Below are 54667 nucleotides of genomic sequence, written 5' to 3'. Positions count from 1 at the left end.
CGGTACGAGCCCGGCCGCCACATCGTCCGCCGCCCCCAACCACCCTCCCCACCCACTCTCGAGGAGCCGTCGTGCGCACCCGTCTCGTCCTGTTCTCCGCCCGTCTGCTCGACCCGGTCACCGGCGAGTTCCTGCCGGAGACCGCCCTGGCCGTGTCCGGAGGGCAGATCTCCGCCCTGGGCGACGACCGCCGGATACGCGCGCTCGCGGACTCCTCGACGACGGTGATCGACCTCAGGGGGGCCGTGGTGAGCCCCGGCCTGGTCGACGGGCACCTCCACCCCGTCTCGGGCGCCGAACTGACCCACGGACTCGACCTGTCGGGCTGCGCCGACCTGGATGCGGTGCGCGAGGCCCTGGCCCGCGAGGTACGGACCCTCGCACCCGGCGCATGGCTGCACGGCTGGGGCCTGGACCCGAACGTCTTCGCCGGCCGGCCCGTCGAGGCCGCCGCCCTCTCCCCCGTGCTCGACGGCGTACCGGCCCTCCTCCAGCTCTTCGACGCCCACTCCATGCTGGCCAGCCCGCGCGCGCTCGAACTCGCCGGCGTCGACGGGCCGCGGACCTTCGCCCAGGCGGCCGAGATCGTCTGCGACGACGCGGGCCGGCCCACCGGGCTGCTCCTGGAGGACGCCGCCTGCGAACTCGTCGAGCGTGCCGCCCCGCAGCCCACGCACGCGGAGCGCCGCGCCCGGCTAGCCGCCGCCCTGCGCAACATGGCCGCCGCGGGACTCACCGGCGGTCACGCCATGGACGCCAACGGCGACAGCCTCGCCCTCTACGCCGAGCTCGACGCTGCCGGGGAACTGCCGATCCGGCTGCGTGTCACGCCCTGGTGCCAGCCCGGCACCGATGCCGACGCGCTGCGCGCGCTCATCGGACAGCAGGGCGTCGGCGGCACGCTGTGGCGGACCGAGGGCGTCAAGCTGTTCATGGACGGCACGATCGACAACGGCACCGCCTGGCTGGAGCGCCCCGACTGTCACGGCGAGTCCACGCATGCCTTCTGGCCCGACCCCGAGGACTACACCCGCATCGTCGGCGAACTCCACCGGGCCCAGGTGCCCACCGCCACCCACGCCATCGGTGACGCAGCCGTACGGCATGTCCTCGACTCCCTCGAGAAGGCCCTGGCCACCGGGGACCGCGGGGTGCGGCACCGGGTCGAGCACATCGAGACCGTGCCCGACGACACCCTGCGCCGCTTCGCCGAGCTCGGCGTCGTCGCGTCCATGCAGCCCACCCACTGCTGCGACTTCACCCGGGCCGACCACACCGACAACTGGTCGCGCCGCCTCGGCGAGGAGCGCGCCTCGCGCGCCTGGCGCTGCCGCGATCTGTGGGACTCCGGTGCCACCGTCGTCCTCGGCTCGGACTGGCCCATCGCCCCCTACCCGCCGCTGGGGGTCATGGCCGGCGCCCGCCACCGGCGGCCGAGCCGCGACCTCAACCGGCCGCCGCACGGCCCTGAGCAGGCGCTCACCGCCCTCGAGGCCCTTCAGGGCATGACCGTCAACGCCGCCCACGCGGCGGGCGACGAGCACGAGGCCGGCCGACTCGCCGTCGGCCACCGCGCCGACCTCACGGTCCTCGCCGACAACCCGCTCACCACCGCCGCCACCGACCTGCCGGACCTGCCCGTGCTGCTCACGGTCCTCGACGGCCGCCCCACCTTCCGCGGCACGAGCTTGTGACGCACGGGCGAGGCTGGCACCTCACCTCCTGAGTGCCGCATGGCGCTGCGAGCGCAGCGTCTCCAGGAGGCGTAGCCAGATCTCGCTGGCTGTGGGGTAGCTCGGCACGACGTGCCACAGAGTGGACACCGGGATGGACCCTACGATCGCCGTGGTCGCCGAGTGCACGAGTTCGGCGATGCCGGCGCCGGCGAACGTCGCCCCCACCACCAGGTCGTTGGCGCGGTCGACGACGAGCTTGGCCCGGCCGCGGTAGTCCGCGCGCATCACATACGTCCCGGCGAGCGCGCCGAGGTCGTACTCGACGACCTCGGCATCGATGCCCGCGTCCCGCGCCTGCTGCTCGGTCATGCCGGCACTGCCGATCTCGGGGCTGGTGAAGACGACCTGGGGCAGCCCGACGTGCCCGGCCGCGGCGGACGGCAGGTCGGTGGAGCCGCCGGCTCGTGCCGCGATGACCTCTCCGGCAATACGGGCCTGGTACTTGCCCATGTGGGTGAGGAGTGCGCGGCCGCACACGTCGCCGATGGCGTAGAGCCAGGTGCCGGCCGCGCCCTGCACACCCTGGTGGTCGTCTACGTCGAGATACCCGCCTGGGGGGAGACCGACGGTCTCCAAGCCGATGTCCCCGGTGTTGGGGGTGCGACCGGTGGCCACGACGACCTCGTCGGCCACGATGACCGTACCGTCGTCGAGCGTCACGCTCACCTCACCACCGTGTACGCGCCCTTGGCCGGTGTCATGGGCGTCGGACCGCTCCACCTGGGTCATGCTGCGTCCGAGACACAGCCGCACACCGCTGTCCCGCAACTCCTCGCCGACGAGCGTCCCCGCGAACGGCTCGTACCGGGCCAGCAGCCGCTCGCCGCGATGGACGACCGTCAGCTCGGCGACTCCCAGCCCGCGCAGCCAGGTGGCCGCCTCACAGGCGACCACGCCGCCACCCAGAACGACCACCCGCCGCGGCACTTCGCGCATCGTGGTCACATCCCGTGAGGTCCACGGCAGCGCGGCGCGCAATCCCGGAACATCCGGTACGGCCGGACAGGAACCGGTGTCGATGACGACGGCATGTCTGGCCGTCAGCGTCCTGGCCGAACCGTTCGGCCCGTCCACCATGACGGTGCGTTCACCGTCCAGCCGCCCGTAGCCCCGTACCACGTCGATCCCGGTGCCCAGAGCCCATGCCACCTGGGAACTGTCGTCCAGTCCGTTGATCACACGGTCGCGCCGGGCGAGTACCCCGGCGGCGTCCAGCTGTGCCGATACTCCGGGCAGATGGGCGGCCGCGTCCACCACCTCCACGGGCCGGAGCAGTGCCTTGCTGGGCATGCACGCCCAGTACGAGCACTCGCCGCCGAGCAGATGGCTCTCCACGAGCACCGAGGACAGGCCGGAGAACTGGCTCGCGTACTGAGCGGCGTTCTCACCGGCGGCCGCGCCGCCGAGGACGATCACGTCCCACTCCGAGCAATCAGGGTCCACCGCTGCGGTCATGAGATCCTCCCCGATCGCCCTTCCGCCAGGACGGCGGTGCGGGCGGTGGTGAAAGCAGGCGCCGTGGAGTCGGCGACGTGTGATGGCGGAAGCACGAGCGGATCCTGTGATCGCTGCGGCTCAAAGCCAGGCTATGGGCAAACAGGCTACGGGCAAAAGGCGTTCCCGTTCGACGGCGGGGCGAGGTGACCCGCGTCGGCGATGTCACCGCCGACGCCGTCGAGGATTCCACAACGGCACTGGTTGTGCCGGGTGCATATCGGTAGCCTCCCGAGGCACTGGCGCACCTGCGCACCAGGGCACAGGCGGCAACGGGGGGAAGGTCATGGCGGCTCTTCTGACGCTGTTCGGCGGACTCGGGGCGCTGGTGGCCCTTCTGGTCATTGTTCTTCTGAAGCGAGGCGGCACGCGGACGGAGAACGCCGACGGCCTCCTCATCGAGCACGAGGCGCGGCATCTGGCGCATCATCACCGCACCTCCTACAACGCTCTGGCGGTTCACAACTCTCCACCGACGATGAGCGACAGCCAGCGCCGATCGTAAGCCCGTGGACGGGTTCGGGTTCGGGTTCAGGTCCGGGTGAACGGTGGCCGCTGTTGCGGCGGCTGTGGCAAAACGGCCGGGGTCCGGCCACATTGCGGGATGCGCAGTGACAAGCGTTGGCCTGCACCGCCGAGAACGGCGACGCAGGCCAACGTGCCCGCGCCCGGTGAAGCCTCAGGCGGCCTTGAGCTGCGCGGCGACCTTCACTACGCGCTCGGCCTGGTGGCGGGCGGCGGCGCGGGTGGTGTCGTCCACCGGGTTCGTGCCCTGCCCGTCCACGTGCGAGGTGCCGTAGGGGTTGCCGTCCGAGAACTTGACGGGGTCGGTGAAGCCGGGGGCGACCACGATGCCGCCGAAGTGGTGGACGCTGGTGTAGAGCGCCTGCAGCGTCGTCTCCTGGCCGGCATGGGCGGTCGCGGAGGAAGTGAAGCCGCTGTAGACCTTGTCGGCCAGCTTGCCCTGCGCCCACAGCCCGCCGAGGGTGTCGATGAACTGCTTGAGCTGCGCGGAGAGGTTGCCGAATCGGGTCGCGGAGCCGAACAGCACGGCGTCGGCCCACTCGATGTCCTCAGGGGATGCCTCGGGTATGTCCACGGTGGCGGCATGGTTGGCCGCCCAGGCCGGGTTGGAGTCAATGGCCGCCTGTGGGGCCAGCTCGGCAGCCTTCACCAGGCGGACCTCGGCGCCGGCCTTGACACCGGCGTCGCGGAGTTCCTTGGCGATCTCGGCGATGGTGCCGGTGGAGGAGTAGTAGACGATGGCAAGCTTGACAGGAGTGGCCACGGTGGCGATCTCCATTCCAATTGTCGGATTGCTTATGGGTTCATACGCCTCCGATCTAACCGACCGGTCGACTATTTCAACGTAGACGACCGGTCGAGAAACGTCAAAGGCGCCAGGTGTCACCTGCGGCTCACGGGACCCCGAAGCCAGCCGTCACGACCGCTGCGACCAGCCAGGACAGCCGAGCGGCTGCCGAGTCAAGAACACGCGGCAGGAACCACCTCCTGCCGCCGGGGCCGCGGTTTCGGCAGCAGGAGGTGGGGACGGTGGGACCAGGGCGATCAACCGGCGTTGCCGGTCTTGCCCGGGTCGTTGGGGTGTGACTCCAGGGCGGTGACCACCGCGGTCATCCACGGCCGCAGGGGCAGGCTGCCGAGCACCTTCTCGCGCAGCTCGTCCTCGTCGGCGGCGCGCCACACACCGATGCTGCGCAGCTCACCGACGGGGCGCCACAGCCGCACAAGGTGACCGGTTGCGGCCAGTTCCCTGGCCCGCACGGCTTCCGCGGCGCGGCGACGGTCGACCTCGGCCGGGTCGGTGCCCTCGGGGACGGTGGTGGTGAGCTCGACCAGGAACTCCTTCATGACACTTCTCCTTCTCTGCGGGCGCTTGGGAGCGCGGGAGCGCCGGGGCGCCCGGGAATGTGGGGCGTGGGGATGCGACCGGGCGGTCGCGGTCCGGTTGGCGGTGCTTGTACGTGGCGACCACAGTCACCGCGGCGGGCGAAGGTACGCCGGACGATGTCGTGGCCGGAGTACCGTGCTCCCACCTCTCGGCACGACCGTGCCGACGCCGAGGAGCGCGGTTGCCCGGCCCGCATCGGTCGCCGGTGAAACTCCAGGCAGCCCTCCGTCGACGGATTATCGGCGGCATCGGCGGACAACACCGCTGTGCCGACGGAGCGCAGCACCCGGCCATCCGCGTCACGACGTCCAGGAAACGTTGTCGCCGCTCACATATTCCGTGGGCACCTCGCTGCCTGCGCACCGGGGGTACGACAGCCGCACGGCGGGGGTTGTGCCGCGCTGATTCACCACACCCGGACCAGGGGTCCTGACCAGGTGCCGGCACCACCGGCGCCATGCCACCGCGACCGCCTGCCGGACCGTCTGCGGGACGGTCCTGCCGGATCCCTGCCTCCACACCCCTTTGACACTACTCGACCGGTCGTCTACCATGAATAGGCGACCGGTCGGCTAGTGAGATCGGTCAACACACCCTTCCCCGTCGAAAAGGTCATCATGAGCACCCAGGATCAGAAGGTCGCGGTCATCACCGGCGCGTCGCAGGGCATCGGAGCCGCGCTCGTCACCGCCTACCGCAAGCTGGGCTACGCCGTCATTGCCACCTCGCGCGGCATCGCCGAGTCGGAGGACCCGGACGTCGTCACCGTGCAGGGCGACATCGCCGACCGCGACACTGCAGAGCGCGTCATCGCCGCAGGCGTCGAGGGGTTCGGCCGGATCGACACGCTGGTCAACAACGCCGGGATCTTCATCGCCAAGCCCTTCACCGAGTACACGGAGGAGGACTACGACGCGGTGCTCGGCGTGAACGTGGACGGCTTCTTCCGGATCACACAACTCGCGGTCGAGCGCATGCTCGAGCAGGGCGGCGGTCACATCGTGCAGATCACGAGCAGCCTGGGCGACCAGCCCGACTCCCACGTGACCTCCGTACTCGCATCGCTGACCAAGGGCGGCCTGCAGTCCGCCACCAAGGCCCTGGCCATCGAGTACGCCACCCGCGGCATCCGCTCCAACGCCGTGGCGCTGGGCACGATCAAGACCCCCATGCACCCCGAGGAGTACCACGAGACCCTCGCCGCCCTGCACCCGATCGGCCGGATGGGCGAGGTGAGCGACATCGTCGACGCGGTGGTCTACCTCGAGACGGCCCCGTTCGTCACCGGCGTCGTCCTCCCCGTCGACGGCGGCCAGGCCGCCGGCCGCTGAGCCGCGGTGGCACCTGTCGCCCGCCCGGCGATCCGTACGGCAGCACCCGTCACAGTGCCCCCACGCCCGTGATGCCGGTGCTGCGGACGGGCCGGGTCCGGCTCATACGGCCAGGCCCGCCCCGCGCGGTCCGCGGCCGGGTCTCCACCCACGCCCCGGCCGTGCGTGGCGGTGAAAAACCGGATGGATGCGGGTCTGTCGCACCGTCCGTCGCGCGGAGCGCGCCCCTGTGGCAAGCGATCGCCGGGGCTTGGGTCGTCCTGACCCCGGAGTCCGCGCTGCATCGGTCCGTTCAGCGCCGGCGGCCCGATCAGCGTCCGCCCGGCCTCGGGCCATGGCCCGACGAGGCGGCCTCCCCACCTCACAGGAAGAAGACACGTCATGGCTTCGCCGCTGACCGCTCTCGGGGTGGGCACCCCGATCCTGGCCGCCCCGATGGCCGGCGGCCCCAGCACCCCCGCGCTGGTCACCGCGGCGGCCAGGGCGGACGGCCTGGGGTTCCTCGCCGGCGGATACAAGTCGGCCGATGCGCTGGCCGGGCAGATCGCCGAGGTCCGCTCCGACGGCGTCGCCTTCGGGGTCAACCTCTTCGCGCCCAACCCGCAGCCGGTCGATCCGGAAGCCTTCCGCCGCTACGCCCGCGCCATCGCCCCCGAGGCCGGGGCCTATGACGTCGACGTCCAGGCGGCTGGAATCGTCGAAGACGACGACCATTGGTCGGACAAGATCGACCTGCTGCTGTCCGACCCGGTACCGGTCGTCGGCTTCACCTTCGCCGTCCCGGAGCGAGCGGTCATCGCCGCGCTGCGAGCCGCGGGAACCCTGGTCGTCCAGACCGTCACCTCGCCCGCGGAGGCCCGCCTGGCCGCGGACGCCGGCGCCGACGTGCTGGCCGTGCAGGCCTCGGCCGCGGGCGGGCACTCCGGCACGCTCAGCCCGCAGCACTTCCCGGCCTCCATCCCCCTGCCCCACCTGCTGGGCCAGGTGCGCCAGGCGGTGTCGCTGCCGCTCGTCGCCGCGGGCGGGCTGGCCACCCCCGGGGACGTGGCCGGGGCGCTGCGTGCCGGGGCCGCGGCGGTCATGGTCGGCACCGTGCTGCTGCGTGCGGACGAGGCCGGCACCTCACTCCCCCACAAGGCCGCACTGGCCGACCCGGCACGAAGCCGGACCGTGGTGACCAGGGCGTTCACGGGCCGGCCCGCAAGGGCGCTGCCCAACCACTTCACCGACCGCTACACCGGCCTCGCCCCTGCCGACTATCCCGCACTGCACCACCTGACCAGCTCGATGCGCAGGGCTGCCGCTGCGGCCGGCGATCCGGATCGGATCAATCTGTGGGCCGGTACCGGGCACCGCCATGCCACCGCCGAACCTGCTGCCCGGATCCTGCAGCGGCTGGCTTCCGGGCTCTGACCACGACACCCGCGTCGGTCTTGTCGCTCAGCACGTACTCGATGCCGAAGAGCGGGTGGTCCGAGACATACGCGCCCGACGCGGAGCACGCCATGGGACGTCTGCGTGATCGCGAAAGTCGCCCACCAGCTCGACTCCGCAACGCGGGGCCGACCGCCCGAAGCGCTGATCGTCGATCCACCACAATTCGCCCGTGGCTGGAGCGACGGGCTCGCACAACGTGCATCACCGGCTGTACGTGCATCGCCGGCCGGGAGACTGCGATTGCCTCCCGGCGTCGGCCGACTCCCGCTCCCCCGGCCGAGGTTGCCTGTCACGCGCCTGGTGCGGCGGGTCGGCAGCGGGGGCGCCGGGCCGCAGCGAAAGGTCCCCGGAGGAAAACCCGAGTGAGCGCTCCCGGGTTGCCGCTCAGCGCAGGATCAGACCGAAGACGACGGTGAAGAAACCTTCGAAGGCCCTGGCCGAGCGGTCGGCCCGGGCGGAAATCAGTGCCCCTTCCCAGGCGCTGAGCACAAAGCGCGCCAAGGTGGATGCTTCCAGGGTCTTCGACACATCGCCCGCCTGCTGGGCCTCGGCGATGGCGAAGTCAAGGGCATCGGCCCAGACTTCCAGGCTCATTCGCACCGACTCGCGCACTGCCTCGCTGTGGTCGGCGACCTCGACGGCGAAATCGCCCACCAAGCAGCCGCGGTTGAACTCGGTGGCGATGTTCTCGTCACGCAGGAACTCGAAGTGCCGGCGCAGCCGGGTCAGCGGCGCGACCGAGCTGTCGCGCAGGCCCTCCAGCCGAAGGCTGGCGCCGTAACGCTCCAAGGCCACGACAGCCAGGGCTTCCTTGCTCGCGAAGTGGTTGTAGAAAGACCCTTTGGGAGCTCCGGCAGCATCGGTGATGTCCTTCACGCCGGCTGCCGCATAGCCGTGGGTGTGGAACTGCTCGACGGCTGCCGCGACGAGGTTCTCACGCAGGCTGGCTCTGGCCACTGTCAGCGCCTCCAAACAGCAATATGGGCGTTCGTCTCACCACGATAGCACCAGCCCTCCCACGTATGCGGCGCGGGCCCCCACCATCCCCATGTGGCTCCCGCGCGACCCTTGCCTCATTCAAGACGACCGGTCATTATCGTGAGAACGTTTCTCGACCAAGGGATCGACATGTCCAGTTATGCCGCAGTTGAGGTCACCGAACAGCGGGTCTTCCGCATCGTCCAGCGGGAGCGGGTCCAGCCGGGCCCGGGCCGCGTCCGGGTGAAGGTCGAGGCGTGCGGCGTCTGCCACACCGACGCGCTGGCGGTCGAAGGCATGCGCGCGGACCCGAGCACTCCGATCGTGCCGGGGCACGAGATAGTCGGCGTCATCGAGGAGATCGGCCCGGGTGCCGAGCCCTGGCGTGTGGGCGACCGCGTGGGCATCGGCTTCCTGGGCGGCCAGTGCGGCAAGTGCGACTCCTGCCGGCGCGGCGACTACGTCAACTGTGACCAGCAGCCGACCACCGGCACGTCGGTCGACGGTGGGTACGCGGAGGTGACGTACGCGGCGGCCAACGGTCTGGTACGGATCCCCGACGGAATGGCCGCGACGGACGCACCTCTGCTCTGCGCGGGGCTGACGTCGTTCGTGGGCCTGCGCAGAGCCGCCGCCGCCCCGGGCGCGCTGGTCGCGGTGCAGGGCATCGGCGGTCTCGGCCACCTGGCACTGCAGTACGCGAGCAAGCTCGGATACCGGGTCGCGGCAGTCGCCCGCGGCACGGCGAAGGAGAAGCTGTCACGCGAACTGGGGGCGGACTTCTACATCGACAGCGAGGCGGAAGACCCCGGCCAGGCGCTGCGTGCGCTCGGCGGAGCGGCCGCAGTCCTTGCGACCGCGTCGCACGGCGGGTCCATGGCGCCCTTGGTCTCCGGTCTTGCGCCCAATGGCCATCTGGTGGTCCTCGGGGCAGCCGCTGACCCGATCCCGGTGCTCACAACGGACCTGATCTTCGGGACTCGCACGATCAGCGGGAGTCTGACGGGCAGCTCCATCGACAACGAGGACAACCTGCGCTTCAGTCACGCGGCAGGCGTGCGTCCGATGACGGAGGTGCTGCCGCTTGCCGAGGCCGAGGCCGGCTACCTGCGCATGATGTCCGGCGAGGCCCGCTTCAGGGTCGTACTCGACCCCACCCTCTGAGACTCAGGCGAGTGGCATGCCGGTGCGCACGGCTGAGCGCCCCTCCCGTACGGAGGAGGGGCGCTCGGCTGCGGGGCCGCTGCCGTCCGGCGCACAGCTGCCGCCCGGCGCTCGGAGGAGACGGGCGCTCCGCCTGCAGCATCCCTGCGGCAGGGCCGGCATCACGTGCCGGCCACTGTTTCCCGTGGCGAGCGAGCGCCCAGCAGCGCCAGGGCGTTCGCCCAGAGGGCGCCGAGCTGGGACGTGTTGTTGTAGAGCTTCGCAAACAGCACCTGGCCCTCGAGCTGCGCGACAACCGACCGGGCGGCTTCACGGGGGTCGGCGACGTCGACCTCACCCTGCTGAAGGGCCTCGGTGATGACCGACTCGACCATGTCCACCTGGGCGTCGAAGATCTCCTGCAGACGCTTGCGGATCGCTTCGGTCTGATTGCTCAGCTCCAGGGTGAGGTTCCCGAACAAGCACCCCGAGACGGTGCCGCAGCTCTTCTGACCGGCGCGCTGAGCCGCCTCGGTCTCCTCGAACAGTTGCCGCAGCCGCTGCAGGGGCTCCGCATCACCGTGGAGGATGCGGGTCCAGTCGCGCCGCTGGCCGGCCCAGTGCTCGTCGAGGACCGTCAGCGCCAGGGCCTCCTTGGACTCGAAGAAGTAGTAGAAGCTGCCCTTGGGCACCCCGGCCGCTTTGCAGATCTCGGCCACGCCCAGCGCCGAGTACCCGCGCAGCTCGATGAGTGACTGCGCGGCGCTGATGATCTTCTCTCTGGCGTCACTTGTCCGTCCCATGTTGCCAAGTATACGACCGCTCGACTAGCTTGTAATAGACCGGTCGGCTAGTCGTTCGATCCGGCCCGGTCACCTGCGGCAGCCACTGAGAGAGGCACCGCCGCCACCCGGCACACACAGACGAGAGGCAACGCGATGAGCCATCCGATGCACGAGGTACTGAAGCACTGGAAGGCCGCGTTCGACGGCCACCAGCCGGATGCCATGGCCGACCTGTTCACTCCCGACGCCCTGTTCCAGGGCTTCGGACCCGAGGTTCTCTCCGGCCGCGACTCCGTACGCGGCTACTACGCTGCGGTCCCGAGCGACCGCAGCGCCGATGTGACGATCCTCCACACGTACACGATCGGCGAGCAGGTGGCCGGAGGCTTCGCGGACGTCACTTTCCGCGACCTAGCGGGCTGGGAGGCCGCGGTACACATGTCGCTGGTCCTCCAGCGGGACGGCGACGCGTGGCGGATCCGCCAATACCACGTCTCCCGGATCAGCACCGAGCACTGAACCGCACACGCCAGACCCCTGCCGGCCCGCCGCGCCCGTGATCCTCGTGACCGCCCGGATCACGCCGCGGCGGAGGGTTCGCAGTCACGATCCCAGCAGTCGGTGAACGCCCTCGACATCATCGCGTTGCCGGACGCCCTCAAGATCGAGAAGGCGTCTCTCCGACATGGGACTCCGAGCACATCGCACAGCATGACGTGTTCGCGCAGGGTAGGTCGCGGCTCGGGCTACTGAAGGTCCTCCGTCCCGCTCTCCTCCTCGTCCGGGATGGTGTGCATGGCCGCCTCCTCCGCGGATGCCGCCCCACCATCGATGCCGACGTCGTGAGCGACCACGTCAATGACGCGGCCCATGGCGTCGACCTCCGGGAGAAGCCTGCCGGTGCGGGCATCCCCGGCCTCTTCGTCCACAGGTTCGCCGTTGGCGGGCAGATCACCGATACCGTCCCCGTCGGGCGGCTCCACGTCCGGCATCTCCTGGGCGAGTCGCTGCTCCAAGGGTGCGCCCCGCATCTGTTCCTCTCCCGTGGTGCCGTATCGGTCCACGGCCAGCGGCCATTCCGGCGGCGAGTAGCCCTCGTCGAGGGTGTCGTCCAGATCCCTCTCGTCGAGCACGTTCTCCAGGTCGAGATCGTCGACGGGTGGGTTCTTCACATCGGAATGCTCCGGCTGGTAGACGTCGTCGCCTCTTGCCTGGTCCGACATCGTTTCCTCCCTTCCGACGTTGTTCCCGGCCTCAAGGGCCTACGGGAATCAGTTCTGTCCCCACCTGCCCCTGTGACGTCCTCGTCGTTTCTCTCGTTTGCCCTAAGAATGCCGTACCGGAAATCTCTTCGCCCCCGACGTCCGGGCCTGCCTCGGCGTCCTCGGTACGACCAGTCCGACCGCCCTCACCGTCCTCACCGCTCTCACGGGCCTGATCGCGTGGGCCTCGCCCACGCGGGGATCGCCCCCGTCACTCATCGTGATCGCTGAAACTCATCGGACAGCGGTAAACGCCCCGTCGCTCGCGTGACCAGCCCTGCATCGTCCAGTGCGGTGATGCCCCTCGGTACGCGAGCGAGGAATTGCTCCACCCATAGGCGTCATAGGCGCCTCATCACGCGCGCATGCTGCCGATCCCAAAGGGTGTCGACGTGACTGGAACGAATCCGGTCGCCGCTCGGTCGGTCCAACAGCGGTGGGCCGCACGGGAATTGGGGGTCGCAGCCGCCAACACATGCAGCTCGCACCCCACGTGTGAGTGGATCACTTCGAGGCGCGAGTACAGCCCTCCGCACGGCAGGCGAAGGGGTTGGCACCCCACATCCTCGGACAACGAGACCGATACCCATGACCCCAGGTCAGCGGACCCTTCCCCGGGGCTTCAGCGGCACCGGCGGGAGTTCGGGGGCGGACAGCCGGTCGCCGTCGTACCCCTTCACCTCGCCGAAGCGGGAGCCCTCCATCCAGTCCCTGCGGGCCTGCTCGATGTCCGCCTGCGAACGGCCGATGAAGTTCCACCACATGATGAGCTCCTCCTCGAACGGCTCGCCGCCGAGGAGCATCAGCCCCGCGGCCGACTCGGCGCGCAGCGGGAGTTCCGTGCGGCCGCAGCCCAGGTAGAGCATCGATCCGGGCAGGACGGGCACGCCGTCGACATGGACCTCGCCGGACATGGACAGGACGGCGTACTCGAAGTCGGGCTCCAGGGGCACGCTGGTTTCGGTGCCGCGTGTCAGGGCCAGATCTGCGCCGACGAGGGGGGTGTACGTCGTGCCGGGCGAGGCGGCACCGTCGAGTTCGCCCAGGATGACCGTGGCCGTCAGGCCCGGGGCGGTGACGCGGGGCAGCTCGGCGTGGTGCTGGAAGTGCGGCTCCACATAGCGGTGGGTCTCGGGCAGCGCGACCCACAGCTGGGCACCGTGCAGGAAGCGGGCGTGCGGCTTGGGGCTCTCCTCGGAGTGGCTGATCGCGCGCCCCGAGGTCATGAGCCCGAGCTCGAGCGGCCGGATCGTCTGGAGGCTGCCGACGCTGTCGCGGTGCAGGACCTCGCCCTCGTGCAGCCAGCTGACCGTCTGCAGCCCCATGTGCGGGTGCGGCGGGACCTGCATTCCGGGCTCGTCGGCGATGTCGTCGGGACCGTAGTGGTCGACGAAGCACCAGGCACCGACCATGCGGCGGCCGAGGTTGGGCAGCAGCCGGCGCACTTCGGTGGATTCACCGAGCTGGACGCGGCGCGGGGCGAGGAGCTCACGTACCGGCTCGGCGACGACGAAGCCGCGGCCACCGCAGACGGACGGTGAAGCCTGACGATCAAGATTGCTCATGGTGCTCAACCTAGCCCTGTGCGGGGCGGGCCACAAAGACCCTCCAGCTCGCCCATTACCCGGCTGGATTGGCACGCGGGGGTCTGCCCGAGCAGGTCAGGGGCCTGCTTCTGAGATCGTTCCGTGGCATCGGCGATGTCAGGTCGTGTGCTTGTGCATCACGCCCAGGTGGTGCCGATCGAGGTGCGGCACGTGGTCGTCAGTGCCGGCGGGCTGAAGACGGCGAGACGTCTGCGGGCCCCCTTCATGATGTGGGCCGGGTGGGGGTGCCCGGGCCGAGGAGGTCTTCGGCCTCGGCCAGGGACATTCCGCAGTGCTGCGGCCCGATCCGGCCGGTGCGGGCGAAGTCGACGAGTACGTCCATCAGGATCACGCAGTGACCTTGGCACTCTCCCGACCCAGCATGCACTCCGATTTCCGCTAGACCCGAGGGCCGGCGTGCAGGACGGCGAACAGACCCCGGGTGCGGGTGCCGTCCGGCACGAGCCAGGAGCCGGCGACGTGGCCGGTCGCTCCCTGGGGAAGGAGGGACGGGCCGTCCGGGGCGGGCTGCAGGACCCGATGCAGGCGGAGGATCATGCCCTGCGGAACAACCAGCTCGGTGCCCTCATGGTCGTCGGTGGCACGGGTGGTGAAGTCCGTGCGGATGGGATCGTCGCCGGTGCAGGAGCGGGTGACCTCCCGGTCGGGGGTGTCGCTGGTGCTCTGGTCCTGAGCCTGGACCCGGCCCTCGATCAGGGCGAGCAACTGGGAGACCAGCACCGGGTCGTGGCAACCGTCGTAGGCCCAGCGCCGCCCCAGCACCCCGTGCTCCATGGTGCCGACGAGGGCGTGGTCCGCTCCGTCGAGCGGGGCACCGCGATAGGTGAGCGGCGTCAGGTACGTGACCGGGCGGGGGCCGGAGGTGTCGGCGACCACGATGAACTCGATCCCGACCTCACCCTGCGGATCGTCCAGCCGGAAGCCGCCGGCCTTGACCAGGTCCGGCTCTCCCGCGCCGCCGCGGTACCACGGGCGGGAGGGAAGCCAGGAGGTGAGCAGTTCGAGCTTCGTGGGCTTGAGGGTGGTGCGGTGGATGACGGCCATGCCGAACGTTCTCCTCCGTCGGGCGATGCGGGTCTTCATACCCTCCCATCTGCGCGGCGCCGTCCCCGCGGCGGTGCCGCACTCACGCCGTCCCATGCCCGTACCGGCAGCCGCGCGAGGCACCGGCCGCCCTACAGCCAAAGGTCATTCCCGTCGCGTCCGCTGGGGTCCGTCGTCAGGAAGTCTTCATGCAGGCCCGACAGGGCTCGCCCGGTCGGGGAGCCGTCCTCGCCGGACTCCATGACCGTCCAGCCGACGTCCATGCCCGAAACGTTCACATCGCCGCCGGCGTCGAGCTCGTCGAGTGTCGCGAACACGGCCTCGTACGCAACGGCTCGGGCCAGGCGAACGAGATCGTCCCGGTCCGCCCCGTCGGCGAGAAGCCGTTGGGCAGAGGGGAGTTGATCGAACGAGTGCGGGTCCGACCAGCCGTCGACGGCACCGCGCCACAGGCTTCGCAGCAGCAGGAACCGCGCCAATTGCGGGAGGTCTTCGCAGACCTCCGACTTGATCAAGTCGGCGGAATCGGTCACGCCAAGGGCATCGAACCGGGCGCGCAGCGATTCCGCATCTGCCCTGCGCGGCTCGTCCAGGCTGTTCAGCCAGGCCTGCCATGTTGATTGAGGATCAGTCACCGCGGCAGCATGCCCTACGGCCGACCGCTGCCGGACGGCCGGTGCGTCCGGTGGTTCTCGCACCAGGGCGGCGCCGAGCAGCCCGTCCGGCTCCATGAGGACGGCCATCCGGCCGCGACGACCGTCGGCCCCGCACGGAACCCGGCCGATGTGCAGCACGCAGGGCCGGGCCCATTGTGGAATATTCAATTACTTCCGTCGGTTGACGGGCGCGTGGCCCGGAAGCGGGCCCGCACGGGAAGGAGCGCACGTGAGCGACACGTACTACGAGTTCGGGACGGCCGCGGACCGCTGGGACCGGGCCCAGATGTTCTTCGACGCCAAGGAGTACCTGACGGCGGCGCGGATCCTCCGCGGGCTGGTGGCCGAGGTGCCCGAGCAGGTCGCGCCGCGGCTGCTGCTGGCGCGGGCGTACTACCACTCCGCGCAGCTCCGCAAGGCCGAGACCGAGCTGCGCGCGATCCTGGAGCGCGACCCGGTGGAGCAGTACGCCCGGCTGATGCTGGGCCGCGCGCTGGAGCGGCAGGGCAGGGCCGCAGAGGCCGCTCCGCACCTGAGGATGGCGGCCGCGATGTCCGGGGAGTTCCCCGACACCGTGTGAACCGGCCGGGCAGCGCCTGCCGGAGCCCGCGGCCACCGCGCCCGTACGGCTCCGGCTGCGGCCGCCGTGGTCAGCGGGTGGGTGACTGCCGTGACGCCGGGTCCGGACCCGGCGCATCGGCCGGGCCCGCAGGCGCGCCTTCCCCTGCGCCCTCATCCCCGAGGAACTGCACCACCGCCATCGCGAAGAGCCACACGAGCGCGATGCCGACCACGACCCAGGCCGTGGGGAAGCTCCAGAGGACGTACGTGACGACGGCCGCGGCGACCAGTACCCAGGTGATCCACGTCCGGTGGCGGCGGACGAACGGACCGACCGGGCCTGTGCGCAGGCCCGCGCGGTCCGCCGTGGAGCGGACCGCCGTGATCCCGGAGTTCCACAGACCACGCACGAGCGTGGCCGTCCGTCCCGGGCCCGAGAGCCACGCGGCCAGCGCGACCACCACGCCGAGCACGGCGGCCATGCGCACCGTGGTCCGCAGATAGCGCGTCAGGGCGTCGTAGATGGACTCGGCGGCGGGCTGGGAGACGCTGTCGGGCAGCGCGTTGAGATACACCACCCGGAAGACGGTCAGGGCGAGGCCCAGCACCAGCGCCGCGAACGCGAAGGCGAGCGCGGCGATCACGGTGGTGCGCCGGCGGTGGGCCGAGAGCAGGACGCCGGCGATGATCAGCAGCACCGCGAGGACGGGCAGCCAGAAACCGGCGATCTGGAGGAGCCGGAAGCCGGTCTTGACCTTGCCGATGTTGTCGGCGCGCAGGACCGTGAAGTCGGTGTGGATTTCGGGGATCTTCGCGGCCACGGTCATTCCCTCGTCGACCAGGCGCTGTTTGACCTGGTCGATGACGGGAGCGAGATCGACGGTCACCGAGTCGTTGTTGATCTTCACGGCGCCACCGCCGGTGCCGGTCAGGGCCTTGTCGACGGCCGTGTGGATCCTGCGGTTGGCGTCGGTCCAGATCTTCGCGAAGGTCTCGGAGGCGAGGACCTCCTCCGCCTTGTCGCGGACGAAGCTGCTGACCGCGCTCTCCAGCGAGTTGCCCAGCCGGCCGAGCGCCTTCTCCAGCAGCGGCCGGTTCTCCGGGGCCACGCCTTCGAGGAGGGTCGGAAGGTCGATGTGCTGCATCACCGCGGCGGTGACGCGGTTCGCCGCGGCCGCCTGGACGTCGGGGTCCGAGGCGAGCGGTGCGACGGTGTCGACGTACCGGTCCGTGTTCCCGACCTCGGAGGACGTCCACGCGGCGACGATGGCGAACGGGACGAGGACGCAGCCGATGACGATGAGCAGGGCCGAGAAGAACGACTTCGTCCGGTGCCGGCTCGTTCGTGGCGCCCGGCCGGCCTCCAGCGCCGCGACACGCGTACGCAGCTGCTCGAGCTCGGCGCGCCCGTCGTCGCCGCCGGGCGACGCGGAAGGCTCCGCGTCGGGGCCCGATGCTCCGTTCTCCGACATGGTGGATCCTCCCCGTACGTATGGGTGGGTCCAGCTGACCTCGGGAGGCGGGCCCGCGCGAGCGGGCCGGGCCGGTTGAGTGAACGCCGCACCGCGCGGCGGGGCGGGGGGCCGCGTCCGGCCACGCCCGGCTCGCCGCTCCCCGCCGCACCCGACACCGGTCGAGCCGCCCGGTCCGCCGCGCCTGCGCCCCGTGCGAGGAGTGCTCCAGCGCCTACGTTGCCTCGACGAGCTCGGCGAGATTCGCCAGGGCCATTCGCGTCCCGGTCTCGTTGTCGGCGGCGGGCACGCTGTCGGGGATGCCTTCGTGCACGATGAGGACGTCCGTACCGCCGCTCGTTTCGGTGAGGGTTGTCGTCATTGTCATCGTGCCGCGCAGTCCGGGGTCCGCCGTCTCGAACTCGAACACTTCGACCACTTGCTCGTCGGGCACGAGTCTTGCGAAGTGGCCGTGGTACGTGTCGGTGTGCCCCGCCGACTTGCCCCTCGCGTCCGGCGCGTCGTACGTGAGCGAGACGCGGAACGCGCCGCCTTCGCGTGCGTCGAACTCGTGTACGTGGCTGCTCATTCCGCTCGGCACCCGCCACGTCGCGATCGCGTCCGCCTCGGTGAGTGCCCGGTAGACGGCCGAGCGCGGGGCCCTGATGTGACGAGAGATCCGCATCGCATACACGTGCCCAGATTACGGCTCTTGCGCCTCGGCACACCCCGGCTCACCGCGGGCGCCCCGGATCCGGCGGACGCCGCCCCCCTAACCGCGGTACGTCTCCAGCAGCCGCAGCCACACCTCGCTGATCGTCGGGTACGCCGGGACCGCGTGCCAGAGGCGGTCGATGGGGACCTCACCGGCGACCGCGATCGTCGCCGAGTGGAGGAGTTCGCCGACGCCGGGGCCGACGAAGGTGACGCCGAGGAGGATCTCGCGGTCCAGGTCGACGACCATGCGCGCGCGGCCGGTGTAGTTGTCGCCGTAGAGCCCGGCTCCGGCGACGGAGGCGAGGTCGTAGTCGACCGCGCGCACGCGCCGGCCGGCCGCCTCGGCCTGGGCCAGGGACAGGCCGACCGACGCCGCCTCGGGGTCGGTGAAGACGACCTGCGGAACGGCGTCGTGGTCGGCGGTCGCGGAGTGCGCGCCCCAGCGGTCCGTCTCCAGGAGCGGCGTGTGCCCGGCACGGGCGGCGATCGCGGCGCCCGCGATGCGCCCCTGGTACTTGCCCTGGTGGGTCATGAGGGCGCGGCGGTTGACGTCGCCGACCGCGTACAGCCACTGCGAGCCCTCGACCCGGCAGCTGTCGTCGACGGAGAGCCAGGAGCCGGGCTCCAGGCCCACCGTCTCCAGCCCGATGTCGTCGGTGCGCGGGGCGCGGCCGGTGGCGAAGAGGACCTCGTCGGCGTCGATCAGCTCGCCGTCCTCGAGGACGACCGTGACCGGTGCGCCGCCTCCGTCGCGTCGTACCGCGGCCACGGACACGTTCGTACGGACCGTGGCGCCCGCCTCGGTGAGCGCATCGGCGACGTGCTCGCCGACGAAGGGTTCCATACGCGGCAGCAGGCCATCGCCGCGCACCAGCACGGTGACCTGCGAGCCGAGCGCCTGCCAGGCAGTGGCCATCTCCGAGCCCACCACTCCCCCGCCGACCACCACGAGCCGGCCGGGCACGGACTGCGCGCTGGTCGCCTCGCGACTGGTCCAGGCCTTGGCCCCGGTGAGTCCCGGCAGCTGCGGCAGGACGGCCCGGCTGCCGGTGCACACGGCGACCGCGTGCCGGGCGACCAGCACATGGTGCTCGCTCTCGGGGCCTTCGACGACGACCTTCCGGGGGCCGTGGAGCCGACCCTGGCCGCGGTAGAGCCGGGCGCCGATCGAGTCGAGCCAGCCGACCTGGCCGTCGTCCTTCCAGTGGGACGCGTAGTCGTCGCGGTGGGCCAGCACCTCGGGGGCGTCCAGCGGGCCCTGCACGGCGCGCCGGACGCCGGGGACCCTGCGGGCCTCGGCCCGGGTGATGACGGGCCGCAGCAGTGCCTTGCTCGGCATGCACGCCCAGTACAAGCACTCGCCGCCGACGAGCTCGCCCTCCACCACTGCCGTACTCAGTCCGGCGGCCCTGGTTCTGTCCGCCACGTTCTCCCCGGTCGGCCCGGCGCCGAGCACCACCACGTCGTACTCCACGGCTTCCGTCATGGGCACAGTCTGGTGCCACGTGTGCACCGTGGCCACATGGGCAGGCGGAATAGGGCCGCCCCGTCCACGGTTGTGCGGGTCGGTGCCGGACGGACACCAGGAAGAGGTAGGAAGCAATGAGCACTGTCGAGCTCACCAAGGAAAACTTCGATCAGGTTGTAACCGACAACGAATTCGTCCTGATCGACTTCTGGGCTTCCTGGTGCGGGCCTTGCCGCCAGTTCGCCCCGGTCTTCGAGAAGGCTTCGGAGCGCCACCCCGACCTCGTCTTCGCCAAGGTGGACACGGAGGCGCAGCAGGAGCTGGCCGCGGCGTTCGAGATCCGCTCGATTCCGACGCTGATGATCGTGCGCGACAACGTCGCCGTCTTCGCCCAGCCCGGGGCGCTGCCCGAGCCGGTGCTGGAGGACGTGATCGGTCAGGCCCGCGGGCTGGACATGGACGAGGTCCGCAAGTCGATCGCGCAGGCGCAGCAGGCGCAGTGAGCGTGGCCGGCGGACGGGCCGGGAGCCCGGGTCGCACGCGTGAGGCGGCGGCCCGGGCTCCCGTCCGTCAACGCCGGTGACCGGCGCGGACCACCCGGCTCCCGTCGGAACGACTCCGGTCAGAACGGGTGACCCGCGGCCTCGCGGCGCACCGTCGTCCAGCGCAGGTCGGTGAAGGCATCCAGATTGGCCTCGCCGCCGAAGCGCGCGCCGGTGCCCGACGCGGCGACGCCGCCGAACGGCGCCACCGCCTCGTCATTGACCGTCTGGTCGTTGATGTGGGCGATTCCGGTGGGGATGCGGTCGGCGAGTTCGAGGCCCAGCGCGGTGTCGCGGGTGACGATGCCCAGCGACAGTCCGTACGGGCCGGCGGCCGCGAGGGCTGCCGCCTCGTCGAGCGTGGTGAACGCGCGGACGGGAGCGACCGGCCCGAAGACCTCCTCCGCGTAGGCGGGGGTGCGGTCGTCGACGCCCGCGAGGACGGTGGGGCGGTAGAACAGGTCGCGGTGCGTGCCGCCCGCGGCGAGCAGGGCGCCGCCTGCCGTGCTGGACTCGACGAGGCGGTGGATCCGGGACAGCTGGCCGCGGTCGATCACCGGGCCGAGGTGGACCTGCTCGCGGTGCGGGTCGCCGACGGCCAGCGAGTCCGCCTTCGCCGCGAGCCGTTCGACGTACTCGTCGTACAGCGATGCGTGCACCAGATGGCGGCCGGTGGTCATGCAGATCTGGCCCTGGTGGAAGAAGGAGCCCCAGGACGCCTGGGAGACGGCGGCCTCGATGTCGGCGTCCTCCAGGACCACGAGGGCAGAGTTTCCGCCGAGTTCGAGATGGACGCGCTTGAGATGGCGGCCCGCGGCCTCGCCTACGGTACGGCCGGCGGCCGTCGAGCCGGTGAACGAGATGACCGGGACACCCGGGTCCGCCACGAGGGCCTGCCCCGTGTCGGCTCCGCCCGGCAGGACGTGCAGGAGCTGCTCGGGGAGCCCGGCCTCCGCGAAGACGGCGGCGAGGGACAGCCCGCCGCAGACAGCGGTGCGCGGATCGGGCTTGAGCAGCACAGCGTTGCCGAGCGCGAGGGCCGGGGCGACCGAGCGAATGGCAAGGATCAGCGGGGCGTTGAACGGCGCGATGACGCCGACGACACCGGCCGGGACGCGGCGGGTGTACGACAGCCGGGGCTGCTCGCTGGGCAGCACCTGGCCGGTGGGGCGGGAGGCGAGTGCGGCGGCCTCGTAGCACTCCTGGGCGGCGACGTGCAGCTCGAAGTCCGCCTTGCCCGGGATCGAACCGGACTCGCGGACGAGCCATCCGCGCAGCTCGGCGGCGTGCTCCCCGAAGAGGTCTCCGGCCCTGCGGAGCACGGCGGCACGCACGAAGTGCGGGGTGCGCGCCCATGCGGACTGGGCCGCCGCGGCGGACCGCGCGGCGAGGGAGACGTCCTCGGGCGTGGCGAGGTCCACGGCGCCGAGCGACTCCCCGGTGGCGGGCTCGACGACGTCCGACTCACCTCCCGAAAGTCTGACGGGCTGCCACGTCTTGGGATCGAGCAGGGGCATGAAGGCTCTCCAGTCGCTCAGTTTCGCTCAGTTTCGCCCAGTTGAATGTGCAACATCGTAGCCAGCCGAACGGCTCCGCGGGCGTTCCGGCCATGAGTCGACCGCGCGTCAACTTCGGTTCGTCGATGACGAGTTGGCGGGTTCGACCGACGACGGCCGGACGGGCCCGCCGCATCCGCGGGACCCTCTAGCTCGGGGTGTACTCCATGACCAGCGCCGTGAGCCCGTAGTCCAGTTCCGAGCCGTCGACCAGCAGCGCCTCCACCGTGCGGGTCTCCGGGTCGATGTCCGCCACGATGCCGTGGCCCGCGTAACGGGGATAGCCCGACGCACCCTGCGCACCGGTCGACTCCACCACCGCCGAGCGCACCGCACTGTCCTCGACGGCCGCGCCGGAGCGGTCGACGACATGCTCGGGCACCAGCAGGACCACGAAGCGCCGCGGAAGTGTGCTCATGCCACGACGCTAGCCACGCGCCGCCCGCGCCGCACGTCAGGTGGACTCGCGCCGGACGGCCTGCGCGCCCATCAGATCGTGCCGCTCGGGTACGCCGCCCGGATCGCGGACCGCACGGTCGACGAGCTCGGCCAGATACTGCCCGGTGACCAGGTCGATCCGCACCGTGCTCAGCCGGGGCCGCAGCAGCCGCCCTAGCAGCAGGTCGTCCGCACCGATCACCGCGGTCTCGTCCGGGATGGTGATCCCCGCGTCCTGCAGGGCGCGCATCAGGAGCATGGCGTACTCGTCGTTGTACGCGTAGACGGCGTCCAGACCGAGGTCGCCCCAGCGCGCCGCGAGTGCGCCCGCCGCGACCTCGTCGTACGAGAGCGGAACGGGCCGCACCAGCGCGCCGGCGAGTTCCGCGGCCTGCCGGACGCCTGCCAGCCGGGGCTCGGAGAAGAGGTCGAGCCCCTGCTCCTCGGGCATGATCACGCCGATCCGCCGGTAGCCGCGCTCCAGGAGGTGCTCCGCCGCGCGGGCGCCGATCTCGCGCTGGTCCATGACCAGGGAGTGGGCGCCCTCCACGTGCTGCGGGCCGAGCGTTATCACCGCCTTCGCGCCGGAGCGCTTGAGCACCTCGACGCCCTGCGGGGTGAGCGCGATCTCACCGAGCGACACGACGGCGACGGGGCGCAGCTCGGCCCACGCGCGGGCCGCGGCATCGCCGTCGAGGCCGAGGCTGCCGTACTGCACGACGGTGTAGTCCAGGCGCCGCAGCGCCCACTGGAGTTCGTTGATGAAGCGGCTGTAGAGCGGCCCGATCGGGACGTGCGCGGTGGGCAGCAGCACGATGCGGGTGTGTCCGGCACGCAGGCTGCGAGCGGCGGCGTGCGGTACGTATCCCAGTTCTTCGGCGGCCTCCCGCACCCGGCGGCGGGTGGGCTCGCTGATCCGTACCGCCGAGGTGTTGTTGAGCACGTACGAGACGGTGGCCCGGGAGACTCCGGCCAGCCGCGCGACATCTGCACTGGTCGGAACGGAACGTTCTGCTGACTGTCTGGGTGTCTGGCTCATCGCCCTCGGCATCTTTCCAGACCGATCCGGCAGCGATCCCGCTCGGGGTCTGGCGGATGGCCTGAATTGAATGCTACACAGGGGTTACACGCGTCATTGACACGTGTAATCATCCCTCGACCGCTTCCTTCATCCGTCCCCTCAACCGGAGGGCAAGGTGGCCCTTTCCTCGCCCGGCACCGGCACGCCCGAAGCCGTCCCGCCTGCGCCGCCCCGGCAGGCCCGCGGTCTTCTCCCCCTGCTTCTCCCCGTCTCGACGAGCTGGACCGCGATGCTTGCCTTCTCCGTCGTCAACGGCCTCGGCTTCGCCTGCTGCATGGCCGTCGACACCGCACTCGTCACCATGGTCCTGCCCACGGCCGAGGACGCCGCCAGGGACATGGGTGTCCTCAACGTCGCCAACGCGGGCCCGCAGATCGTCGCCCCCTTCCTGGCCTCCGTGCTCGTGTCGGCCGGCGGCGGCTGCACGACACTGTTCCTCGTGGCCGCGGCGTTGTCGGTGCTGGGGCCGCTCGCCGTGCGCCCCATCCGCACCGTGCGCTGACTCCGCAAAGTCCCTCCGCCCACTGTCCGAAAGGCACTCCACCGTGCAACTCCACACCCACACCTGGGGCGCGGGTGACCGCGTCGCGCTCCTGATCCACGGCATCATGGCCGACCACCGCACCTGGCGCAGGGTCGGTCCGGCCCTCGCCGACCAGGGCTACCGGGTGATCGCCGTCGATCTGCGGGGCCATGGCGCGAGCGGGCGCGCCGACGTATACACGCCTCAGGACCACGCCGACGACGTGGCCGAGACTCTGCCGGTGGGCGCCGAACTGGCCATCGGGCACTCGCTCGGCGGGCTCACCCTCTCCCTCGCGGTGGAGCGGCTCGCGCCGCGGCGTGCCGTGTACTCCGACCCGGCCTGGTATCTCGCGACGCGCGAAGAGGGCTTCGATCCGGGGCAGTTCGCCGCGTTCAAGACGACGGCCACGCGGGAGCAGATCGTGGCGCTCAACCCGCGCTGGGAGAGCGTGGACGTGGACATCGAGCTGGAGACGCTCGCCGCGTGGGACGAGTCGTCGGTGCAGGGCCTCGCAGGCTTCGTCGGCGTGGATCTGCTGCCCGCGAGGCCGCTCGTGCCGTCGCTGGTGCAGCTCGCCGATCCCAGCTTCCTGGTCTCGCAGAAACGGGCCGAGGTGCTGCGGGGGCGCGGCTTCGAGGTCCGTACGGTCAAGGGCGCGGGCCACACGATCCACCGCGACGACTTCGACGGCTTCATGGCGTCGCTGGACGGCTGGATCTGACGGTCCGTGTATCAGGGACGTTCGGGGCCCCGGTGGCCCACGGGGGTGCGCACCGGGCCCGGCCGTGCGGGCGCGGGGATCTCAGTGCGCCGCTGCCGTCGGCTCAGGCACGGAGGGCGATCCGGTCGCCGGCGCGGCGGGCCGTGCGCGACGGATCCACAGCATTGCGCCGGCCAGCAGGACCGCGCCGCCGAGCAGCCAGGGCATGGGACCGGCGGGCAGACGTCCGGCGACCAGACCGGCCAGGGCGCCCACGAGTTGGAGGACGAGGGACTGCACGGAGAGGGCGGTGGCGCGGCCCGAGCTGTCGACGCGGCGGTGCAGGAGGTCGTTCTGGTTCGGGCCCGCCGCGCCGAGCCCCAGGTAGATCAGCCCGTAGCCGGTGGCCGCGAGGGCCAGGGCACCGGGGCCCCGCCACAGGAGGGTGACCCCGAGCAGCAGCAGGCCGGCCCCGCCCGTGGCCAGACTGGCCGGCACCGCGCGCTCGCCGCTGCCCGCCCAGCGGGCCATGAACGGCGCGGCGTGACTGCCGAGGGCCGTGCAGACGAATCCGGCGCAGGCGAGTGAGGCGAAGAGCACGGCACCGGACTCGGGTGCTCCCGTCAGTGCGGCGGCGCGCCCCGGGGTGAGGAGTTCCACGGTACACAGGGCCGCACCGGCGGCGCCCGCGGTGAGCAGCACGCGGCGCACGAGCGCGTCGCCCGCGCCCAGGCGCAGCCCGCCGAGGACGGTGACCGGGACACCGCGCAGCACATCGCGCAGCGAGGCGGGGGGCCGGGGCGGCTCGGGCAGCCGCGTGAGTACGCAGGCCACGAAGACCAGTCCGACGGCCGCGCCCAGCAGTGCCGGTACGGCGAGCGGAGGCACGAGTCCGGAGGTGGCGTCGGTCAGCCGTGCGCCCCAGTCGGGGCCGAGGGAGAGCAACCAGGGCAGGCCGCCGCCGATGAGGGTGCCGGCGGCGAGCGCGATGGCGGACGCGGTGCTTCCGCGGGCGAGTCCGGTGCGCAGTTCGGCGTCGGCCCCGGAGTGGGATTGCACGGTGTCGACGTACCAGGCCTCGGCGGGGCCGCTGGACAGGGCGCGGCCGACTCCCCTGAGGAACATGGCCAGCGTGAGCACCCAGACGGCGGTGCCCAGGGCGAACAGGACGAAGGCGGCCACGCAGAGCACGCCCGAGGCGGCCAGTACCACCCGGCGGCCGATGACATCGGAAAGCCCGCCGGTGGGCAGCTCCAGGGCGGCGACGGTGAGCGAGTGCACGGCGAACAGCCACGCGACGGTCTCCAGGCCCATTCCCCGCTCGCCGAGGAGCAGCACCTGCGACGGAACGATCAGGCCGACCGGGAACCAGAAGAGGAAGGTGACGGCGGCGTACCGGCGGCGGGCGGCGGCGGGGTCGAGCGCGCCGGTCATGAGGCGCGCCCGTTCTCAGGGCCCGCGTCCGTGCCGTTCTCCGCGCCCTCGCCCTTCCCGCCGGTGGTGCCCTCGTCCGTCCCCCGGTCACGGCCCGCGAGCGGCACTCCCGCGACGAGGAGGATGACCTGCCGGGCGCGCGGGTCGTCCGCGTCCCGGGCCGCCAGTTCCCCGGCCCGCCGCTCGACCGTCCGCCACAGTTCGGCGAGCGACTCGGGGGTCAGCCGGACGAGGTCGTCGGACATGCCCGACGGTTTCAGCCACTCGGCGCCGATCCGGCCGGCGGCGACCGCTTCGTCGTACTGACGGAAGGTCTGCTCCAGATGTGCGAGTTGCGCCCCGCGGCTGGCTTTGGCGAAGGCCCGGCTCTCGTCCGTCGCCTCCATCGCCTCGTTGCTCCAGGAGGTGGTCCGGTGGACCGCCCGCCAGCGCCGCTCGCGGCCGTCCCGGTGCTCGGCCTCGGTGACGAAGGCGTACTTGGCCAGTACCCGCAGGTGGTAGCTGGTGGAGGCCGAGGACTCGCCGGTGCGTACGGCGAGTTCGCTCGCGGTGGCGGGGCCGTCCTGCCGCAGGAGCCCGAGCAGCCGGATCCGCAGCGGGTGGGTGAGGGCCTTCAGGGCCGCCGCGTCGCGCTCGGGGTCGAGGACGCGTCTGCGTTCGTCGCCGACGCCGCGTCCGTGCTCTTCGCTGACCATGGCGGCAGCGTAGGGCGGATCACCAACTTTCCAAAAGTATTTTTGCAGAATTTCTTTGGGAAAGTTCGCGGGCGGGCTACTCCCCGAGCGCCGCCCGGAACGCCCCCAGCGTGCCCTGCCCCCGCGTGCGGTCCAGGACCGCGAAGACGATCTCGTCGAAGTGCCCGCGGAACCGCCCGCCATCCCTGAGCAGCGCCCGGAACGCGCCCGCGACCTGCGCAGGGTCGTTGCGGAAGACCCCGCAGCCCCAGGCCCCCAGCACCAGCCGCCGGTAGCCGGTCGCGGCGGCGGTCTCCAGGACCCGTTCCGCGCGTGACGCGAGGGCGGCCGGTATGCGGGCGGCCTCCTCCGGCGTACGGCGCAGGATCACGCCCGCGTTCGGCGCGGGCGACGTGAGGAAGCCGACCGTGTACGGCGTGTCGAGGAGGCGGCCCCTGTCGTCGCGGAAGACCGGGACGCCGGGCGAGTGGATCACCCGGTCGGAGTAGAAGGGGCTGCGGTCGCCGCGGTGATGCTCGTAGAACTCCGGGGCGCGCAGCAGCGTGGTGTAGAGCGCCGAGGCCCGGCAGAGCGCCTCCTCCTGCGCCTGCGCGCCGTTCAGGAAGCCTCCGCCGGGATTGCGGGCCGAGGCGAAGTTCAGGACCGCGACGGGCCCCGGGTCCCGGGCCGTCAGGCGGCGGGCAGCGTCCAGGCTGCTCTCCCCGGTGACCTCACTTAGGCTGAAACGGTCCGTGTCGGGGACCACCGGCACGGACCCGGGTCCGTACATCCGTGTCCCCTCGACCGCGGCGGACAGTGCCCCGCCGATTGTCACCATGTGGCCGCCCGGCGCCCGGTAGCGGCCTGCTTCGACGATCTCCTGGGTCTGCTTCGCCATCCCCCGCAAACGTGCACTCATGCCCGGAATCCTCAGTGATCGAACAGGGAGGCAGCAAGCGCATTACGGCCGCCTTACGCCCCGCAGGGGCACTCTTGTGCGAACCGTCGACGGTGGCTTAGGTGGACGGAGCGCCTGCGACAGGAGGAGTCGACCATGACAGCACACGGCTTCGGGGGGAGCGGCCCGCCGCTCGGCGAGGACGACGCCGAGGATCTCCTGCGATGTATCTGCTTCAAGACGGGCCCGCCCCGCGCAGTAGGGGTCGAACTCGAATGGCTCGTCCACGAACTGCACCACCCCCGCCTGCCCGTCGCGCCGACCCGCCTGGACCGTGCCTTCGCCGGGCTGCGGGACCTGAGCCTCGCCTCGGCGCTCACGTTCGAACCGGGCGGGCAGCTCGAGCTCAGCTCGCCGCCCGCCGCGTCGCTGATGGAGTGCATCGACTCCACCGCGGCGGATCTCGCGGCCGTCCGGACCGCACTGCACGCATCCGGCCTCGCTCTCAATGGTTTCGGCCACGATCCCTGGCACCCTCCGCGCCGGCTCCTGCGCGAGGCGCGGTACGACGCCATGGAGACCTCCCTCGACCGCACCGGGCCCGCCGGTCGCTCGATGATGTGCTCGTCCGCCTCCGTCCAGGTGTGTCTGGACGCGGGCTTCGAGGAGCCGGGGCCGATGGGGCTCGGCCGGCGCTGGCAACTGGCGCATCTGCTGGGTGCGGTGCTCGTGGCGGCCTTCGCGAACTCCCCGGCCGGGGCCGGCCGGCCCACCGGCTGGCGCTCCACCCGGCAGGCACTGTGGGCGGATCTGGACCCGGTCCGTTCCCTCGCCCCGGCCACCGGAGTCGAGCCCCGCGCTGCCTGGGCGACCCATGTCCTGGACACCCCGGTGATGTGCATCCGGGCCCAGGAAGGTCCCTGGCCGGTGCCGGAGCGGCTGACGTTCCGCGAGTGGATACGGTCCGGGACCCCCCGGCCGCCCACCCGCGAGGACCTCGAATACCACGTCACCACGCTCTTCCCGCCCGTGCGCCCGCGCGGACATCTCGAACTGCGCATGATCGACGCGCAGTCCGGCGAGGACGGCTGGATCGTGCCGCTCGCCGTCACCATGGCGCTGTTCGACGACCCGGAGGCGGCGGAGACCGCGTACCGCACGGTCAAGCCGCTCGCCGAGCTCGCCGGTGAGTTGCCCGCGCCGCGCAATCCCCTCTGGCTCGGCGCCGCCCGCGACGGGCTCACCGACCCCGAACTGCACTGCGCCGCCGTCACCTGCTTCGCCGTGGCACTGGAGGCGCTGCCCCGACTGGGCGCGTCCGCGTCCGTTCAGGACGCGGTGGCCGCCTACCACGACCGCTACGTCCTGCAGGGCCGATGTCCGGCCGACGACTTCTCGCTCCGCAGCAAGGAGACCAGCTCATGAACGAGTCCCCGGTGGCGACCGGCGAGACGCTCAGGCAGCGGGCCCTCGAGGCGCTGACCACGGCCCGCGCCCGCACCGCCCTGCTCACCACCTGCGTCGACGACCACGAACTGACGGCGCAGCACTCGCCGTTGATGTCCCCGCTCGTGTGGGACCTGGCACACATCGGCAACCAGGAGGAGCAGTGGCTCCTGCGGGCCGTCGCCGGGCGGGAGGCGATACGCCCCGAGATCGACTCGGTGTACGACGCCTTCGAGCATCCCCGCTCCGAGCGGCCCACGCTGCCGCTCCTCTCCCCCGCCGAGTCCCGGGCCTACGCCTCCGACGTACGGGGCCGGGTGCTCGACATCCTCGACGGACACCCGCTGCACGGCGGCCCGCTCGTCGACTCGGCCTTCGCCTTCGGCATGATCGCGCAGCACGAACAGCAGCACGACGAGACCATGCTGATCACCCATCAGCTGAGGCGCGGCCCCGCCGCGCTCGACGCACCCGAGCCGCCCCGCGGCAGCACGCACGGGCTGCCCGCCGAAGTGCTGGTCCCGGCGGGCCCGTTCACCATGGGTACCTCCGCCGAGCCCTGGGCACTCGACAACGAGAGGCCCGCGCACCAGCGCCGTCTCCCGGCGTACTTCATCGACACCACACCCGTCACCAACGGCGCCGTCCAGGCCTTCGTCGCCGACGGCGGCTACACCGACGAACGGTGGTGGGCGCCGGAGGGCTGGGCCCAGATCCGCAAGCACGACATCGGCGCGCCGCTGTTCTGGCGGCGCGAGGGCGGACAGTGGCTGCGCCGCCGGTTCGGAGTGACCGAGCCGGTGCCCGAGGACGAGCCCGTCCTGCACGTCAGCTGGTACGAGGCCGATGCGTACGCCCGCTGGGCCGGGCGGCGGCTGCCCACGGAGGCCGAGTGGGAGAAGGCGGCCCGCCACGATCCCGCGTCCGGGCGCTCGCGGCGCTACCCGTGGGGCGACGAGGACCCGACCCCCGGCCGCGCCAATCTGGGCCAGCGGCACCTGCGGCCCGCACCCGCCGGTGCGTACCCGGAGGGGGCGTCGCCGCTCGGCGTCCACCAGCTCATCGGCGACGTATGGGAGTGGACGTCGAGCGACTTCCTGCCGTACCCGGGCTTCGCGGCGTTCCCGTACCGCGAGTACTCGGAGGTCTTCTTCGGCCCCGACCACAAGGTGCTGCGCGGCGGCTCGTTCGCCGTGGACCCGGTGGCGTGCCGCGGCACGTTCCGCAACTGGGACCTGCCCGTGCGCCGGCAGATCTTCTCCGGGTTCCGTACCGCCAGGGACGCCTGACATGTGCCGCCACATCGCGTTCCTGGGCCGGCCGACGGCGCTGGGCGAGCTGCTCGTACGGCCGGCGCACGCGCTGCTGCGGCAGTCCTGGGCGCCGCGCAGACAGCGGTACGGGACGGTCAACGCCGACGGTTTCGGGGTCGGGTGGTACGCCGAGGGCGACCCGGTCCCGGCCCGCTACCGCCGGGCCGGGCCGGTCTGGGGCGACCGGTCCTTCGCCGACCTGGCCCGGGTGGTGCGCACCGAGGCGCTGCTCGCGGCCGTCCGGGACGCGACGGAGGCAGGCGCGGACGGTGAGGCCGCGGCGGCACCCTTCGCCGCCGGGCCCTGGCTGTTCAGCCACAACGGAGCCGTCAGGGGCTGGCCGGACTCAGTCGCCCCGCTCGCCGCCGAACTGCCGGCCGCCGAACTGCTGTCGCTGGAGGCGCGCTCGGACTCGGCGCTGGTGTGGGCGCTCGTGCTGCACCGGCTGCGCAGCGGTGACGAACCTGGCCAGGCGCTCGCCGACACGGTGCTCGACGTCGCCGCCGCGGCCCCGCAGTCCCGGCTCAATCTGCTGCTCACCGACGGCACGACGATCACGGCGACGGCCTGGGGCGACTCGCTCTGGTATCTCGCCGAGCCCGGCCGCCGCACGGTCGTGGCATCGGAGCCGTACGACGACGACCCCCACTGGCGCGAGGTGCCCGACCGCACGCTGCTCGCGGCGAGCCGCACCGATGTCCTACTGACCCCGCTCAAGGAGCCGACCGCGTGAGCCCGTTCCAGCTGACCCGCACCCTGCCCGACGATGCCATGGCCGCCGCGCTGCGCGCCGACGTGCTGCGCGGGCTGACCCGTACGCCCAAGGAGCTGCCGCCCAAGTGGTTCTACGACGCCCGTGGCAGTGAGCTCTTCGAGGAGATCACCCGGCTGCCCGAGTACTACCCGACCCGAGCGGAACGCGAGATCCTCGTGGCCCGGTCGGCCGGGATCGCGGCCGAGTCCGGCGCCCGCACCCTGGTGGAGCTGGGCTCCGGCTCGTCCGAGAAGACCCGCCATCTGCTCGACGCGCTCACCGAGCTCCACAGCTACGTCCCGGTGGACGTCAGCGAGAGCGCGCTCGTGGGGGCGGCCGACGCGCTGCTCGCCCAGCGGCCGGACCTCCATGTCCACGCCATGGTCGCCGACTTCACGCGGAGCCTGACCCTGCCGGAGACCCCCGGGCCGCGGCTGGTCGCCTTCCTCGGCGGCACGATCGGCAATGTGCTGCCCGGCGAGCGGGAGGTGTTCCTGCGCGCCGTCCGCGCGATGCTGTCGCCCGGTGACGCGCTGTTGCTCGGTACCGATCTGGTGAAGGAGGAGGCGGTGCTGGTCGCGGCGTACGACGACGCGGCCGGTGTCACCGCCGAGTTCAACCGGAACGTGCTGGCCGTCATCAACAGGGAGCTGGGCGCCGACTTCCCGCCGGCCGACTTCGCCCATGTGGCGCTGTGGAACGCGGAGGAGGAGTGGATCGAGATGCGTCTGCGGGCGCGGGACGCGGTGACGGTGAAGATCCGGGAGCTGGATCTGGTGGTGCCCTTCGAGGCGGGTGAGGAGATCCGTACGGAGGTCTCGGCGAAGTTCCGTCAGGAAGGGGTGCGGGCCGAACTGGCCGAGGCGGGGCTGAAGATGTCGGAGTGGTGGACCGATGAGGCGGGCAGGTTCGCCCTGTCGCTGTCGACGGCGGTCTGAGCCGGGTGAACGACGTGACCGGTGTGAAAGATGTGACCGGTCACCGCGTCCGCGTCGTCGGCCATCGCGGTGTGTGCGGCGCGGGCGAGTGAGCGGCGGTCGGTGTGGCGGCCCGCGGGGATCGGGGGAAGGATCCTGATCTCCGCGGTGAGCCCGCCGGCCGACGCGACCCGCCACAGCGACGCGGCGAGCGGGTCCTCGCCCACGAACGCGGCGGCTCCGACGGGCCGGTAGGTGATCCGTACGGGCTGTACGGCCGCGCCCGCGTCGATCGCCGCCTGGAACGCGGCGTTGCGGAAGCGTCCCCTCTCGCGGCCGCACCACGTCGAACCCTCGGGGAACACGATGACCCTCGCCCCGGCCCTGAGCGCGTCCGCCATGGTCGCGACGACCCCGGGCAGCGCCCGCAGCCGGTCCCGGTCCACGAACAGCGTTCCGCCGAAGCGGGCGAGCGGCCCGAGCACGGGCCACTGCCGGACCTCCTTCTTGGCGAGCATCCGCCCGGGCAGGACGCCGGCGACGAGCGGGATGTCCAGCCAGGAGATGTGGTTCGGGACGACGAGCGTCCCGGCCTGCGGCGTGACCGCGGGGCCCTCCACGGGCCCGCCGTCCGGTGCGCGCCGGGGACCCGGCACCTGAGCGGCCCCCGGCTCGGGGCCCACGATCCGGATCCGCACGCCGAAGGCACGTATCACCGTGCGGCACCACAGGCCGACCAGGCGGGCCCGCCCCGCAGGGCCGAGGAGGATCGCCGACGGGGAGAGCAGGACACCGGCGAGCACCGCCAGAATGCCCGCGACGAGGCGGGTGATCGCCGTGAGGCGGCCGACCGTGGGCCACTGAGGGGCGGCACAGTCGGCCGGGGTGCAGGGCGCGACGGGGAGCCAGACGCTCATTTCACCGGGGCCAGGGAGAGGAAGTGGCGGAGGTAGCGGGGGTTGGTGCGGCGCAGCGACAGCAGTACGTAGAGGTCGGCGACGCCGAAGTCGGGGTCGTGGGCGGGCGCGCCGCACACCCAGGCACCGAGGCGGAGGTAACCGCGCAGCAGCGGGGGGAGTTCGGTGCGCCCCTCGGGGCGGGCGATGCCGTCGGCGCTCCAGAGCTTGTGCGGGGTGACCCAGTACTCCTCCGGGGCGAGGTGCTTGGCCTTGACCGTGTCCCACGTGGCGGCCGCGAGGGTGCCCCCGTCGGCGAGCGGGATGGAGCAGCAGCCGGCCAGCCAGGTGTGGCCGGTGCGGGTCATGTAGCGGGCGAGGCCGGCCCAGATCAGGGCGATCACGGCGCCGTTGCGGTGGGCGGGGTGGACGCAGGAACGGCCGACCTCGACGAGGTCGTCGCGGATGGGCTCGAGCCGGGCGAGGTCGAACTCGGTCTCGGAGTAGAGCCGCCCGGCGATCCTCGCCCGGTCGGGGGGAAGCACGCGGTACGTGCCGACGACCTCGCCGGTTTCCTCGTGCCGTACGAGAATGTGGTCGCAGTACGCGTCGAAGGCGTCGATGTCGAGGCCGGGCTCGGGTCCCTCGAGCCGGGCACCCATCTCTCCTGCGAACACCTGGTGCCTCAGCCGCTGGGCGGCGCGGACGTCGTCCTGGTCGCGGGCGATGGACACCACGTACCGTGGCTCGGCGGACACGAGTGGTGCGGGGGCAACGGCGGGTGATGCGGGCATGGCGGCTCTCCTCTGCCGGACGGAAGCACGGGACCGCACCTGCGGCGGCCCGGCCCCTAACTAATTCCGTGACCGGCTGGATTCGACATGACGGGGGTGCGGAGCGCGGATGTGCGCCATCTGAATGCCGGGCGACTCCGGCCGCCTTGCGGTGATCCGGCACGGTAGGGCAGCGCGACGCCGGTCCGCGCGAGGCGGCGGACCGGCGTTGCGGGGAAGATCACGGCGACGTTCCCGGGGAAGCCCGCAGGTGAGTCCACGGGCAAGTCCGCGGGAAGCCCGCGGGTAATTTCGCGGGGAAATGAGGGATTTCGGATACTTCGGAGTGCTGGACGGCCCTTGTCCTGCTCAGTCGGCGAGCGTCACCGTGATGCGGTCCGAGGCGGTCTTCGCCGCCCGCTCGGGGTCCTTGCCCTGGAGGACGGCGGTCATGTACGGCTTGATCGGGTTGTCGGCCTCGACGGCCGCCCACTGCGGCGAATTGGGCGTGGCCCGCCCCCGGGCCGCGCCGGCGGCCATCGCCGCGGTGGCCTCGTCGCCCTCGATGACCGACGCGAGGCTCGTCTTGTTCGGCACGTAGCTCATGGTCCGCGCGAGCTCCTTCTGCCAGCGTTCACCGGCGAGGGCCTTGACGACCTCGATGGCGGCGCCGCGCTCACGGGACTTCTCCGGGATGATCAGATCGGAGCCGCCGATGAAGACGGCGCCGGGTCTCGCCGCGCTCCTGCCCGGGATCGGGAAGTACCCGAGCTTGCCCTTGAGGCCGGGGTTCGCCTCCTCGATGACCTTCGCGGCGGACGGCGGCGCGATGATCTGGGCGACGTCCCCCTTGGCGAAGACGCCGGCCTGCGGCGGTGTCTGCTCGTCCGCGTTCTCGGGCCCTTCCCCGAGTGCCTGGAGCTTCTTGTAGAACTCCATGCCCTTGATCGCCGCGGGTGTGTGCAGGGCTCCCGACCAGGCACCGCCCTCGTCGATGGCGATCTCACCGCCGTCCTCCCAGATGAACCCCGCGAGGGTGTACCAGTCCTGGCCGGACAGGTAAATGCCCTGGTTCCCGCCGCTGTTGAGCTTCTCGGTGTCCTTCAGCCACTGCTCACGCGTCTTCGCCGGCTCCTCGATGCCCGCCTGTGCGAAGAGGTCCTTGTTGTAGATGACGACGCGGTTGGCCGCGTACCAGGGAATGCCGTACTGCGTCCCGTTGATGCTGCCCGGGTCGGCGAGGCCCGGCAGCCAGTCCTCGCTCCCCAGGTCACGGAGGGACTCCAGGGTGAGGTCGAGCAGCGCGTCGCTCTCGGCGTACTGGGCGACCTGGGTGTTGCCGACCTCGATGACGTCCGGTGCCTCGTCGCTCTCCAGCGCTGCGGTCACCTTCGCGCCGATGCCGGTCCACTCCTGGAAGGTCACCTCCAGGTCGACATCGGGGTGCGAGTCCTCGTACTCCGTGACGAAGCGCTCCAGGAACTCGTCGGAGACGCTGTCCTGCATCAGCCAGACCGTGACGGTCCGGCCACCGGGGCCACCCCCGGGCAGCATTCCGCAGCCCGCCAGTGCTGCGGCGGACACGATGGCTGTGGCGCAGGCCAGGAGCTGTCTCTTCACGTAGGTCACCCTTTGCGTGAGGCACGGACGGTTGACCCGACGTGGGGGGATCGAACGGTGTTCGCACGGGCGTTGGGTGGATTTTGGTATGTACCAATCGGATGGTCAACCCCGGGTTGTACGGGAGCGGACGGACGCCCGGCCGCGTCCGCCCGCCTCGTCGTGCCTCGTCACCGGCCGGCGGGAACCGTGTCCCCGAAGGCCGTGCCGACCGACCGGTAGGCCGCCACCGTGGCCGAGACCTGCGCCGGGGTCAGCACCTGGTCCTTCACGTGCAGCATCTGCACGGTCCGGCGGAGCTCGTCCCCGGGCTGACGCCGGAGCACATGGAGTCCGGTTTCAACGCCCATCTGCGCGATCGGCTCGGCATACGACCGGCTCATGCGACGCAGTCGATCGACATACGGTGCTCGGCGAGGACGAGGCGAGGCTGCTCGCCGTGCCCATGCTCTCGCCCGCACTCTGTTCGACCGCGTCACCTCGGACGCGGGGGGGCAGGCCGGCGGAGTACGCCCATCTGCTGTACCGGGGCGACCGCTACCGCATCGTCTCGCGGCTGATCGTGGGCGGCCGTGACGAAGGCGGGAGCCCGGTTCCCGACGCCTCGCGCGTCTCGGCGTGGTGGGGCACGGTGGAGGGAAACCACCGCCACAGCGACGAGGAGTGCGGCCCCATGTCCCACCACACCTATCGGGTCACCGAGATCGTCGGAACCTCGCACGAGGGGATCGACCAGGCCCTGCGCAACGGCATCGCCCGCGCCAAGCAGACCCTGAGGGGCCTCGACTGGTTCGAGGTGACGCAGATCCGCGGCAACATCCTGGACGGCGAGATCGAGCACTACCAGGTCGGCCTGAAGGTCGGTTTCCGGCTGGAGGACGCGTAGGCCAGGACCCCGAGTTCACCCGTTCGGCCGTATGGGCAGCACGGACGGGTCAGGTGCGGCCTTCGCGCCCCTGGGCGTCCTTCATCGCCCGGGACGTACTGGCCCAGCGGGCGCGTACGACACGGAAGCCCGCCCGTTCGGCGGCATCGCAGACGAGTTCGTCGTCGTCCACGAGCATCCGGATCTCGCGGGAGCCGCTCAGGCGCCGCAGGATCTCCAGTTTCGTGGTCCGTGCGGGCCGGCGGTCGTCGTTGCGGCGCATCCAGATGCGCCCGCTCGGCAGTCCGTGCTGCTCGAGCCACTTCACGGTCGCCACGCGACAGCGCTCGGGCCGGCCGGTCAGGTACATGACCTCGCACTCCTCCGCCGCCTCGGCCGCCATCCGTACGCCGTCGGCGAGCGGGGTGTCGTGGGGTGCGGCGGCGAAGAAGCCGTCCCAGTCGCGCGGCTTCCGCTCCAGGTAGTGCTGGCGGTGGCCGGTCTCGGCGACGGTCCCGTCAAGGTCGAAGATGGCCAGCGGCCTGCTGCTCTGATGCACGCGCCCCAGGGTAAGCGGACGCGCCGGGAATCCTCGCGGCTCCGGTCCGTTGAAACGTGTATGAGCTCAGTGATCGCTTCGACCCGGTTCTCCGTACTGGACCGCTCCCGCACCCGCGAGGGGCACGACGGCCCGCAGGCGCTGCGCGACACCGTGCGGCTGGCGCGGCAGGCGGAGGCGCTGGGATTCCACCGCTTCTGGGTCTCCGAGCATCACGGGGTGCCCGGGGTGGCGGGCTCGGCGCCGACGGTGCTGGCGGCCGCTGTGGCCGCCGCGACCTCCACGATCCGGGTGGGCACGGGCGGAGTGATGCTGCCCAATCACCAACCGCTGGTCGTCGCCGAGCAGTTCGGCGTGCTGGAGTCCCTCTTCCCGGGGCGGATCGACATGGGGCTCGGCCGCTCGGTCGGCTTCACCGACGGGGTCCGCAGGGCGCTGGGGCGTGACAAGGACGACGCCGAGGACTTCGCGGGGCAGCTGGCCGAGCTGCTGCGCTGGTTCGAGGGGACGCATCCGCAGGTGCACGCCCGGCCCGCCGAGGGGCTGCGGGTGCCCCCGTTCGTGCTGGCGACCGGCAAGGGCGCGGGGATCGCAGCCGCGGCCGGGCTGCCGCTGGTGATCGGGGACCTCAGGGGCCGGGAGCGGCTGCTGCGGTCCGTCGAGGGCTACCGCGACGCGTTCCGGCCCTCGCCGTGGGCAGCGGAGCCGTACGTCGTCGTTGCGGGCACGGTCGCGGTCGCCGACGGCGAGGAGGAGGCCCGGCGGCTGCTGGTCCCGGAGGCATGGGCGATGGCGTACTCCCGTACGCACGGCACGTTCCCGCCACTGGCACCGGCCGGGCGGATCGAGGCGCGGACGATGACCGCGAAGGAGCGGGAGTTCTACGAGTCCGGGCTGCGCGGCCACATCCACGGCACGGAGGAGCAGGTCGCGGACGCGCTGGAGACGGTGATCAAGGAGAGCGGTGCGGACGAGGTGCTGGTGACGACGAGCACGTACGACCGTGCCGGGCTGGTCGACTCGTTCCGCCGCCTCGCCCGGCTCGCGGGGCTGACCAGCGCGGACGTCCCGGCCGCTGCCTAGAATCCGCGGTATGCAAGGCCCCCACGACCCTTACGTCCGCGTCCGCGCCGCCCGCGAGCACAACCTCAGGAACGTCGACGTCGACATCCCGCGCGACGCGCTGACCGTCTTCACCGGTGTCTCGGGGTCGGGCAAGTCCTCGCTCGCCTTCGGCACGATCTATGCCGAGGCCCAGCGCCGCTACTTGGAGTCGGTCGCACCGTACGCGCGCCGGCTGATCCACCAGGTGGGGGCGCCGAAGGTCGGCGAGATCACCGGGCTGCCGCCGGCCGTGTCCCTGGAGCAGCGCCGCTCCTCCCCCACGTCACGGTCGTCCGTCGGCACGGTGACGACGCTGTCGAACTCGCTGCGGATGCTGTTCTCGCGCGCCGGGGACTATCCGGAGGGGGCCGAGCGGCTGGACTCCGACGCGTTCTCGCCGAACACGGCCGCGGGGGCGTGCCCCGAGTGTCACGGCCTCGGGCGGATCCACCGCACCAGCGAGGAGCTGCTGGTCCCCGACCCCTCGCTGTCGATCCGGGAGGGAGCGATCGCGGCCTGGCCGGGCGCCTGGCAGGGCAAGAACCTGCGGGACGTGCTGGACGCGCTCGGGTACGACGTGGACCGGCCGTGGCGGGAGCTCGCGCAGAAGGACCGCGACTGGATCCTGTTCACGGACGAGCAGCCGGTGGTGACGGTCCACCCGGTCCGTGAGGCGGGCCGTATCCAGCGCCCGTACCAGGGCACGTACATGAGCGCCCGGCGCTATGTCCTGCACACGTTCGCCGAGTCGAAGAGCCACACGCTGCGCGCGAAGGCCGAGCGCTTTCTGACCAGCGCGCCGTGCCCGGTGTGCGGGGGCAGCAGACTGCGGCCCGAGGCGCTCGCGGTGACGTTCGCGGGGCGGACGATCGCCGAGCTGGCGGCGCTGCCGCTGACCGGGCTCGCCGAGGTGCTGCGCACGGACCGCCGCGACGACGAGACGGCCCGGGTGCTGACCGAGGACCTGCTGGCCCGTATCGGCACGGTGACCGAACTGGGCCTCGGCTATCTGAGCCCGGACCGCGCCACGCCGACGCTCTCCAGCGGTGAGCTGCAGCGACTGCGCCTGGCGACCCAGCTGCGGTCCGGTCTCTTCGGGGTCGTGTACGTGCTCGACGAGCCGTCCGCGGGGCTGCACCCCGCCGACACGGAGGCGCTGCTGGTCGTCCTGGACCGGCTGAAGGCGGGCGGCAACACGGTCTTCGCCGTGGAGCACCATCTGGACGTGGTGCGGCACGCGGACTGGATCGTCGACGTGGGGCCGCGGGCGGGCGAGCACGGCGGGCAGGTGCTGCACAGCGGGCCGCCGGAGCGGCTCGCCGATGTGGCCGAGTCGGCGACCCGCCGCTTCCTCTTCGACGTGGCTGCGGCACCCGCGCGGGAGACGCGCGCGCCGTCGGGGCAGCTCACGCTGGGTCCGGTCACCCGGCACAATCTGCGGGGCCTGACCACCCGGCTGCCGCTCGGGGTGTTCACGGCGGTCACCGGCGTGTCGGGGTCCGGCAAATCGACCTTCGTGGGGTCGATCACCGAGGAACTCCCCGGCGTGGAGCGACTGGTGACCGTCGATCAGCGCCCGATCGGACGCACACCGCGCTCCAATCTGGCGACGTACACAGGGCTGTTCGATGTCGTGCGCAAGCTCTTCACCGCCACCGACGAGGCGCGGACACGCGGCTACAAGGCGGGGCGCTTCTCCTTCAACGTGGCGGGCGGCCGCTGCGAGACCTGCCAGGGCGAGGGGTTCGTCTCCGTCGAGCTGCTCTTCCTGCCCAGTACGTACGCACCCTGCCCGGACTGCCACGGCGCCCGCTACAACCCGGAGACCCTCGAAGTCCGCCGCGGCGGCCGGAGCATCGCCGAGGTGCTGGATCTGACCGTGGAGGCCGCGGCCGAGGTCTTCGGGGACACACCGGCGGCGCTGCGGAGCCTGCGGGCGCTGCTCGACGTCGGCCTCGGCTATCTGCGGCTCGGCCAGCCGGCGACCGAGCTGTCCGGCGGCGAGGCGCAGCGCATCAAGCTCGCCGCCGAGCTTCAGCGGCTGCGCCGCGGCCACACGCTGTACGTGCTGGACGAGCCGACGACCGGGCTCCATCCGGCCGATGTGGAGGTGCTGATGCGGCAGCTGCACGGTCTGGTCGACTCGGGGCACTCGGTGGTCGTCGTCGAGCACGACATGGACGTGGTCGCGGGCGCGGACTGGGTGATCGACCTGGGCCCGGGCGGCGGGGACGAGGGCGGCACGATCGTGGCCGAGGGTCCTCCGACGGAGGTGGCGCGGGCAGCGGCGAGCCGCACGGCGCCGTACCTCGCCAGGTCGCTGGGACGGAGGGCCGCCCGCTAGAGAGGCCGGCCTGGTCAGACCATCAGTGTGCAGATCTTCGGCGGGCGCGGCTACGACCGCTCCCACCCCGTCGAACGCCTCTACCGCGAACTGCGCGTCGACCGCATCTGGGAAGGCACCTCCGAGATCCAGCGCCTGATCATCGCGGGTGAGCTGGTCAAGCGCGGCACGGGTGTGCTGCGGCTGCCGGGGCCTGAGAGCGTCGGGTCGTCCGGTCCGCGGTCCCGGGGCCGCCGGGACCGGACCGGACGACCCGATCCGCTGAACCGATATCCGGGAGGCGAGCCGATGGCCGCGGACGAGCAGCCCCGCATCGAGCGGGTCGGTGTCGTGGGCTGCGGACTGATGGGATCCGGAATCGCCGAGGTGTGTGCGCTGCTGGGCGACCCGAAGGTCGACCTGGAGACGGCGGCCGGCGATCTGGGGGGCGGCCGGCACTCGGCGTGCCGCCCGTGTTCCCCGAGATCTGACCTCCGGCCCTCTCGGGCGGCTCCGGCCCTCTAGAGCGGCTCCGGGCGGGCCGGGCGCGAAGCTACCGCCCGGCCTTCCGCGTCGCCCGCAGCCATTCCTTGTTCATCGCCGCGATCGACGGCAGCGGGATGCCCTTCGGGCAGGCCGTCGCGCATGCACCAGTCAGTGTGCAGCCGCCGAAGCCCTCCTCGTCCATGGCGGCGACCATGTCGAGCACGCGCGTCTCACGCTCGGGTGCGCCCTGCGGCAGCACGTTGAGGTGGTTGATCTTCGCCGAGGTGAAGAGCATCGCCGAGCCGTTGGGGCAGGCCGCGACGCAGGCGCCGCAGCCGATGCACTCGGCGTGCTCGAAGGCGGAGTCGGCGTCGGCCTTGGGGACCGGGGTGGCGTGCGCCTCGGGGGCGGAGCCCGTCGGCACGGAGATGTAGCCGCCCGCCTGGATGATCCGGTCGAAGGCCGACCGGTCGACCACCAGGTCCTTCACCACCGGGAAGGCCGAGGCGCGCCACGGCTCGACGTCGATGGTGTCGCCGTCCGCGAAGGACCGCATGTGGAGCTGGCAGGTGGTGGTGCGCTCGGGGCCGTGGGCGTCGCCGTTGATGACGAGCGAGCAGGCGCCGCAGATGCCCTCGCGGCAGTCGTGGTCGAAGGCGACGGGTTCCTCGCCGCGCAGGATGAGTTCCTCGTTGAGGGTGTCGAGCATCTCCAGGAAGGACATGTCCGGGGTGATGCCGTCCACCTCGTAGGTGGCCATGGCGCCGGGGGCGTCGGCGTTCTTCTGACGCCAGACGCGAAGGTTGAGCTTCATGCGTAGCTCCGCTGGGTGGGGTGGACGTACTCGAAGACGAGGTCTTCCTTGTGCAGGACGGGGGCGTCGCCGGTTCCGGTGAACTCCCAGGCGGCCGCGTACGAGAATTCCTCGTCCTTCCGTGCCGCCTCGCCGTCGGGCGTCTGGGACTCCTCGCGGAAGTGGCCCCCGCACGACTCACTGCGGTTGAGCGCGTCGAGGCACATCAGCTCGGCGAGCTCCAGGTAGTCGACGATCCGGTTGGCCTTCTCGAGCGACTGGTTGAACTCCTCGCCGGTGCCGGGGACCTTGATCCGGCGCCAGAACTCGTCGCGGATCTGCGGGATCCGGTCGAGCGCCTTGAGAAGGCCCTCCTCCGTGCGCGCCATTCCGCAGAACTCCCACATCAGCTCGCCCAGTTCACGGTGGAACGAGTCGGGCGTGCGGTCGCCGTCGACGGCGAGGAGGAGGCCGATACGGTCCTCGGTCTCCGCGAGCACCTCGGCGACGGCGGGGTGCGCCGCGTCGACGGTGTCCGTGTTCGGGTTGCGGGCGAGGTAGTCGTTGATCGTCGACGGCAGGACGAAGTAGCCGTCGGCGAGGCCCTGCATCAGCGCCGAGGCGCCCAGGCGGTTGGCGCCGTGGTCGGAGAAGTTGGCCTCCCCGATGGCGAAGAGCCCCGGGACCGTGGTCTGGAGGTCGTAGTCGACCCAGAGGCCGCCCATCGTGTAGTGCACGGCGGGATAGATCCGCATCGGCACCTCGTACGGGTTCTCCGCGGTGATCCGCTCGTACATGTCGAAGAGGTTGCCGTACTTCTCCTCGACCTTCGCCCGGCCCATGCGCCGGATGGCGTCGGCGAAGTCGAGGTAGACGCCCTGGCCGCCGGGGCCGACGCCGCGGCCCTCGTCGCAGACGTTCTTCGCCGCGCGCGAGGCGATGTCGCGCGGGACGAGGTTGCCGAAGGAGGGGTAGATGCGCTCCAGGTAGTAGTCGCGCTCGTCCTCGGGGATCTCGTTGGCCGGCCGGGTGTCGCCCTGCGCCTTCGGCACCCAGATGCGCCCGTCGTTGCGGAGCGACTCGCTCATCAGTGTCAGCTTGGACTGGTGGTCACCGGTGCGCGGGATGCAGGTGGGGTGGATCTGGGTGAAGCAGGGGTTGGCGAAGTACGCGCCGCGCCTGTGGGCCCGCCAGACGGCGGTGGCGTTGGAGTTCATGGCGTTCGTCGACAGGTAGAAGACGTTGCCGTAGCCGCCGGTGGCCAGGACCACGGCGTCCGCGAAGTACGTGTCGATCTTCCCGGTGATCAGGTCGCGGGCGACGATCCCGCGGGCCCGTCCGCCGACGACGATCAGGTCGAGCATCTCCGTGCGCGGATGCATCTCGACGTTGCCGGCGGCGATCTGCCGGGAGAGCGCCTGGTAGGCGCCGAGGAGCAGCTGCTGGCCCGTCTGGCCGCGTGCGTAGAAGGTGCGCGAGACCTGGACGCCGCCGAAGGAGCGGGTGTCGAGGAGGCCACCGTACTCGCGGGCGAAGGGCACGCCTTGGGCGACGCACTGGTCGATGATCTCGACGGAGATCTGGGCGAGGCGGTGGACGTTGGACTCGCGGGCGCGGAAGTCGCCGCCCTTGACGGTGTCGTAGAAGAGGCGGTGGATGGAGTCGCCGTCGTTGCGGTAGTTCTTGGCCGCGTTGATGCCGCCCTGGGCGGCGATGGAGTGGGCGCGGCGCGGGGAGTCCTGGTAGCAGAACTGGACGACGTGGTAGCCCTGTTCGGCGAGCGTCGCGCCGGCCGAGCCGCCCGCGAGGCCGGTGCCCACGACGATGACCGTGTGCTTGCGGCGGTTGGCGGGGTTGACCAGCTTGGCCTCGAAGCGGCGGCGGTCCCAGCGTTCGGCGACAGGCCCGGTGGGTGCCTTGGTGTCGGCGATCGGCTCGCCGGTCTCGTAGTTCAGGTAGTTCATTGTCAGCTCACGACTCCGGTCATGACGGCGACGGGTACCGAGATGAAGCCCACCGTCAGTACCAGGGCAAGGACGTTGGCGGCGGACTTGAGAAGGCGGTCGCGGGTCGCGTTGCCCACGCCGAGGGTCTGGGCGGCGCTCCAGAAGCCGTGCCGGACGTGCAGGCCGACGGCGAGCATCGCCGTGATGTAGATGGTGTTGCCGTACCAGGTGGAGAAGGTCGCGAGGACGTTCTCGTACGGCCGCCCGTGCTGCGCGTTCTCGTTGACGGTGAGCGTGGTCAGGTCCAGCAGGTGCCAGACGATGAACAGGCCCAGGATGATCCCGCCCCAGCGCATGGTGCGGGTGGCGTAGCTCGCGCGGGGCCGCTTGTGGACGTACTTGCTGGGGCGTGCCCTGATGTCGCGCCTGCTCAGCTGGTACGCCGACACGCCGTGCAGCACGACGGCCGCGAGCAGCACCACGCGGACGATCCAGAGCGCCCACTCGTAGTGCAGGAAGGGCTCGCCGATGGTGCGCAGCCAGTGGGCGTAGCCGTTGAAGTCGTCGGATCCGAAGAAGATCTTGAGGTTGCCCAGCATGTGGAGGACCAGATAGCCGAGCATGATCAGGCCGCTCACGGCCATGACCGTCTTCTTCCCGACGGTCGATCCCCAGATTGTGCGGGTGATGGACGGTCGTCGGTCCGTCCGCGTTGCCAGAGCCATGGACCAGACGCTACGGCCGCGGGTGCCAAGAGGTCCAAGACATGGCCCGGCTGAACTCGATAGGCACTTCCTATCGAGGGCTATCGTGGTGCCATGCAGTTCCAGCAGCTCCAGTACTTCGTGGCCGTCGCCGAGACCCGGCACTTCACGCGGGCCGCGGAGCGGGTGCACGTGTCCCAGCCGTCGCTGTCGCAGCAGGTCAGGGCCCTGGAGAAGGAGCTCGGGGCGGAGCTGTTCAGCCGGGCGAGGGGCAACATCGCGCTCACGGACGCGGGCGAGGCGCTGCTGCCGCTGGCTCGGCGGATCCTCGCCGACGCGGACACCGCCCGGCACGAGGTGCAGGAGCTGGCCCAGCTGCGGCGCGGGCGGATCAGGCTCGGGGCGACGCCGAGCGTGTGCACCGGGCTGCTGCCGGACGTCCTGCGCGCGTTCCACGATCTGCACCCGGGGATCGAGCTGCTGATCGAGGAGGGCGGCTCGCACGATCTCGTACGAGAGCTGGCGCGCGGCGCACTGGACCTGGCGCTGGTGGTGCTGCCGCTGCCGACGCCGTCGCCGGCGCTGACCACGGTGGAGCTGCTGCAGGAGGACCTGGTGGTGGTGTCCTCGGCGGCTGCGGAGGCGCCGGTGCCGCGGCGGGCCGCCCGGATCGCGGATCTGCATGGGGTGCCGCTGGTGATGTTCCGGCACGGGTACGACCTGCGGGAGCTGACGGTGGCGGCGTGCCGGGCCGAGGGCTTCGAGCCCTCGTTCACGGTGGAGGGAGGCGAGATGGACGCGGTGCTCGGGTTCGTGCGGGCGGGGCTGGGCGTGGCGGTGGTGCCGCAGATGGTGGCGGCGCGGTCGGGGCGCGACCTGCGGGTGACGGCGCTGGCCCCGCCGGGGCTGCGGCGGACCATTGCGCTGGCCCACCGCAGCGATGTGGCGCCGCCGCGTGCGGCACGGGAGCTGCAGCGGCTGCTGCTGCGCACACGCACGCCTGGGCCTGCCCGGCCCGGCCCGGACGCGTGACCGGCCATGCGGCCCCGCAGGGCCCACCGTCGTCGGAGGGGCCGGTGCCTGGTCAGTGCCCACCCGTTCCTCGCCCTGGCGGCGGTCGTCATTGATCAAGCCCGAACCAGCCGTCACTCCGGCGACAACTGCCTGCCCACGGTGCCGGCCCAGTCGGCGAACGTGGTCCATGGAATGTCCGGGTAGCAACGGTGCAGCGCCGGGATGTCGACTCGGTAACCGGGCCCGTGAAGGTAGCTCCACATCGCGCCCATGTCCGCACTGCTTTCCCGGACGAGAGACAGGGGGACCTCCACGGCCTGGACGGGGCGGCCGAACAACTGCGCCAAGTCGTGGCCATCTGAAGAGGCGTGGGATCGTCGGACGCGACTTCGATCCTCCTGCCCAGATGTCCCGGGCGGTCTGCGACCACTGCGGCAACCAGTGCGCCCAGATCGTCGCGGGCGAGCTGCTGCAGCGGTCGCTCCGGCGGGAGCGGCAGTTCGCTCCTGCCCAGGGAACGGACCATGTCCCACACCGGCCTGTGGTTGACGCCCTGCGCCGGCGTTCCTCGGTGTGCCCGCCGGGAGCGGCGCAGAATCCCTCTCGTGCACGAGATGCCGGCACTCGTCCACGTCGGGTGGATGGAGCAACTGCCGCCTTACGAGCCTTCACGCCTTCACCCAGTCATCGTGTACTTCAAGGCCCGATTCGATGACACATCCAAACCGGATAGTGGGGCGTATCTGCGCGCAGCGATGTTAGGTTGCTCGTCGATGACTGAATCCAATCCCACGCCGCCATGCGCACAGCCCCCCAACGGGGATGCTTTGCGACTCCCCGCCGCCGGCGGGGCGGCTTCAGCTTGGATCACTCTGTTGACCACCGAGCACTACAATCTCCAGACTGCGCGTGCCGGCACAATCGGTGAGGCCAACGGCCGCGCCAGCATCTTTCTTGGGGCGGTGTCTGCCGCCCTTATCGCCCTCGGTTTCTACGGCCATGCGGGGCGCAGTGCCGGTACCACTATCTTTCAGATGGTGGTGCTTTCATCCTTGGCCTTCCTGGGCATCGTGACCTTCGTCCGATGCGTGGAAATCTCGATTGACGATTGGCATTTCTGCCTTCGCATCACGCAACTGCGCGCGATCTACACGGAGCTGGTACCGGAGCTGGCTGAGGCTCTCCGCGAGGTCGCGGGATCGGAACAGGCCGTGGTCATGCTTACACCGCGTCTGCGGCCGTTTCAGCGGATGCTCAGCGTTGCCGGCAGCATCGGCGTCATCACCAGCGTCATCATCGGCGCGGACGCAGGCGTCCTGGTCTACGGCGTCGGAGCTCCCGTCGCTGCCGCGCTTCCGTCCGGAGTTGCGATCGGATTGATCGCGGCCTGGGCCAGCGTACGTTTCCAGAGTGCTCGCTGGAAGGGTGCCACTGCCGCAGGAGCCACCGCGCCCGAATGACGAGGTGGGGCGTCGGCCGGTGCGGGCGAAGACCCCACCTCCGCCCTCCGGCCGCCTGCCGAGTGGCCTGTGCGCCGCTACCAGCCTCGGACGGTGGCGTGCATCTCCCACACGAGGATCTCCGCGCCCGCAGGCTGCTCGGCCGTGATGCGCTGGCCGCCGGTCGCAGTGAAGCGCACCGCGTCACCCTCCTGGAGCTCTCCTGTGCCCTCCAGGAGGACATTGCCTCTTGGCACGTACAGATGGAGGAACGGGGCCTCGGGCAGCACGACCGAGCCGCCCGCCGAGAGCCGCGCCGCATGCAGTGCGGCGTACTTGTTCCTGATGCGGATGGCGGTGGTGCCGGCGTGCTTGTCCATGCCGGAGGCGACCGTGGTCAGACCACCCCGCAGGAGCTCGTCGTCGATCTCCAACTGCTCGTATCCCGGGCGGATCCCGGCCTCGTCCGGGACGACCCACATCTGCACGAAGTGCACCGGGTCGGTATGGGTGCTCCCGCCCTCCAGGCGCCACGAGTCGTTCTTCTCCGAGTGCAGAATTCCCGTTCCCGCACTCATCCTCTGAGCCAGACCGGGGTAAATCAATCCGGAATGACCGGTGGAGTCCTGGTGCACCAAAGACCCCTGCAACACCCATGTGACGATTTCCATGTCCTGATGGGGATGGGTCTCGAAACCGGTCCCTGCCGTGACGATGTCGTCGTTGCTGACCAGCAGGAGACCATGATGGGTATTTTGCGGGTCGAAGTGACGGGAAAAGGAGAAGGAATGTTTGGAATCGAGCCAGGACAGGTTCGTTCTAAAACGTTCCCGATCGCGCCGCACATCGACGGTCGGCTGTACGGCTGAAGTCAACGCCGGCTCCCGTCAGTAGGAAATGAGTGGTCACAGCTTGGCCCTCGAAAGGCCCGGAACGGGGATCTCGGGAACGTGGTCGACGGAGGACCGGACATGGAGCTGAGCGCAGTGCTGGTCGGCGATCTCGGCGCAGATCCCGGCCACTTGCTCGCAGAGAGGCTCCCCGATGTCCGCCGCGGCCAAGGCCATGATCATCCTGTACTTGAGATCCTCCACCGTTCCTCCCATGCCGCCGGCTCATCGGATATACGCTAAGTGAGCCCTCGGCGCCTCGCCAGCCGGACCCGGCAGCCGTGCGGACGCGTCGGCCGGAAGGGTGCCCGGGGTGAAACAGGGGCGCGTTCCCGCGAGGCCGAGCGCGTGGGCCGGGCCACGAAGGCGCCTGGGGCGTCATGCACGCGGGCGTGACCGGCAGTGCCGAGGCTGTCAGCGGTTGCTGTTGACGCCGGGGGCATGCCGAGGGCGGTCAGGGCGCCGATGAACGCCATGGCGATGACGGCGCGCCGGGGTGGACGCATGCTGCGCGGGTGGCGAAGCAGGTCGGCGGGGCATTGAGGAGGGCGACCAGGACACCCGTTCCGAGGACGGAACCGAGTTGGCGGGCTTTCGCGCACCTCGGTGTTCTCCGTGGGCAGGGATTCCGGGCCCCACGCCCAGGCCCCCCTTGAGCGAGGCCGGCACGGCGGCGCCGTCCTCGTCGTCCTCGGCCAGCGGGCCCCGAGTCCCCGCCCGGGCGGAGCCCGGGCGCACCCCCCGGCCCGGGGCCGGGAGCCCGCCCCGGCCCGGGCGCAGGACGGAGGACTACACCGCGTCCGCCAAGGACAGGGAGTGGAGGCGGTCCGGCGGGCCGGGGCGGGCGTAATACCAGCCCTGGGCGGTGTCGCAGCCCAGTTGGCGCAGTTGCTCGGCCTGCGCGCCTGTCTCGACGCCCTCCACCGTCACCGCGAGTTCGAGGCTGTGCGCCAGGGAGACGATGCCCTCGACGATCTTGATGTCCACGGGGTCCGCCGGATGCCGCTGCATGCCCTGGGTGAACGAGCGGTCGAGCTTGAGGACGCTCACCGGGAGCCGCCGCAGATTGGCCAGATTCGAGTAGCCGGTGCCGAAGTCGTCGAGTGCTATGTCGACACCCATCTCGGCGAGTTGCCGCAGCGGCTTGAGGAGGTCCTCGTCCGCGCCGATCAGCGCGGACTCGGTAACCTCCAGGCACAGCGCCCCCGGCTCCAGGCCCGAGCGCTCCAGGACGTCCACCGTGTCGGCGACCAGTCCGGGATGGTGCAGTTGCGTCGGCGACAGGTTGACGTTGATCCGCAGGGGCCGTGCGGTCCCGCCGACCGGGGCCTGATCGTGCCAGAACCGGGCCTGGTTCACGGCCTCCTGGAGCACCCAGCGGCCCAGCGGCACGATCAGGCCGGTGTGCTCGGCGAGCGGGATGAACCGGTCGGGCCCGAGCACCCCGTGCTGCGGATGGCACCAGCGCACCAGCGCCTCCGCCCCGTACACACTGCCGTCGCCGAGGTGCACGAGCGGCTGGTACTCGATGAAGAACTCACCGCGCTCCAGCGCCGCGGGCAGCGCCGTGGTCAGCCCGTGCCGGGTGATCGCGCGGGCGTCCGCCTCCGGGTCGGCGAACTCGAAGCGGTTGCCGCCGGCCGCCTTGGCCCGGTACATGGTGATGTCGGCGCTGCGCAGCACCTCCGCCGACGTCCGCTCCCCCGCCGCCCCCTCGACGATCCCGATGCTGCCCCGGACACTGATCTCACGGCCGTCGAGCGTGATGGGCGTGGCCAGTACGGCGAGGATCCTGGCGGCGAGTTCGCGTACCTCGCGCGCGGTGTCCGCGCCGGTGGTCAGCGCGACGAACTCGTCGCCGCCGAGCCGGGCCACCATCTCGCCGGGCGCGGTGGCACAGCTCTGCAGCCGGTCGGCGACCTCGACGAGCAACCGGTCGCCCGCCGAGTGCCCGAGGCTGTCGTTGATGGCCTTGAAACCGTCGAGATCGAGGTAGCAGAGCCCGAAGCGGGCGCCTTCTCCTGCGGCCAGCGCCTTCTCCAGCCGTTCGAAGAAGAGCGTGCGGTTGGGCAGTCCGGTGAGCGCGTCGTGCGTGGCCTCGTACCGCAGCCGGAGGTTGAGCAGCCGGCGCTCGGTGGTGTCCTCCATCAGCGCCAGCTGGTACTGCGGCTTGCCGTCGGCGTCCCGCAGCAGCGACACGGTGAGGTTGGTCCACAGCACCGTGCCGTCGTTGCGGAAGAACGGCTTCTCGACCCGGAAGTGCTCGCGGTCGCCGCGTACGAGCTCCTCGTACAGCTCCCAGACCTGCGGCCGGTCCTCGGGGTGGGCCCACTCGCTGACCTTGCGTCCGCGGACGTGGTGTTCCAGTCCCCCGAACATCCGGGTCAGGGTGTCGTTGACCTCCAGTACATTGCCCTCGAGATCGGCGATTCCGATGCCGACCGCCGCGCCCTCGAACACCGCGCGGAAGCGGGTCTCGGTCGTATGCAGGGCCTGCATGGCGTCGCTGCGCGCCGCGAGCGCCGACCGCGCGATGGCCTCCTGTTCGGTGAGGGTGCGCTCGCGCAGCGCATGGGCGTACCCGGCCGCAAGCGCGTGCTGCAGCCGGGCGCAGCGGGCGCGGCTGTCCTCGGCGGACTCCTGGGCGTTTCCGCAGTAGAGGACCAGATACGCATCGACGACGCCGAGGGTACGGCTGAGCGCGTCCGGGTCGGTGCAGTGCGCATCGACGAGGGCGGCTCCGACCCGCTGGGCGGCGGCGGTCTCCAGGGGACGCGCGTGCAGCGCGTCGCTCAACTGCCTGGCCAGGGGCAGCAGATGCTGTTCGAACTCGGCTCTGGTCAGCGACGTGGCCGTCACCGGGAAGATCGCCCGGCTCCAGATGGTCGCGAACCGCTGAAGTCTGTCCTCCAGGCCGTCCGGGCCCGCCGAGGGCCCCGGTGCCTGCGACGGCGGCATCACGCCTTGCGCCCCACCCCTGCGAAGCCCGAGAAGGCGTATGGGTCCTCCTGCTCGGCCGGGGTCTCGGGCCTCCACTCCGCCATGTGCACCAGTCCGGGTTCGACCAGCTCGAAGCCGTCGAAGAACCGCGCGATCTCTTCGCGGGTGCGCATGATCAGCGGGTTGCGGATGTCCTTGTAGACGCCGACCGCGCCGCCCACCCGCTCCTCGGCGACGGGGACGCCGTCGTACGAGGCGTGCGTGACGAGAATGAGGCTGCCGGGCGCCAGGGCGTCCCGCAGCTCGGCGACGGCACGCTGCGGTTCGTCGGCGTCCTCGATGAAGTGCAGGACGGAGACCAGCAGCAGGGCGACGGGGCGGTCCAGGTCGAGGAGTTCGGCGACCTCCGGGCTGTCGAGGATCTCGTGCGGCTTGCGCAGGTCGGCCCTGACGATGCCGGCGTTCTCGTTGCCCTCCAGCACCGCCTGGCTGTGCGCGACGGCGACCGGGTCGTGGTCGACGTAGACGACGCGCGCACCCGGGCTGGCCTCCTGGGCCACTTCGTGGACATTGCCGAAGGTCGGAATGCCCGAGCCGATGTCGAGGAACTGGGTGATGCCCTCGCTCACCGCGTGGCGCACGACGCGGCGCATCACGGCCCGGTTCGCCTGCATGATCTTGGGAAGGCCGGGGACGAACTCCATCGCCTTGCGCGCCGCTTCCCTGTCGACCTCGAAGTTGTGCGAGCCGCCCAGGTAGTAGTCGTAAATGCGGGACACGCTCGGCACCGATATGTCGATGCCCGGCGGGGCCCAGGCGGGACGCTCCATTGATATCTCCAACAAGTCGCCACGGGACGTACGGCCATGCAAATGGCCGGTGTTCGAGCCGAGGCTACTGATCGCCCGCCAAATGAGCGAGCAGAAACGGAAATTACCGGTCCGTTCTTGGTCACACATGCCGTCGGCACGTGCGGCCGGCCCGCCGTCACGCGGGGGGCGTGAACGGCGGGCCGTCGGGCCGGAAGCGCTGCGTGGGGACTACTTGGACGCTCCGACCAGCTTCCCCTGGGGCGATACGGCGTACCAGGTACCGCCCACGCCCTGGCCGTTGGTGTCACCGGGCTTGGAGTCGCCGGAGTAGGTGTAGATCGGCCAGCAGTCGATGGTCTGCTGCTGGATTCCGTCGGGACGGTCGAAGGTGACGAAGCCCTTCTTGAGGATGCCCTCGGTGTCGTTCTTGCCGACCGGCGCGACGACCGGCCACTTCTCCAGGCAGGCCCCGGTGCAGGCGGTCTTCATCGGCCAGGCCGAGTCCTTCTTGAAGCGGTAGACCGTCATGCCGTTCTTGTCCACGACGATGTCGCCGAGCTTGGGGTCCTTGCGGACGGAGAGGCCCGCGAGGTCGGCGGGTTCGCCGCCGGCCTCTTCCGCGCCGTCGCCGGCACCGCCGGGGGCGGCCTTCTTGCCGTCCGGGGCCGAGGCGAACCATGTGCCGCCCACGCCCTGGCCGTTGACGTCACCGGGCTTGGTGTCCTTGGCGTACCGGTACATCGGCCAGCCGCCGATGGTGAGCTGCTTGCTGCCGTCGGCCCGGGTGACCTCACCGATCACCGAGTCGTCGGTGCCGGGGGCGGCGGTGACGTCGCCGGCCGCCACGACCGGCCAGGCCTTCGCGCAATCGCCTTCGCAATTCGACTTCGGCGGGCTGGCGGTGTCCTTGTCGAAGCGGTAGAGGGTGAAGCCCTCGCTGTCGGTGAGGACCTTGCCGAGCTTCTTGCTGTCCGCGACAGCGAGCTGTCCCGCCGTCTTGGGGGCGGTCGCGGCGTCGGCGCCGGATCCGTACCCGTCGCCGTATCCGTCGGCGGCCGGCTGCTGCGCGGGGTTGGCCGCACCGACCGCCTGACCATTGGGTGTTGTCGTGCCCTGCTCCTGACCGCACGCCGTCGTCAGCGCGAGTACGGCCGCTGCAGTCACCGCGAGCGAGGCGTTACGCCAGGTATTCATGTCAACTCCCGTTGTGCCTGGTCCTGTTGTGGCGCCTGGGGTGCGCCCCGTTGATGACCCTAGGTACGGGCGGGAGGGCTCGGAGCGTTCAAAGGGATCCGGAAAAATCTTTCGGAGCCGCAAACCCGGTCTGCCGACAACCCCACCATCAGGGGAATCGGGACCTGTTCGGGCGTGCCCGGCACACCTGTGGATCATGCTCACCGGCGTGTACGGATCGCTCGTCAGGCGGCTCTTGTCAGCCGCCGCACTCGCCTGGCTGCTGGCGGCCCCGGTGCCCGCCGCTGCCGACAACTGCGCGTACGCCTCGGTCGGCGGCGACGGCTCGGCCTCGGCCGTGGCGGTCGCGGGCAGCGGCCACTGCACGGCCGGCCCGTCGCCCGCCCCGAAGCCGACTCCTCCGCAGCGGCCGGCCCCGCCACCGCCACCCGAGCCACCACCGCCTCCGCCTCCACCTCCGCCACCACCGCCTCCGCGGGTCGAGCCCGAGCCTCCCCCGCCACCTCCCCCGCCTCCGCCGCCCTCGCCGTCCGTACGGCCGAAGTCCGCTCAGCCGAGTCCGGTCGCGCTGCCCCACTACCGCAGACCACAGCGCGAGGAACCGCGGGGCGGCCCGTCGCTCGTGTCCCTCACGCTCCTTGTCACCGCGCCCGCGGTGCTCGCCGCGGCCTTTCTTCGTCCCCGCTCCCGCTAGCCTCCGGAGGTATTTGTGTCGGAATGGGTCGTACTGACGATCGCGATGGCCGCCGCATGCGCGGTCGTCCTGACGATCACGGTCATCAACCACCGCCGCATCGGCGAGGACGACGACCCGTCGGAGACCCCCTGCGTCATCGAGTACATGACGATGATGATCGGGGTGGTGTACGCGATCGTGCTGGGCCTGGCCATCGCGGGCGTCTGGGAGGCGCGCAGCTCGGCCCAGGACTCGGTGCGCCACGAGGCCCAGGCGCTGCACGAGGTGCACGCCCGCGCCGAGGTGTACCCGGCCGGGGTGCGCACCCGCATCCGGAACGACATCGACGCCTACGTCAGCCAAGTCGTCAACGACGAGTGGCGCGCCATGGCCGAGAAGGGCACCCTCACGGAACGCGGCGACGAACTCCTCGCGCAGGTGCGGCGCGACGTCACGGACTACGTGCCGAAGACCGACCACGAGGGACAGGCCTACCAACCGATGGTGGACCAGGTCGCGGCGGCCGACGATGCCAGAGGCTCGAGGGGCCAGAGCATCGAGGCGACGATGCCCGGCGTGGTGTGGTTCGGACTGATCACGGGCGCCGCGGTAACAGTTGGCCTGATCTTTACGCTCCAGATTCGCCGGACTTTCCGGGAACTGCTTCTCGCAGGGCTGTTCAGCGCACTGATCGCCTTCCTGCTCTTTCTTATCTGGGATTTCGACGCACCGTTCGGACGTGGCATTTCGGCCACGGCCGATCCGTTCATCGCCCTCTTCCCACAGATCCACGAATGACGCCTCATGAGGGTCCGAGGCACCCGCGTGGCGTAGCGCCGATACCCATGTCGTTCCGCCACTCGGGTGACCTGCGTGCCCCATTCGCCCGTCTGAGATCGCGGGTGTGATAGTGCGCTCCTAGCGTTCCGGGTATCGAGGTGCATTCCCTGCCTTTGTGGAAACCCGTTCCGCAGCTGCTCCTCGGGGACCCGGAGGATTGATCATGCGCGCGATACCCGTCGCGTCCGCCGCTCTGCTGGGAGCGGCCGCCCTCGCCCTCACCACTTCCGCGGCGACAGCCGCAGCCGGTGCCGACGGCTCGGGCGGCGCCCCCGCGGCACCACGCAAGCAGCCCTTCTCGTTCTCCGTCTCACCCTCGACCGTCGCCCCGGGCGGGCAGGTCACCCTGACCGTGTCCGGCTGCAACACCTCGGCCACGGCCTCCTCCGGCGTCTTCGACACCGTCACCATCCCGCCGGGCCTCACGGGCACGGCGACGGTCGACTCGGACGCCAGACGTGGTGCCGTGTACTCGGTGACGTTCACCTGCCGAGGCCAGTCGGGGACGAGCGATCTGACCATCGCCGGCGGCACGAGCGCCGCCACGACCCGCTCGACGGCCACGGCCGCCGCCGCCTCCCCCCAGGGAGTCAGGGGCGGCCTCGGCGGCAGCGTCGAGAGGATGGACGCCGGCGAGATCATTACCGGTGCGGTGCTCGTGCTGGTCGCGTCGGGCGGCGTCTTCTACGTGGTGCGCAGGCACCTGGGCAACCGGCTCCACTAGCAGGCCCCGCCACCGCCGCGCCCGCCTCATCCCGCACTCCGCGGAAGAACCACAACCACAACCACACAGCAGCACAAGCCCGTTGGGAAGGAGACCAGTAGCAGGGGGGGGGGGACGGGGAGGGGGGGAGGAGAGGGGGGGGGCGGGGGGGAGGGATGTTCAGTAAGCTGGGGGGGGATGCCCGAGAAGACGGACCCATCGCCAGCGG

At 71.2% G+C, this 54667-nt stretch carries 54 protein-coding genes and 1 pseudogene; 22 read left to right on the top strand and 33 right to left on the bottom strand.

Annotated elements, in window-relative coordinates; all coding sequences use genetic code 11:
• The first annotated feature begins 71 nt into the window (after nt 1–71).
• Nucleotides 72–1694: an amidohydrolase gene (locus ACFV9O_RS26335; protein ID WP_385421837.1), complete on the top strand. Its 1623-nt coding sequence runs from the start codon at nt 72–74 to the stop codon at nt 1692–1694.
• A 21-nt stretch (nt 1695–1715) separates the two neighbouring features.
• On the opposite strand, the gene ACFV9O_RS26330 is transcribed toward ACFV9O_RS26335, so the two are convergent.
• On the bottom strand, nt 1716–3191 hold the full coding sequence (locus ACFV9O_RS26330; RefSeq protein ID WP_385421834.1) for a dihydrolipoyl dehydrogenase family protein: 1476 nt from the start codon (nt 3189–3191) through the stop codon (nt 1716–1718).
• A gap of 325 nt (nt 3192–3516) precedes the next feature.
• Between ACFV9O_RS26330 and ACFV9O_RS26325 the strand changes: the two genes are divergently transcribed.
• The gene (locus tag ACFV9O_RS26325; RefSeq protein ID WP_385421831.1) at nt 3517–3735 is read left to right on the top strand and encodes a hypothetical protein; all 219 of its coding nucleotides are present in this window, start codon (nt 3517–3519) and stop codon (nt 3733–3735) included.
• A gap of 174 nt (nt 3736–3909) precedes the next feature.
• Here ACFV9O_RS26325 and wrbA read toward each other — a convergent pair whose 3' ends face one another.
• Both wrbA and ACFV9O_RS26315 read right to left on the bottom strand, forming a co-directional pair.
• On the bottom strand, nt 3910–4518 hold the full coding sequence (gene wrbA / locus ACFV9O_RS26320) for an NAD(P)H:quinone oxidoreductase (RefSeq protein WP_385421828.1): 609 nt from the start codon (nt 4516–4518) through the stop codon (nt 3910–3912).
• 281 nt (nt 4519–4799) lie between these two features.
• Complete coding sequence (locus tag ACFV9O_RS26315) at nt 4800–5102, bottom strand: muconolactone Delta-isomerase family protein (protein ID WP_385421826.1); 303 nt, start codon at nt 5100–5102, stop codon at nt 4800–4802.
• 657 nt (nt 5103–5759) lie between these two features.
• On the opposite strand from ACFV9O_RS26315, the gene ACFV9O_RS26310 reads away from it, so the two are divergent.
• Both ACFV9O_RS26310 and ACFV9O_RS26305 read left to right on the top strand, forming a co-directional pair.
• Nucleotides 5760–6473: an SDR family NAD(P)-dependent oxidoreductase gene (locus tag ACFV9O_RS26310; RefSeq protein ID WP_385421824.1), complete on the top strand. Its 714-nt coding sequence runs from the start codon at nt 5760–5762 to the stop codon at nt 6471–6473.
• 381 nt (nt 6474–6854) lie between these two features.
• The gene (locus tag ACFV9O_RS26305; protein ID WP_385421821.1) at nt 6855–7886 is read left to right on the top strand and encodes a nitronate monooxygenase; all 1032 of its coding nucleotides are present in this window, start codon (nt 6855–6857) and stop codon (nt 7884–7886) included.
• A 408-nt stretch (nt 7887–8294) separates the two neighbouring features.
• Here ACFV9O_RS26305 and ACFV9O_RS26300 read toward each other — a convergent pair whose 3' ends face one another.
• Nucleotides 8295–8867, bottom strand: a complete 573-nt coding sequence (locus ACFV9O_RS26300) for a TetR family transcriptional regulator C-terminal domain-containing protein (RefSeq protein ID WP_385421818.1) — start codon at nt 8865–8867, stop codon at nt 8295–8297.
• A 171-nt stretch (nt 8868–9038) separates the two neighbouring features.
• Here ACFV9O_RS26300 and ACFV9O_RS26295 point away from each other — a divergent pair, with 171 nt between their 5' ends.
• Nucleotides 9039–10052, top strand: coding sequence for an alcohol dehydrogenase catalytic domain-containing protein (locus tag ACFV9O_RS26295; RefSeq protein ID WP_385421815.1), 1014 nt, complete (start codon nt 9039–9041; stop codon nt 10050–10052).
• 161 nt (nt 10053–10213) lie between these two features.
• On the opposite strand, the gene ACFV9O_RS26290 is transcribed toward ACFV9O_RS26295, so the two are convergent.
• On the bottom strand, nt 10214–10834 hold the full coding sequence (locus tag ACFV9O_RS26290) for a TetR/AcrR family transcriptional regulator (protein WP_385421813.1): 621 nt from the start codon (nt 10832–10834) through the stop codon (nt 10214–10216).
• Between the two features lie 147 nt (nt 10835–10981).
• Here ACFV9O_RS26290 and ACFV9O_RS26285 point away from each other — a divergent pair, with 147 nt between their 5' ends.
• Nucleotides 10982–11335 carry an SgcJ/EcaC family oxidoreductase gene (locus ACFV9O_RS26285; RefSeq protein WP_385421810.1) on the top strand — a complete coding sequence of 118 codons (354 nt, stop codon included), beginning with the start codon at nt 10982–10984 and terminating at the stop codon, nt 11333–11335.
• Between the two features lie 227 nt (nt 11336–11562).
• Here ACFV9O_RS26285 and ACFV9O_RS26280 read toward each other — a convergent pair whose 3' ends face one another.
• The 5 genes from ACFV9O_RS26280 to ACFV9O_RS26260 all read right to left on the bottom strand — a co-directional run bounded on the left by ACFV9O_RS26280 (nt 11563) and on the right by ACFV9O_RS26260 (nt 15472).
• The gene (locus ACFV9O_RS26280) at nt 11563–12039 is read right to left on the bottom strand and encodes a DUF5709 domain-containing protein (protein WP_385421807.1); all 477 of its coding nucleotides are present in this window, start codon (nt 12037–12039) and stop codon (nt 11563–11565) included.
• Nucleotides 12040–12677: 638 nt separating this feature from the next.
• A complete protein-coding gene (locus ACFV9O_RS26275) occupies nt 12678–13643 on the bottom strand; it encodes a pirin family protein (protein WP_385421804.1) in 966 nt (321 codons plus the stop codon).
• Nucleotides 13644–13887: 244 nt separating this feature from the next.
• Nucleotides 13888–14016 (bottom strand): hypothetical protein, encoded by a 129-nt coding sequence (locus ACFV9O_RS26270; RefSeq protein WP_385421801.1) that lies wholly within the window; start codon nt 14014–14016, stop codon nt 13888–13890.
• 47 nt (nt 14017–14063) lie between these two features.
• Complete coding sequence (locus ACFV9O_RS26265) at nt 14064–14729, bottom strand: 1,4-alpha-glucan branching protein (protein WP_385421799.1); 666 nt, start codon at nt 14727–14729, stop codon at nt 14064–14066.
• Between the two features lie 131 nt (nt 14730–14860).
• Nucleotides 14861–15472: a hypothetical protein gene (locus ACFV9O_RS26260; protein ID WP_385421797.1), complete on the bottom strand. Its 612-nt coding sequence runs from the start codon at nt 15470–15472 to the stop codon at nt 14861–14863.
• Between the two features lie 142 nt (nt 15473–15614).
• On the opposite strand from ACFV9O_RS26260, the gene ACFV9O_RS26255 reads away from it, so the two are divergent.
• Nucleotides 15615–15965, top strand: coding sequence for a tetratricopeptide repeat protein (locus tag ACFV9O_RS26255; protein ID WP_385421794.1), 351 nt, complete (start codon nt 15615–15617; stop codon nt 15963–15965).
• A 70-nt stretch (nt 15966–16035) separates the two neighbouring features.
• Here the strand turns inward: ACFV9O_RS26255 and ACFV9O_RS26250 are convergent, their stop codons facing one another.
• The 3 genes from ACFV9O_RS26250 to ACFV9O_RS26240 all read right to left on the bottom strand — a co-directional run bounded on the left by ACFV9O_RS26250 (nt 16036) and on the right by ACFV9O_RS26240 (nt 19600).
• Complete coding sequence (locus ACFV9O_RS26250; RefSeq protein ID WP_385421792.1) at nt 16036–17418, bottom strand: hypothetical protein; 1383 nt, start codon at nt 17416–17418, stop codon at nt 16036–16038.
• A gap of 214 nt (nt 17419–17632) precedes the next feature.
• Complete coding sequence (locus tag ACFV9O_RS26245; RefSeq protein WP_385421789.1) at nt 17633–18091, bottom strand: SRPBCC domain-containing protein; 459 nt, start codon at nt 18089–18091, stop codon at nt 17633–17635.
• Nucleotides 18092–18169: 78 nt separating this feature from the next.
• Nucleotides 18170–19600: a dihydrolipoyl dehydrogenase family protein gene (locus ACFV9O_RS26240; RefSeq protein WP_385421786.1), complete on the bottom strand. Its 1431-nt coding sequence runs from the start codon at nt 19598–19600 to the stop codon at nt 18170–18172.
• A gap of 116 nt (nt 19601–19716) precedes the next feature.
• Between ACFV9O_RS26240 and trxA the strand changes: the two genes are divergently transcribed.
• Nucleotides 19717–20085: a thioredoxin gene (gene trxA, locus ACFV9O_RS26235; protein ID WP_385421783.1), complete on the top strand. Its 369-nt coding sequence runs from the start codon at nt 19717–19719 to the stop codon at nt 20083–20085.
• A 119-nt stretch (nt 20086–20204) separates the two neighbouring features.
• Here trxA and ACFV9O_RS26230 read toward each other — a convergent pair whose 3' ends face one another.
• The 3 genes from ACFV9O_RS26230 to ACFV9O_RS26220 form a co-directional block, all read right to left on the bottom strand.
• A complete protein-coding gene (locus ACFV9O_RS26230) occupies nt 20205–21641 on the bottom strand; it encodes a benzaldehyde dehydrogenase (RefSeq protein WP_385421781.1) in 1437 nt (478 codons plus the stop codon).
• A gap of 187 nt (nt 21642–21828) precedes the next feature.
• The gene (locus ACFV9O_RS26225; RefSeq protein ID WP_385421779.1) at nt 21829–22098 is read right to left on the bottom strand and encodes a hypothetical protein; all 270 of its coding nucleotides are present in this window, start codon (nt 22096–22098) and stop codon (nt 21829–21831) included.
• Nucleotides 22099–22134: 36 nt separating this feature from the next.
• The gene (locus ACFV9O_RS26220; protein WP_385421777.1) at nt 22135–23157 is read right to left on the bottom strand and encodes a LacI family DNA-binding transcriptional regulator; all 1023 of its coding nucleotides are present in this window, start codon (nt 23155–23157) and stop codon (nt 22135–22137) included.
• Nucleotides 23158–23314: 157 nt separating this feature from the next.
• Here ACFV9O_RS26220 and ACFV9O_RS26215 point away from each other — a divergent pair, with 157 nt between their 5' ends.
• Together ACFV9O_RS26215 and ACFV9O_RS26210 are read left to right on the top strand one after the other, a co-directional pair.
• A complete protein-coding gene (locus ACFV9O_RS26215) occupies nt 23315–23701 on the top strand; it encodes an MFS transporter (protein WP_385421774.1) in 387 nt (128 codons plus the stop codon).
• A gap of 43 nt (nt 23702–23744) precedes the next feature.
• Entirely contained in the window at nt 23745–24446 is a 702-nt protein-coding gene (locus ACFV9O_RS26210) for an alpha/beta fold hydrolase (protein ID WP_385421771.1), read from the top strand.
• 81 nt (nt 24447–24527) lie between these two features.
• Here the strand turns inward: ACFV9O_RS26210 and ACFV9O_RS26205 are convergent, their stop codons facing one another.
• The 3 genes from ACFV9O_RS26205 to ACFV9O_RS26195 all read right to left on the bottom strand — a co-directional run bounded on the left by ACFV9O_RS26205 (nt 24528) and on the right by ACFV9O_RS26195 (nt 27452).
• Nucleotides 24528–25859: an MFS transporter gene (locus tag ACFV9O_RS26205; protein WP_385421768.1), complete on the bottom strand. Its 1332-nt coding sequence runs from the start codon at nt 25857–25859 to the stop codon at nt 24528–24530.
• On the bottom strand, nt 25856–26554 hold the full coding sequence (locus tag ACFV9O_RS26200; protein ID WP_385421765.1) for an ArsR/SmtB family transcription factor: 699 nt from the start codon (nt 26552–26554) through the stop codon (nt 25856–25858). The genes ACFV9O_RS26205 and ACFV9O_RS26200 overlap by 4 nt, the downstream gene beginning before the upstream one ends.
• A 76-nt stretch (nt 26555–26630) precedes the next feature.
• Nucleotides 26631–27452, bottom strand: a complete 822-nt coding sequence (locus tag ACFV9O_RS26195) for a TIGR02452 family protein (protein WP_385421763.1) — start codon at nt 27450–27452, stop codon at nt 26631–26633.
• A 135-nt stretch (nt 27453–27587) separates the two neighbouring features.
• Between ACFV9O_RS26195 and egtA the strand changes: the two genes are divergently transcribed.
• From egtA to egtD, 4 genes are read left to right on the top strand one after another with little or no spacing between them, the layout of a single operon-like run.
• On the top strand, nt 27588–28856 hold the full coding sequence (gene egtA, locus ACFV9O_RS26190) for an ergothioneine biosynthesis glutamate--cysteine ligase EgtA (RefSeq protein WP_385421761.1): 1269 nt from the start codon (nt 27588–27590) through the stop codon (nt 28854–28856).
• Nucleotides 28853–30166: an ergothioneine biosynthesis protein EgtB gene (egtB, locus tag ACFV9O_RS26185; RefSeq protein ID WP_385421758.1), complete on the top strand. Its 1314-nt coding sequence runs from the start codon at nt 28853–28855 to the stop codon at nt 30164–30166. Before egtA ends, egtB begins: the two co-directional genes overlap by 4 nt.
• Before the next feature lies 1 nt (nt 30167).
• Nucleotides 30168–30923 (top strand): ergothioneine biosynthesis protein EgtC, encoded by a 756-nt coding sequence (egtC, locus tag ACFV9O_RS26180; RefSeq protein WP_385421755.1) that lies wholly within the window; start codon nt 30168–30170, stop codon nt 30921–30923.
• Nucleotides 30920–31882 carry an L-histidine N(alpha)-methyltransferase gene (gene egtD, locus ACFV9O_RS26175; protein WP_385421752.1) on the top strand — a complete coding sequence of 321 codons (963 nt, stop codon included), beginning with the start codon at nt 30920–30922 and terminating at the stop codon, nt 31880–31882. The genes egtC and egtD overlap by 4 nt, the downstream gene beginning before the upstream one ends.
• On the opposite strand, the gene ACFV9O_RS26170 is transcribed toward egtD, so the two are convergent.
• The 4 genes from ACFV9O_RS26170 to ACFV9O_RS26155 form a co-directional block, all read right to left on the bottom strand.
• Nucleotides 31777–32778, bottom strand: coding sequence for a lysophospholipid acyltransferase family protein (locus ACFV9O_RS26170; protein WP_385421749.1), 1002 nt, complete (start codon nt 32776–32778; stop codon nt 31777–31779). The two genes, egtD and ACFV9O_RS26170, sit on opposite strands and share 106 nt — an antisense overlap.
• Complete coding sequence (locus tag ACFV9O_RS26165; RefSeq protein WP_385421747.1) at nt 32775–33551, bottom strand: GNAT family N-acetyltransferase; 777 nt, start codon at nt 33549–33551, stop codon at nt 32775–32777. Before ACFV9O_RS26165 ends, ACFV9O_RS26170 begins: the two co-directional genes overlap by 4 nt.
• A 348-nt stretch (nt 33552–33899) precedes the next feature.
• On the bottom strand, nt 33900–35150 hold the full coding sequence (locus ACFV9O_RS26160; protein ID WP_385421744.1) for an extracellular solute-binding protein: 1251 nt from the start codon (nt 35148–35150) through the stop codon (nt 33900–33902).
• A gap of 170 nt (nt 35151–35320) precedes the next feature.
• Nucleotides 35321–35533: a hypothetical protein gene (locus ACFV9O_RS26155; RefSeq protein ID WP_385421864.1), complete on the bottom strand. Its 213-nt coding sequence runs from the start codon at nt 35531–35533 to the stop codon at nt 35321–35323.
• Nucleotides 35534–35823: 290 nt separating this feature from the next.
• On the opposite strand from ACFV9O_RS26155, the gene ACFV9O_RS26150 reads away from it, so the two are divergent.
• Nucleotides 35824–36036 carry a dodecin gene (locus ACFV9O_RS26150; protein ID WP_385421862.1) on the top strand — a complete coding sequence of 71 codons (213 nt, stop codon included), beginning with the start codon at nt 35824–35826 and terminating at the stop codon, nt 36034–36036.
• A 49-nt stretch (nt 36037–36085) separates the two neighbouring features.
• Here ACFV9O_RS26150 and ACFV9O_RS26145 read toward each other — a convergent pair whose 3' ends face one another.
• Complete coding sequence (locus ACFV9O_RS26145; protein ID WP_385421741.1) at nt 36086–36574, bottom strand: hypothetical protein; 489 nt, start codon at nt 36572–36574, stop codon at nt 36086–36088.
• A 60-nt stretch (nt 36575–36634) separates the two neighbouring features.
• Between ACFV9O_RS26145 and ACFV9O_RS26140 the strand changes: the two genes are divergently transcribed.
• The 3 genes and pseudogenes from ACFV9O_RS26140 to ACFV9O_RS26130 all read left to right on the top strand — a co-directional run.
• A complete protein-coding gene (locus tag ACFV9O_RS26140) occupies nt 36635–37657 on the top strand; it encodes an MsnO8 family LLM class oxidoreductase (protein ID WP_385421738.1) in 1023 nt (340 codons plus the stop codon).
• Nucleotides 37658–37667: 10 nt separating this feature from the next.
• On the top strand, nt 37668–40022 hold the full coding sequence (locus ACFV9O_RS26135) for an ATP-binding cassette domain-containing protein (RefSeq protein ID WP_385421735.1): 2355 nt from the start codon (nt 37668–37670) through the stop codon (nt 40020–40022).
• A 24-nt stretch (nt 40023–40046) separates the two neighbouring features.
• Nucleotides 40047–40187 (top strand): annotated as a pseudogene (locus ACFV9O_RS26130) (acyl-CoA dehydrogenase family protein); the annotation flags it as partial.
• Between the two features lie 367 nt (nt 40188–40554).
• Here the strand turns inward: ACFV9O_RS26130 and ACFV9O_RS26125 are convergent.
• Genes ACFV9O_RS26125 through ACFV9O_RS26115 form a run of 3 tightly spaced genes read right to left on the bottom strand, consistent with a single transcriptional unit; the run spans nt 40555 to nt 43951 of the window.
• Entirely contained in the window at nt 40555–41301 is a 747-nt protein-coding gene (locus ACFV9O_RS26125; protein WP_385421732.1) for a succinate dehydrogenase/fumarate reductase iron-sulfur subunit, read from the bottom strand.
• Nucleotides 41298–43244, bottom strand: a complete 1947-nt coding sequence (locus tag ACFV9O_RS26120; protein WP_385421729.1) for a fumarate reductase/succinate dehydrogenase flavoprotein subunit — start codon at nt 43242–43244, stop codon at nt 41298–41300. The genes ACFV9O_RS26125 and ACFV9O_RS26120 overlap by 4 nt, the downstream gene beginning before the upstream one ends.
• Nucleotides 43245–43246: 2 nt before the next feature.
• Nucleotides 43247–43951 carry a succinate dehydrogenase gene (locus tag ACFV9O_RS26115; protein WP_385421727.1) on the bottom strand — a complete coding sequence of 235 codons (705 nt, stop codon included), beginning with the start codon at nt 43949–43951 and terminating at the stop codon, nt 43247–43249.
• 93 nt (nt 43952–44044) lie between these two features.
• On the opposite strand from ACFV9O_RS26115, the gene ACFV9O_RS26110 reads away from it, so the two are divergent.
• Nucleotides 44045–44962 carry a LysR family transcriptional regulator gene (locus tag ACFV9O_RS26110; RefSeq protein WP_385421724.1) on the top strand — a complete coding sequence of 306 codons (918 nt, stop codon included), beginning with the start codon at nt 44045–44047 and terminating at the stop codon, nt 44960–44962.
• A gap of 113 nt (nt 44963–45075) precedes the next feature.
• Here the strand turns inward: ACFV9O_RS26110 and ACFV9O_RS26105 are convergent, their stop codons facing one another.
• A complete protein-coding gene (locus tag ACFV9O_RS26105) occupies nt 45076–45291 on the bottom strand; it encodes a hypothetical protein (RefSeq protein ID WP_385421721.1) in 216 nt (71 codons plus the stop codon).
• Between the two features lie 258 nt (nt 45292–45549).
• On the opposite strand from ACFV9O_RS26105, the gene ACFV9O_RS26100 reads away from it, so the two are divergent.
• Complete coding sequence (locus tag ACFV9O_RS26100) at nt 45550–46404, top strand: hypothetical protein (RefSeq protein ID WP_385421719.1); 855 nt, start codon at nt 45550–45552, stop codon at nt 46402–46404.
• Nucleotides 46405–46481: 77 nt separating this feature from the next.
• Here the strand turns inward: ACFV9O_RS26100 and ACFV9O_RS26095 are convergent, their stop codons facing one another.
• From ACFV9O_RS26095 to ACFV9O_RS26075, 5 genes are all read right to left on the bottom strand, one after another.
• Nucleotides 46482–47258 (bottom strand): pirin family protein, encoded by a 777-nt coding sequence (locus ACFV9O_RS26095; protein ID WP_385421716.1) that lies wholly within the window; start codon nt 47256–47258, stop codon nt 46482–46484.
• Between the two features lie 30 nt (nt 47259–47288).
• On the bottom strand, nt 47289–47489 hold the full coding sequence (locus ACFV9O_RS26090; protein ID WP_385421713.1) for a hypothetical protein: 201 nt from the start codon (nt 47487–47489) through the stop codon (nt 47289–47291).
• A gap of 573 nt (nt 47490–48062) precedes the next feature.
• Nucleotides 48063–50231, bottom strand: coding sequence for a putative bifunctional diguanylate cyclase/phosphodiesterase (locus ACFV9O_RS26085; protein WP_385421711.1), 2169 nt, complete (start codon nt 50229–50231; stop codon nt 48063–48065).
• Nucleotides 50231–51043 (bottom strand): SAM-dependent methyltransferase, encoded by an 813-nt coding sequence (locus tag ACFV9O_RS26080; protein WP_385421708.1) that lies wholly within the window; start codon nt 51041–51043, stop codon nt 50231–50233. The genes ACFV9O_RS26085 and ACFV9O_RS26080 overlap by 1 nt, the downstream gene beginning before the upstream one ends.
• Nucleotides 51044–51253: 210 nt before the next feature.
• Nucleotides 51254–52219 (bottom strand): SCO0930 family lipoprotein, encoded by a 966-nt coding sequence (locus ACFV9O_RS26075; RefSeq protein WP_385421705.1) that lies wholly within the window; start codon nt 52217–52219, stop codon nt 51254–51256.
• A gap of 709 nt (nt 52220–52928) precedes the next feature.
• Here ACFV9O_RS26075 and ACFV9O_RS26070 point away from each other — a divergent pair.
• Entirely contained in the window at nt 52929–53693 is a 765-nt protein-coding gene (locus tag ACFV9O_RS26070) for a hypothetical protein (protein WP_385421702.1), read from the top strand.
• A gap of 205 nt (nt 53694–53898) precedes the next feature.
• Complete coding sequence (locus ACFV9O_RS26065; RefSeq protein WP_385421699.1) at nt 53899–54459, top strand: hypothetical protein; 561 nt, start codon at nt 53899–53901, stop codon at nt 54457–54459.
• Nucleotides 54460–54667 lie beyond the last annotated feature (208 nt).

Source organism: Streptomyces sp. NPDC059909 (assembly GCF_042730885.1).
GTDB lineage: Bacteria > Actinomycetota > Actinomycetes > Streptomycetales > Streptomycetaceae > Streptomyces.
This window is presented reverse-complemented; position numbering and strand designations above follow the sequence as displayed.

Coding starts and splice junctions, on each gene's coding strand:
- ACFV9O_RS26200 (WP_385421765.1), bottom strand. CDS start 26,554: ATGGTCAGCGAAGAGCACGGACGCGGCGTCGGCGACGAACGCAGACGC.
- ACFV9O_RS26155 (WP_385421864.1), bottom strand. CDS start 35,533: ATGAGCCGGTCGTATGCCGAGCCGATCGCGCAGATGGGCGTTGAAACC.
- ACFV9O_RS26265 (WP_385421799.1), bottom strand. CDS start 14,729: ATGGCCGTCATCCACCGCACCACCCTCAAGCCCACGAAGCTCGAACTG.
- ACFV9O_RS26065 (WP_385421699.1), top strand. CDS start 53,899: ATGCGCGCGATACCCGTCGCGTCCGCCGCTCTGCTGGGAGCGGCCGCC.
- ACFV9O_RS26135 (WP_385421735.1), top strand. CDS start 37,668: ATGCAAGGCCCCCACGACCCTTACGTCCGCGTCCGCGCCGCCCGCGAG.
- ACFV9O_RS26205 (WP_385421768.1), bottom strand. CDS start 25,859: ATGACCGGCGCGCTCGACCCCGCCGCCGCCCGCCGCCGGTACGCCGCC.
- ACFV9O_RS26305 (WP_385421821.1), top strand. CDS start 6,855: ATGGCTTCGCCGCTGACCGCTCTCGGGGTGGGCACCCCGATCCTGGCC.
- ACFV9O_RS26285 (WP_385421810.1), top strand. CDS start 10,982: ATGCACGAGGTACTGAAGCACTGGAAGGCCGCGTTCGACGGCCACCAG.
- ACFV9O_RS26120 (WP_385421729.1), bottom strand. CDS start 43,244: ATGAACTACCTGAACTACGAGACCGGCGAGCCGATCGCCGACACCAAG.
- ACFV9O_RS26085 (WP_385421711.1), bottom strand. CDS start 50,231: ATGCCGCCGTCGCAGGCACCGGGGCCCTCGGCGGGCCCGGACGGCCTG.
- ACFV9O_RS26295 (WP_385421815.1), top strand. CDS start 9,039: ATGTCCAGTTATGCCGCAGTTGAGGTCACCGAACAGCGGGTCTTCCGC.
- ACFV9O_RS26310 (WP_385421824.1), top strand. CDS start 5,760: ATGAGCACCCAGGATCAGAAGGTCGCGGTCATCACCGGCGCGTCGCAG.
- egtB (WP_385421758.1), top strand. CDS start 28,853: ATGAACGAGTCCCCGGTGGCGACCGGCGAGACGCTCAGGCAGCGGGCC.
- ACFV9O_RS26280 (WP_385421807.1), bottom strand. CDS start 12,039: ATGTCGGACCAGGCAAGAGGCGACGACGTCTACCAGCCGGAGCATTCC.
- egtA (WP_385421761.1), top strand. CDS start 27,588: ATGACAGCACACGGCTTCGGGGGGAGCGGCCCGCCGCTCGGCGAGGAC.
- ACFV9O_RS26165 (WP_385421747.1), bottom strand. CDS start 33,551: ATGCCCGCATCACCCGCCGTTGCCCCCGCACCACTCGTGTCCGCCGAG.
- ACFV9O_RS26115 (WP_385421727.1), bottom strand. CDS start 43,951: ATGGCTCTGGCAACGCGGACGGACCGACGACCGTCCATCACCCGCACA.
- ACFV9O_RS26230 (WP_385421781.1), bottom strand. CDS start 21,641: ATGCCCCTGCTCGATCCCAAGACGTGGCAGCCCGTCAGACTTTCGGGA.
- ACFV9O_RS26275 (WP_385421804.1), bottom strand. CDS start 13,643: ATGAGCAATCTTGATCGTCAGGCTTCACCGTCCGTCTGCGGTGGCCGC.
- ACFV9O_RS26140 (WP_385421738.1), top strand. CDS start 36,635: ATGAGCTCAGTGATCGCTTCGACCCGGTTCTCCGTACTGGACCGCTCC.
- ACFV9O_RS26090 (WP_385421713.1), bottom strand. CDS start 47,489: ATGGGAGGAACGGTGGAGGATCTCAAGTACAGGATGATCATGGCCTTG.
- trxA (WP_385421783.1), top strand. CDS start 19,717: ATGAGCACTGTCGAGCTCACCAAGGAAAACTTCGATCAGGTTGTAACC.
- ACFV9O_RS26220 (WP_385421777.1), bottom strand. CDS start 23,157: ATGAGCCAGACACCCAGACAGTCAGCAGAACGTTCCGTTCCGACCAGT.
- ACFV9O_RS26225 (WP_385421779.1), bottom strand. CDS start 22,098: ATGAGCACACTTCCGCGGCGCTTCGTGGTCCTGCTGGTGCCCGAGCAT.
- ACFV9O_RS26150 (WP_385421862.1), top strand. CDS start 35,824: ATGTCCCACCACACCTATCGGGTCACCGAGATCGTCGGAACCTCGCAC.
- egtC (WP_385421755.1), top strand. CDS start 30,168: ATGTGCCGCCACATCGCGTTCCTGGGCCGGCCGACGGCGCTGGGCGAG.
- ACFV9O_RS26110 (WP_385421724.1), top strand. CDS start 44,045: ATGCAGTTCCAGCAGCTCCAGTACTTCGTGGCCGTCGCCGAGACCCGG.
- ACFV9O_RS26315 (WP_385421826.1), bottom strand. CDS start 5,102: ATGAAGGAGTTCCTGGTCGAGCTCACCACCACCGTCCCCGAGGGCACC.
- ACFV9O_RS26170 (WP_385421749.1), bottom strand. CDS start 32,778: ATGAGCGTCTGGCTCCCCGTCGCGCCCTGCACCCCGGCCGACTGTGCC.
- ACFV9O_RS26125 (WP_385421732.1), bottom strand. CDS start 41,301: ATGAAGCTCAACCTTCGCGTCTGGCGTCAGAAGAACGCCGACGCCCCC.
- ACFV9O_RS26240 (WP_385421786.1), bottom strand. CDS start 19,600: ATGACGGAAGCCGTGGAGTACGACGTGGTGGTGCTCGGCGCCGGGCCG.
- ACFV9O_RS26330 (WP_385421834.1), bottom strand. CDS start 3,191: ATGACCGCAGCGGTGGACCCTGATTGCTCGGAGTGGGACGTGATCGTC.
- ACFV9O_RS26325 (WP_385421831.1), top strand. CDS start 3,517: ATGGCGGCTCTTCTGACGCTGTTCGGCGGACTCGGGGCGCTGGTGGCC.
- ACFV9O_RS26260 (WP_385421797.1), bottom strand. CDS start 15,472: ATGGCCGTCCTCATGGAGCCGGACGGGCTGCTCGGCGCCGCCCTGGTG.
- ACFV9O_RS26075 (WP_385421705.1), bottom strand. CDS start 52,219: ATGAATACCTGGCGTAACGCCTCGCTCGCGGTGACTGCAGCGGCCGTA.
- ACFV9O_RS26195 (WP_385421763.1), bottom strand. CDS start 27,452: ATGAGTGCACGTTTGCGGGGGATGGCGAAGCAGACCCAGGAGATCGTC.
- ACFV9O_RS26290 (WP_385421813.1), bottom strand. CDS start 10,834: ATGGGACGGACAAGTGACGCCAGAGAGAAGATCATCAGCGCCGCGCAG.
- ACFV9O_RS26080 (WP_385421708.1), bottom strand. CDS start 51,043: ATGGAGCGTCCCGCCTGGGCCCCGCCGGGCATCGACATATCGGTGCCG.
- ACFV9O_RS26250 (WP_385421792.1), bottom strand. CDS start 17,418: ATGTCGGAGAACGGAGCATCGGGCCCCGACGCGGAGCCTTCCGCGTCG.